Origin of the sequence: Longimicrobium sp. (assembly GCF_036399255.1) — a bacterium.
Classification (GTDB): Bacteria; Gemmatimonadota; Gemmatimonadetes; order Longimicrobiales; family Longimicrobiaceae; genus Longimicrobium.
In genome coordinates, this window is record NZ_DASWNM010000038.1 from 1 (window position 1) to 57671 (window position 57671).

Here is a 57671-nt window from a genome sequence, read left to right on the forward strand (position 1 = left end):
CTGCAGGGCAACGCGCGCAGCTCTCCGATAGTCGACTGGTGAACCCATGTGGGAGAGCCGGATGCGGGAAATCCGCACGTCCGGTTCGAGGAGGGGCGTCCAGGGTGGGTGCAGCTAACCCACCCTGGCGTCTACTCTACCGGCCTCTGGGTGAGACAATCTGTTTCAGGTCCCTCCTGATGCGAAACTGCTACGGATGCAGATTCTGCAATGGATCATGCATCCTGCACCGGGATTTCGCGGAACCGGTCGGTGCGTTCATCGTGGAAACAGTTGCACGGAAACGACTTGCATCTGGAGGGAGGAATGGGAACGGATGCTGCCCTGTGATGGGGCACATCACTCAATCCGGGATCGGCGTGGAGGGCGGGGAAGGGCGTATGCGCTTGCGCATCATGCGTTTGCTTGACACCCCCGTCCACCTGACCTAACTTGGCTGCCTCCCTCGACAGTCAGGGCTGAATTCCGGCGCGCGGGCGATCTGCACCTGCCCGCGCGATTCCGTCACCAGACGTAAAGCAGGTCATGCCCCAATCCCGCTGGACGCTCATGCTCGTTCCGCACGACAACGAGCGCGTTCGCTCGTTCCAGGTGTCGGGAAAGAGCATTCGAGCCGCTGCCTCGGCCCTCCTGATGGGCGCGCTGCTGCTGGGCACCTTCAGCATCGCCTTCTTCGTCAAGCAGTCCAAACACGTACAGAACGCCAGCCTGCGCGCGGAGAACGACGCGCTGGCCAGCGAGGTGGACGAGATGCGAAAGCAGATGGAGGCGCTGGACCGCTCCATCGCCGCGCTGACGCAAAAGGACGAGGAGCTGCGCGTGGTGGCCGGGCTGCCGGAGATCGATCCGGACGTGCGGCGCGTGGGCATCGGCGGACCGGGAAGCACCGGCGGAAGCGTGCTGGCGCGCCTGAACCCCCGCGTGGGGCGCAAGGTCGAGACGACGGGGCAGGACCTGAGCGCGCTGACGCGCCGGGCCGCCCTGCTGCGCTCCAGCATGGACGAGGCGCTCACCACCATCGAGCGCAACCGCGAGCGCATGGCTTCTACGCCCACCATCCTTCCCGCCAACGGGCACCTTTCCTCGCTGTTCAGCGGCACCCGCTACCACCCGGTGCTGCGCGTTTCCCGGCCGCACAAGGGCATCGACATCGCCGCGCGCGTGGGCGAGCCCATCCTGGCCGCCGCCCGGGGCCGCGTGATCTTTGCCGGCAACCGCAGCAACGGCTACGGCAACATGGTCGAGATCGACCACGGCTACGGCTACGTGACGCGCTACGCCCACGCCTCGCGGCTGCACGTGCGCCGCGGCCAGACGGTGGACCGCGGCACCCGGATCGCCGACGTGGGCGCCACGGGCCTCACCAGCGGGCCGCACCTGCACTACGAGGTCGAGCAGAACGGCAACCAGGTGGACCCGCTGAACTTCGTGATCGGCGACGCGCTGCCCTGAACGGCGCGGGCGGGATGGACGGAGGACGAGGAGCGCCCATCGCGGCGCTCCTCTTTTTGCGCCCCGCACTGGCCGCAAACGCAGAATGGTGAAAGATTAAGGGCTCCGCGCCCGCGCACCGGGCCGGCAGGAGTTTCCCCGTTCATCGCGTGATGCTGAATCTCGCCGTCGCCTTTGCGCTCGCCGCCGCGCTCGACACCGTGCCACCGCCGCCCGCCCCGCGCGCGGCGGAGCCGGCGGTCGTGGTCCTGCGGCAGCCCGCGCTTCCCATCGTGGCCCTGCGCCTTTCGCTGCTGGCGGACGACCCGCCGGGGTACGCGGGCGCCGGGCACCTGATGCAGCACCTGATCCTCCCCCGGCTGGAAGAGCGCGTGGCGCGCGTGGGCGGCCGCGTGCAGGCCGTGCGCACCTCCGACGCAGTGGTCTACACGGTCGTTGGCCCCGCGGCGGAGCTGGGCTACCTGGCCGAGTCGCTGAACGCGGTGCTGCGCCCGCCCGCGGCCGGCACGGTGGAGATGCTCTCCGCCGTGGCCGCGCTGGGGCAGGAGCGCGGGGCCGAGCGCGAGATCGCGCCGCAGTACGTGCGCGCCGCGCTGCGCGCCCGGCTCTTTCCGGACGACCTCCCCGCGGCGGGGACGGAGTCGGCGCTCGCCCGGCTGAACACGGCGCGGATGGAGGCGGTCTGGGCGGCCATGTACCGGCCGGAGCGCGTCTCCATCGTGGCCGTGGGGGACGTGGAGATGGAGGGGGTGCGCCGCGCCTTCCGCGACGTGCCCCCGGCGAGCGGCGGAGGCGTGGCGCCGCTGGCCGACACGGTGCGCGCCTTTGCGGCGGACACGCCGCAGGCCACGCGCGGCTGGTTTGGCCGGGCGTGGAACGCGTCGGCGGCGGACCCGGCGGCGCTCACCGTCACCACGCGCCTCCTTCGCACCCACCTGCGCCGGCGGATGACACGCTCCGCGGTGGACGTGGAGCACTGGTGGACGCACCACGGGCAGGCGCTGGCGCTGGTGGTGGCCACCGCCGATTCGCTGATGCCCGTGGCGCGGCGGACGGTGGAGGGATCGCTGACCTCGCTGCGCGGCAGCCTGGACGAGACGCTGGTGCGCGACGCGGCCGCCGGGGTGCGGCGCGAGATGCTGTTCTTTGCGCGGACGCCGGAGCGGATGGCGGACGTGCTGGGCGGCTTCGCGGACCGCGGCGAGGAAGCCGGGTCCGCCCAGCGCTTCTACGGCGCGGTGGCCGCGGTGACGGAGGCGGACGTGCGCGCGGTGCTGGACCTGCTGCTCGCGGCGGAGCCGGCGATCGTGGAAGTGCCCCCCCAGCGCCTCCCCCGCCAGTGACGATGCGCGTGAGATCGATGATCGGCGGGCTGGTGCTGGGCCTTTGGGCCGCGTGGCCCGCCGCGGCGCAGGACCGCGTGGTGGTGCGCCAGGAGCCGGGGACACCCGTCGTGGCCGCGGAGGTGCTGATCGCGGTGGGGCCGGCGGACGAGGCGTCGGGGAAGGAGGGGATCACCTACCTGACCGCCCGCGCGGTGACGGCGCCGATCCTTCCCGTCCTGGACTCGCTGACGGCGCAGCTGACGGTGCAGCAGCACAAGGATGCGGTGTCGTTCACCGTGATCGCCGCGCCGGACAACTGGGAAGAGGCCACGCGCACCCTGCTGGTGGCGCTGTTCCGCGACCCGGTGGACAGCCTGGCCACGGTGCGGCAGCGCACGGCCACCGCGGCGGAGCTCGAGGCGCGCGAGGCCAGCCCGGCGGACGCGCTGGCCCGCCAGGTGGACGCGGCGGTCTTTGGCGAGGAGCACCCGTGGGGCCGCCCCGCCGTGGGGACGGCGGCCACCGTGGGGCGCATCGCCGTGGCGGAGGTGGACGCCTTTCTCCGCGGCGGATTTACGGCGGACCGGGCGATCGTGGCCATCGTGGGCCCGGTGGACCGGGACGCGGGGGACGCGCTGCGGGGGTTCATGGACCCGGGCCCGCTGCGGCGCACCGGGGTGGACGCGCCGGCGCCGTCCGCCGCGCCGGTGCGCCAGCAGTACAACTCCATCACGGCGTGGGTGGCCGCCGTCTACCCGTTTGGCGCGGACGCGGACGAGGAGGCGCTGCGGATGCTGGCGGAGCTGGCGGTGGAGCGTGTCTCGTTTGGCCCGTTGAGGCCGCAGGTGTACGACTCGCGCGCGGAGGTCACGCGCCACGCGGGCGGCGGCGAGCTGCGGCTGGAGCTGGTGGTGCCCCCGCGCGAGGTGGAGGAGTGGGCCGGCCGCCTTTCCGCCGCCGTCGCCGGCTTCGCGGACGAGGCGCTGGGCGACGTGCAGTTCGCGGAGCGGCTGCGGCGCTTTCGCGGCGGGCGCATGCTGGAGCTGGAGTCGCCCGAGGCGCGGGCGCGGGTGCTTGCGCGGCAGGTGCTGATCACCGGCCGTACCACCGGCGGCCTTGCCGACCTGGACGGCCTGACCGCCGAGCGCCTGCACCAGGCCGCCCGCTCGCTCTCGGACCCGGTGATCGTCTTCCTGGGCCCCTTCGTGGAAGAGGAAGGCGAAGGCGGCGGCACGGACTGACGCCGCCGCCGTTTCCGGTTGATGCAAAAGCGAGAGGCTCCGCGCGGTGCGGAGCCTCTCGCTTTTTCGTCATACCGACTCCGAAAAACAACATCGAAAGGTGCAGAGGGGCAGAGAACAGCCAGAGGAGCAGAGGACGGGTTTCCTCTGTTCCTCTGGCTTTTGTCTGTCCCTCTGTACCCCCCGCTTTTCAAAGATGGGAGTAAAAACAGAGACGCATCATCCGAAGCGCGCTCGCATCTCAGCCATTACTTCCTCGGCAGGGATCGTCTCTACCGTTCCGTTCCGGATCTCTTCGATGCGCTGCTTGATTTCCTCTGCCCAAGCGGCCTCTCCCTCGGCGGGATCTTCATCCTCGTCATCTTCCTCGGCAGCGACGCTCTCATACAGGGCTTGGGCGATCTTGACTCGTTCATCAGGAGAAAGCCGTAGCGCTCGCTCTAGCAGCTGCTTCCACGTGGTGGACAACACCGTAGCCATGCGCGCTCCTCTCAAGGGTACGCACTCTAACGAGCCCGAGGGGTGTCCGTACGGTCCAAAATGGCCGTGGCGGGAAGTAGGTCCGTGAGCTGGCGCATGGGGAGCGGAAGTGATTCTGAGATGCCCTGGCGCCGGCTGCGGCCGTCGTGCGGCTTTGCCCGGTGGCGGGTGCGCAGGCTAGTATCACCGCCCCGGGCCGTTCCCACTTTACTTGGCGATGATCGAATGCCCATCGAGAACTACGGCGTGCTCAAGGGCCGCATCACCGAGTGCAGGGCGGAGCGCCACGGCCGCACGCCGCACTACCACATCCGCGTGCGCGCGGCGGGGGTGGACGCGCGCGTGTCCATCAACGTGCAGTCGTACGACCGCTTTCGGCCGGACCTGCTGTACCGCGTGGACGACGATTTTCGGCATCCCGTCACCCAGCGGCTGGCGGGGCTGGACGACGGGTGGCACGACGGCGTGCCCGGTCCGGACGGGCTGGCGGTGGACTACGTGCGCGGCGGCATGCTGCGGCGCGAGCAGATGCGCCCCCTGCCGCACGACGTGCCCGGCGCCGACAACGACCTGAACGACCGGCTGGACGCGCTCATCCGCAAGGCGTGCGACGACCCCGAGGTGCAGGTGTACGCGTTCGGCTCGGCGTGGGGGCCGGAGCGGTCGGAGCGCGACGACGTGTTCCGCTTTCTGCCCGGGCGCGGCGTTCACAACGTGCACATGAACCAAGGCACGCCCCGCCACGACAGGCACGCGTACGACAACGGGATCTGGCAGGACGGCGCCCTGCTTCTGCACCTGAAGCGCGAGCGAAAGTGGGTGGCGGTGTTCCTCGCCTTCCAGACGCAGCGGTGGGAGACGGACGCGGCCGGCTACCCCGGCAGGGGCGCGCCAGGGCGCGCCGATCCGCACGTGGCCTCGACATCCCGGCCCGGGAGCGGGCGCCGCCGCGTCAAGACGGGCGAGGGGGTGCGGATCCTGACCGCCGACGTCAACCCCGTCGGCGACGACCGCGGCATCGAGACGGTGACGCTGGAGAACACCGCCGCCATGGCCGTGCGCCTGGACGGCTGGCAGCTGGACAACGGCGAGAGCGACCGCTTTGCGCTGGATGGCGAGCTGGCGCCGGGCGCCCGCCTCGTGGTCCGGTTGCCGGTGGAGGTGGCGCTCAGCAACCGCGGCGGCCGCATCCTGCTGCTGGACGCCGGCGGCAAGGAGGTCGACGCCGTGATCTACACGCGCGACCAGGTACGCGAAGAAGGCCGCCCGGTGCGGTTCTGATCGCCAGTGCGGGCGCGGCTGCTCGCTGCGTCCAGGCTCCCGCGGAAATCCGCGGAAACACCTGTTATTCCGAGGAAGCGCCCACCCCGGGGCTGCGGAACATCCACGGAGCCAGGGGCGCGACGGAAGAATCTCCCGCCCCTCGCGCGGAACCCCTTCCCGGGCATGGCCCGGGAACACATCATGACGGAAAGATCCTGCCGTTCCCGAGATTCTTCGGTCGGCGCACAGACGAGATTGCAGCCGGAAGGGATGGGGCGCGCGCCTCCCTCAGAACGACACCATCCGCCGATGCTCTTTCCAGACGGAGATCAGCCATGGCGCGGCGGCAGCAGGGCGGCGATGCGCTCCCCCAGGCGCTGGAGGATGAACCAGTCGTCGGGGCTGTGATGGTCTTCGGCCAGCACGAGGGAGCGGATGAAGTCCACGTCGTGCCACGTGAACCCCAGCGGCTCGCCCCTCAGCGACAGCGCGGCGAGGGCCCGGCGCTCGCCAGCGCCGAACGCGCCCTCCGCCCGCAGCACGCCGCCGTCGCCGATCCGGGCTTCTCCACCCGCGGCGCGATACCGCAGATCCGCCCACTCCGGCGGGTTCAGCGCCGCATCGACGGGCTCACCGTTGCGCGACCTCTCGCGGTGGTACCACTCGGCGTACGTCTCCATCGCATCTCCCCTGCTAGAACGGCTCCCCCGTCAGGTCGGCCAGGGCATCCAGAAAGTTGCGGAAGGCGGCGGTTTCCTCGTTCTCGTGCTCACGGCCGCGCTCGTCAGGATACGCGTTGCTCCCTCCCGAGTCGATCACCCGGCCATCCGCGACGATCCGCAGCGACCACCCGACGCCGTCCACCACGCCTTCCGCAAAGTACCGCTCACGCCACCGCTCCACGCCGGCCTCATCGGCCGCGGCCCAGAAGGCGGTCCACTGCTGCTGCGTGGGCACCCTGCGCGCGCTGTCGGCGGGCATCGCGGGATCCCACTGCCCGCGCCGCACCACCACGGCGTCGCCCTCCACCCGTACCGTGGTCGACCCGACCCCATATCCACTGGTGGTGAACACGAATTCGTCCGGTACGCCCTCGCGGGGCAGCACGGCGCCGGCGGGATCGCTGCAGCCCGTGAACGCGAGCGTGATGGCGGCCGCGATCCACGCGCGGCGCAAGGTGGATTGAATCATGACCCGTCGGCAATGCGAGGAGGAATGGCGGGCACCCGTGGATTCCAGGCGCGCAGCGTCGGCATCCACCACAACGTCGCCAGCGGAGAATCCTGACAGCCGCGTTCCTGCTCGGAAGCACCTCGCCCGGTCGAGCACGTATTCGCCGGCTTCTGAACGGTGCGTCGAGGCTTCTGAGGACTCGTGGCTCCGCCTGCGAGCTCGCTCGCGGCGCCTGGCGGCGATGATGGTGGCGTGGCCGCCGTCCATCCACCAGGCCATGGGTGCCGCCACCTGGCGCCAGAGGGAGGCCTGCAGCCCGCCGCCATGGAACATCCGCGACGCATGGAGGTGTATCCCCCCAGCGTGCCGCGGGCGCCCTGCCCGCCGCACGCCGGCGGTGTTCCCGGTCCTCACGGGCGCCGCCGGCAGCCATCCGCGCCTCCGTCCGGGGTGCATCGGTCCCACGCCTCGACGGACCCCGCGCGTACCTCTCCCCATCCCCATCCCTGACGGAGCCATGCGAAACCTGACCCACGCCGCATCCCTCGTCCTCGCCGCCGCCGCGCTGGCCGCCTGCGCCGACCAGCCCACCACCCCCACCGCCCGGGCCGGCGGGCCCAGCCTTGCCGCGGCCGCCCCGTGCGCCGCGTCGCCCACCGCCGTGGCCACCGCCGAAGCCGGCCTGCGGGCCGCCGTGGCCGCCGCCCAGCCCGGCGACGTGATCGCCATCCGCGGCACCATCGAGCTCGCCCAGTCCGTCGTCCTGCCGACGCCGGGGGTCACCCTGACCTGCGCCGAACCGGGCGCCGGGCTGGCGCTGGGGGAGGGGAACACGGGCGTGCTGCTGGAGCTGGAGGCCGGGCAGATCACCGTCTCGGGCCTGCGGCTGGACGCGGAGTACGCCTTCGGGGCGCTCGTCGCGTTCAACGTCTTTCAGCAGGACTTCAGCGGCATTCGCGTCATCGGCAACGACGTGGTGTGCGGCTACACCCTCTGCGTGTTCTTCGTAGGTACGCGGGGCACGCAGGTGACCGACAACCGCTTCGCGGGCGACAGCACCAACACCGGCATCCAGTTCCAGTCCCCGGGCCGGCTTGCCGACGGCACGCCCATCAGTCCCGTGGACGACGTGGTGATCGCGCGCAACGTCATCGAGACCGACGACAGCTACCCGGCCGGCATCTACGGCGCCATCCGCGTGCGCGACGGCAGCAACGCCACCATCACCCACAACCAGGTCGGCGCCGGGTGGACCAACGGCATCGCGCTGACCAACGTGTACGACTCGCGGGTGGACCACAACCGCATCGACGGCGCGCTGTACTACGGGATCGACGTCCCCCAGATCGTCGCCCGTCCCATCGCGCTCAGGGGCGTCTCGTTCACGGGCAACCACATCACCAACTCGGGGCGCTCGGCGATCTGGCCCGCCCGTGCGTGCTACAACGTGTTCACCGGCAACAACGTCCAGGACAACGACCGCGGCGTCATCTTCCTGGCGTCCACCGGCGGCAACGTGTGGCGCGGCAACCCCGGCGAGGTGGAGGACCGCGGCGCGTTCGACTGCGACGGCGACGGGGACATTGATCCCAACCAGATCAGCGGCGCGCGCGCGTCCACGTCCACGGCGTCGGCGCCCGCCTTCTCGGTGAGCGCCGTGCCCGCGCAGAGTGCCAGCAACGGCCGCTACCCCGCGCTCCAGTAGACCGGCGGATGAACGTCCGCCCGCATCCCGGCTGTGGAGGCGGGCGGGCTCGGCTGAAAACACGGCTGCCCCGCGACGATCTCTCGCCGCGGGGCCGCCGTGCATCCACCGTAAACCGCCAGCCGGTCAGGCGCCGGCGCCTACCTGCGTGGCGACACGCTCGCCCGAGAGCGACGCGCGCTTGTCCGGGGTGCCGGCCGAGCCGGCGCCGGCGGAGGGCGGCGCCCCGGTGCCCTCGTCGGGCCAGGCCTGGATGGCGCCGTCCTCGATCCACGCGTACCGGCCCTTGAGCACGTCCTGGGCAAGCTTGTAGGTGGCATCGTCGGCGTTGCTGCCGATTTCCGAGAACAGCTGGCGAACGCGCATGCGCGAGCGCATGGCGAACACGTGCGCCAGGCGTTGCGCGTCACGCCCGTGCGGCAGGTCGCGCATGCTGTGCGCGCGCACCACCGCGCAGCTGATGGCGTACAGCTCGGCGCCAATGTCGACGAAGCGGCCCAGCAGCTTGCCCTTGCGCTCGAGCTTTGCCTGGTGCTTGCCCATGGCGTAGAACATCTCGCGCGCCAGCTTGCGCGAGGTGCGCTCCACGTAGCGCACGTGCCTGGCCAGCGGCCCGAACTCGCCGTACGCGCCGGGAATCTGCCCGCCGCCCACCAGCCGCTTGGGGAACCAGCCGGCGTACCAAAGGCCCGCCTTGGCCATGGCCGCGATCTTCTGCCCCGCGCCGATGTCCGGCTTGATCATGTCGCCGGCCACCTTGAGGTGCGTGTCCACCGCCTCGCGGGCAATGAACAGGTGCATGATCTCGCTGGTGCCCTCGAAGATGCGGTTGATGCGGAAGTCGCGCATCATCCGCTCCACCGCGATCGGCTTTTCCCCGCGCGCCTTCAGCGAGTCGGCGGTTTCGTAGCCGCGGCCGCCGCGAATCTGCATCAGGTCGTCGATCAGCTTCCAGCCCACCTCGGTGGTCCACAGCTTGGCGATGGCGGCTTCCAGGCGAATGTCGTTCTGCGCCTGGTCGGCCAGCGCGCTGCTGAGCTCGGCCATGGCCTCGATGCCGAACGCGTCGGCCGCCATGGCGCCCAGCATCTGCGCCACCTCGTCGTGCTTGCCCACCGCCTGGCCCCACTGCACGCGCTCGGCCGCCCACTTGCGCGCCACCTGCACCGCAGCCTTGGCGCCGTACGCCGCGCTCATGGGAAGCGTAAGGCGGCCCGTGTTCAGGGTGATGAGGGCCAGCTTGAGGCCCTTGCCCTCGCCCCACAGGATGTCTTCGCGCGGCACGCGCACGTTCTCGAACGTGATCACCGCGTTCTGCAGGGCCTTGAGGCCCATGAAGCGGCAGCGCTGGGTGATGGTGACGCCCGGCGCCCTGGTGTCGACGATGAAGGCGGTGATCTGCGGGATGGGCTTGCCGTTCTTGACCTTGTCGGGGGTGCGGGCCATCACCACCAGCAGCTCGGCCATGGTGCCGTTGGTGCACCACAGCTTGGAGCCGTTGATGATGAACTCCTTGCCGTCCTCCGTGGGCGTCGCCGTGGTGGCGAGCGCCGCGGGATCGGAGCCCACGCCCTCCTCCGTCAGCGCGAACGCACTGATGGCCCCCTTGGCGATGCGCGGCAGGTACTTCTTCTTCTGCTCGGGCGTGCCGAACAGCTTCAGCGGCTGCGGAACGCCGATGGACTGGTGCGCCGAAAGCAGGGCGGTGAGGTTGCCGTCCTTGCTGGTCACCATGCCGATGGTCCGCCCGTAGCCCACCTGGCTCAGGCCGATGCCGCCGTACTCCTCGGGGATCTTGAGGCCGAAGGCGCCCACCTCGCGCAGCTCCTGCACCACGTCCGCGGGCAGCTCGCCGGTGCGGTCGATCTCGTCGCTGTCCACCCGCTCGATGATGGGCTTGAGCTTCGCGATGTACGCGTCGGTCTTGGCCTTGTCCTCGGGCGACTGCTGCGGGTAGGGATGGATCAGGTCCAGGCGAAAGTTGCCCAGGAACAGCTCGCGCACAAAGCTGGGCGCGGTCCACTCCGTCTCGCGGGCCGCTTCGGCGACATCGCGTGACTCCTGCTCGCTCGGCGTCTGGCCGTTCTTGGCACTCATGTCGTCGATCCTCGGTGAGTTTCGGGCGTCGGCGGGCCCGGGCGTGGCAATTCGCGCGCCGGTCCAGTCTCCCGCAAATGTGAAGTTACGGCTGAGTGCGGCTCACGCAACAGCGTCCGGATTGCGGTGTTGCGGGCGGGGTGGATGGCGCGCTCCGACCGGCGGTTTGCGCGAGCCGCGGGCGCCCCCCTCTCCCGGCCTCTCCCCCACAAACTGCGTGGGGGAGAGGAGAATTCGATTGCGCTGTGGCGGGGTGAGGAGCGAGTCCGCCCGCGGGAGCGAATGAATTCGCCGCTGGAACCGCGCAAAGTCCGCCTGCGCGGACTCGGCGGCTCGGCCGTGTGCGGCGCCCCACGCGCCTGCGCGTCCGCAGCCGGAACCCCAATGCTCCATCGCGTCGCGTCCGCCCGCCGTGTCTCGGACTGGCGGCTACGAGCGGGCGAAGCCCCGTTCGGCGCCGCGTGAGCGGCGTCGAGACGGGGCTTTTCGCTTTCCCAGCAGCGGGTTTACCCGCTCATCCCACCCGCTCATCCTACCCGCTCATCCTCGCCGCTCATCCCGCTCCCGATTCCGCGACTCTAGTAATCGGCCTTCCCCCGCACCGCAGGCTCCTCCGGTGCCGGCGCGGGTGCGGGCGTGCGCTCGCGCTCGCGGCGCAGGGTCTCGCGGTAGGCGGCGTCGCGCTCGCGCTCGCGGCGGCGGGCCCAGCGGAAGACCCGCCAGGCGAGGTACGCCAGCAGCGCCAGCGGAATCAGCACGCCCGACAGCGCGATCATCCCCGCGATCAGGTCCACCAGGTTGCGCCACGCCTGCCCGAACGCGTCGCGGATGGGACGCTCGCCCGGGCGGCTGAGCGCGGTGCCCGGCTCGTGGAGGGTGATGGTGAGCACGCTGACGGACGCACGCGTGCGCAGGTAGCGCAGCCGCCCCTCGTACCGCTCGATCTCCTCGCGCACGCGCGCCAGTTCGCGCTCCAGGTTCAGCACCTCCTCCAGCCGCCCGGTGCGCCGGTCCAGCAGGTCCAGCAGCCGCACCTCGAGCCGGCGCGCGTTCGCCACGCGCGCCGTGACGTCGGTGTACTCCTCGCCCACGTCCTCCGCCGTCACGTTCACCTGCTCCACCCGTCCGATCGGCGCCAGCCCGCTCACCGCCCGGTCGAAGCTGCTGCTGGGGATGCGCAGCTCCACCGACGCGCGACGGTTCTCATCCGATCCCGAGCTGATGCTGGTGTTGCCCACCAGCCCGCCCAGCCGCAGCGCCAGCGCCCGCAGCTGCGCGATTCCCTCCTCCAGCGAATCCACCTCGATGTTCGCCGTCCCCGTGCGGATCAGCATGGGGTTCAGCGACACCGACGGCGCGCCCGGCACCGGCGGCATCATCGTATCAGCGGCGCTGATCTGCACCTGTGCGGCCGGAGCCTGCGGGGACGCAGCCCGCCCCGACTCCACGCCGGACGCCGTTCCCATGACCGGCGGGGGCGGGGGCTCCATCGCCGGCACCGCAACGTCCATGGTGACGATCGCCTGTTCCTGCTCGACCGCCATGTCGCGACTTTCGCGCTGAAGCCCACCGGAAGACTCGGCGGAGCTTTCGCTGCCGCCTCCGCAGGCGGAGAGGAGGACGAGGGTGAGGATGGGGAGGATCGATGCGCGTTTCATCTGCGGATGTCTGGTTGGAGGACCGTCACCGGCTGGGCTGGCATGGGGCACGGCGCGTTCCGGACTCCGGACGCGTTTCAAAATCAGGATAAGTGGATGTGATTCATTGTCTTGCAATGCTTTTCGGTGCGCAATTCTGACCGGCGCATTCGGCGGAGGGACGTTCACTGAACGCGTACCCCGCCGTTCACAGAACGGATTCTCGCGCGGTTCGGGATCGGCTTTGCGCCGCCGATCCTCTCAGAGGGTGTTGCCAAAACCTCCCAGCGTGATTGACTTCCTGAAGGAGGCGCTGCCCCGCAACTCGCTTGTACACTGCACCCTGGCGCCGACCGAAGGACCTCGCCAGCAGACCGACGGGGTTGGTTCCGTGCCCTGATCTGGCCCCTGCGCCACCGAGACGAGGTCCTTCGGTTGCGCGCAATCTGCTGTGTGACTTCTGGTTACACGCGGTGCGCGCCCTCAGGAAGTCACCGCTTCGTTATGGATTTGAGGTTTAGCAACACCCTCTCAGGACGAAACCGCGTTTGACGCGAGCCCAGCGCGCGGCCTACGATTCCGCCGGAATCCACCTGATCCACCGCTTTACCGGAGCCATCGCATGCGTCACGGCCTGCCGACGCTCATCGCCGCGGCCGCGCTGGCCGGCGCCTGCACGCCGCCTCCGCCGCCGGCGACGGTGCCTGCCCCCGTCGCCGAGCCCCGGATGCAGGCGGTGACGGTCCTCACCCCGGCGCCCGCCCGGGATGCGGGCCTCGCGGCGGACCTGCCGGCGACGCTCGATTCCATCGCGCGGGCGGCGGTGGCGGACCGTGCGGCGCCGGCCATCGCCATCGCCGTCGGGCGGCACGGGCGGCTGGTGCACCTGGCGGGATACGGCGCCGTGGACTGGGCCCCCGGCTCCGCCGCGGTGACGGACAGCACGTTGTTCGACCTGGCGTCGGTCACCAAGGTGGTCGCCACGACCACGGCGGCGATGATCCTGGAAGAGGAGGGGCGGCTGGACCTGGACCGCACCGTCGCCTCGTACCTGCCCGAGCTGACGGACAGCACCAAGCAGGGGATCACCGTGCGGATGCTGCTGACGCACCGCGGCGGGCTGGAGGCGTTCGCGCCGCTCTATCGCCAGTACCGCGGCCGGCAGCAGTACCTGGAGCAGATCAACGCACGCCCCCTGCGCGCCGCGCCTGGAACCACGACCGTCTACAGCGACTGGGACCTCATCCTCCTGCAGCTGGTCATCGAGCGCGTGACCGGGCAGGAGCTGGACGCCTTCGTTCGCGACCGCATCTTCGGGCCGCTGGGGATGCGCGAAACCGGCTACCGCCCCGGCGTGCCGCGCGACCGCATCGCCGCCACGGAGCGGGACACGTCGCGCGGCGGCCTGATCTGGGGCCAGGTGCACGATCCCAACGCGTGGGCCATGGGGGGCGTGGCGGGGCACGCCGGCCTTTTCGGCAGCGCGCGCGACCTTGCCGTGTTCGCGCAGATGCTGCTGAACGGCGGCGAGTACGGCGGCGTGCGCATCCTGCGCCCGGCGACAATCGCGCGATGGACGGCGCCGCAGGTGGCCGGGAGCAGCCGCGCGCTGGGCTGGGACACGCCGTCGGGCGAATCCAGCGCGGGACACTTCTTTTCCACGCGCAGCCTTGGCCACACGGGCTACACCGGCACGTCGCTGTGGATGGATCCCGAGCGCGGCCTGTTCGTCATCCTCCTTACCACCCGCGTGAACCCCACGGCCGAGAACCAGAAGCAGGCCCCCCTGCGCCGCGCCGTCGCCGATGCCGTCCAGAGCGCCATCCTCGACGCGCCGCTGGTGGACTGGGAGGCACGACGGAAAGCGGCGGGGCCGTGAGGGGATGGGGCGGAGGTGGAGGGATGGAGGCGCGGCGACCGGGATCGCGGTAGCCGCGGGCGCCCCCTCCGGGCTCGCATTACTCGCCCACCTCCCCCAAAACTGCTGGGGGAGGTTGGGATGTGGGGCCGGCGCTGGTGTGCTTCCGAAGGGGCTCGGTGCGGGATGGTGAGCCGCCCCCCTCCCCGGCCTCCCCCGCAACTGCTCGGGGGAGGGCGACGCGACCCACGGCGTCTGCAGGGGGATCGAAGTCTCCTCTCTAGCGAGGAACGAGTGGGGAGGGGTTGTGGGCGCAGTGCGATGTCCGTCGCCAAGCCCACATCCATCGGCAACCCCAACCTCCCCCAGCAGTTATGGGGGAGGTGGCGAGCCTAAGCGAGCCGGAGGGGGCGCCTGCGGACGCAGCTGGGCCGTGTCCGGAGCGCAATCGAATTCTCCCCTCTCCTCGAGGAACGAGTGGGAGGGGTTGTGGGCGCAGTGCGACGCCAGTCGCCGAGCCCACATCCGTCGGCAACCCCAACCTCCCCCAGCAGTTTTGGGGGAGGTGGCGAGCCTAAGCGAGCCGGAGGGGGCGCCCGCGGACGCAGCTGGGCCGTGTCCGGAGCGGGATCGAATTCTCCCCTCTCCGTGAGGAACGAGCGGGGAGGGGCCGGGGGAGGGGCACCCCGCGGGCGCTAGCTCGATGCAAGTCACGGCGGGACGGATTGTCTTCTCTCCATCCACCCGCCGCGAACACCGCCGCGGCGCGAGGATATCCGCGGCCCCCGCTGGCCCGGAGCGTGCAGCCCGCAAGGCAACTCGTTACCACAGGTCCGGTTGGTACATCCAGAGAAACCAGGTTCGGTCAAGGCCATGGCGCAGTCCCGCGAGCGCGTACCCGTTCAGATCCTCGAGCACGACCAGATCGCCAGCACCCTGGCGCAGCGAATTGCCAGCGTCATCCGCTCGGCCAACGCCGCCGGCCGGCCCGCCGTCCTGGGGCTGGCCACCGGCAGCACGCCCATCGGCATCTACCGCGAGCTCATCCGCATGCACCGCGACGAGGGGCTCGACTTCAGCAACGTCGTCAGCTTCAACCTCGACGAGTACTACCCGATGGCGCCGGACAGCATCCACAGCTACCACCGGTACATGTGGGAGAACCTGTTCGAGCACATCAACATTCCCCGCGAGAACGTCAACATCCCCCCCGGCGACATTCCCCGCGAGCAGGTGGAGGCGCACTGCGCGGGGTACGAGGAAAAGATCCGCGGGCTGGGCGGCATCGACTTTCAATTGCTGGGGATCGGCAAGACGGGGCACATCGGCTTCAACGAGCCCGGCTCGGGCGTGGAAAGCCGCACCCGGCTGATCGCGCTGGACACGGTGACCCGGCGCGACGCCGCGGCCGACTTCTTCGGCGAGGACAACGTCCCCACCGAGGCCATCACCATGGGCGTGGCCAGCATCCTGGACGCCAAGGAGGTGGCCCTCATCGCCACCGGCGAGCACAAGGCGTCCGTCATCCGCCGCGCAGTGGAGGACGAGCCGGACCCGGACGTGGCCGCCACGTACCTGCAGACGCACCCCAACGCCACCTTCTACCTGGACCCCGCGGCCGCCGCGGAGCTCACCCGCGTCAAGACGCCGTGGGTGGTGGGCGAGGTGCGCTGGACGCGCGAGCTGGAGATCCGCGCCGTCATCTGGCTGAGCGAGTCCGTCGGCAAGAGCATCCTGCGGCTCGACAACTACGACTACCGCGAGCACCACCTGTCCAGCCTGCTGGCGCGCTACGGCAGCGCGGGGCCGCTGAACGGCGAGGTGTTCAACGCGCTGATCTCCAAGATCCGCGGCAAGAGCAAGCTTCCGCAGGGCAAGCGCATCGTCGTCTTCAGCCCGCACCCGGACGACGACGTGATCTCCATGGGCGGCATTCTCAACAAGCTGCACCACAACGACAACGACATCGTGGTGGCGTACCAGACGTCGGGGAACATCGCCGTGTTCGACCACGAGGTGCGGCGCTACCTGGACTTCCTGAACCGCTTTGGCCACGACTTCGACCTGGGCGACGGCCGCATCGAGGACCTTACGGGGCGGATGTCGAAGTTCCTGGATGAGAAGCATCCGGGCCAGGTCGACATCCCCGAGGTGCAGCAGATCAAGCAGCGCATCCGCGAGGCCGAGGCGGTGTCGGGGATCGAGACGTTCGGGATGCGGAAGGACCAGGCCTGCTTCCTGAAGCTGCCGTTCTACCAGACGGGCAAGGTGCGCAAGGACGCCATCGGCCCCGAGGACGTGCGCATCACCCTGGAGCTGCTGGAAGACCACAAGCCGGAGATCGTCTTCGTCGCCGGCGACCTGAGCGACCCGCACGGCACCCACCGCATGTGCCTGGACGCCGTGATGCGGGCGCTGGCCGAGTACAGCGGCGACGCCCCCGAGGTGTGGTACTACCGCGGCGCCTGGCAGGAGTGGCCGGTGAGCGAGGCCGACGTGCTGGTGCCGCTGTCTGAGGACGAGCTGTCGAAGAAGATCCTGGCCATCTACAAGCACCAGAGCCAGAAGGACAAGGCGCCGTTTCCCGGGCAGGACGACCGCGAGTTCTGGCAGCGGGTGGAGGAGCGCAACATGGGCACGGCGCGCATCGTGGACCGGCTGGGGCTGCCGGAGTACTTCGCCATGGAGGCGTACGTGGTGCGCCGCAACGGCAAGCCGCTGGAGGTGGAGACGGTGTCCACCAGCGCCCTGGGCGCCCCCTCGCACCGCCGCCGCGCCAGCGACTTTCCCGGCGCCGGCGCCGGCGCGCAGCCCGGGCTGCAGGGCGACGCCGGCGAGGTGACGGAGCTGGGCGGACAGACCACCACGTGAGCATGCAGACGTTCGCCGGGGTGGACGGGGGCGGCACGCGCTCCACGCTGGTGCTGGCGAACTCCGCCGGCGCCGAGCTGGCGCGCGTGGCGGGGCCGGCGGGGATCGTGGACCCCCGCCAGCCCGAGCGCAGCGCCGAGGTGATCGCCGAGCTGGTGCGCGAGGCGCTGTCCCGGGCGGGGCTGGCGGAGCGGCCGGCGGCGCTGTGCGCGGGGCTGGCGGGGGTGGGCAACGAGCCGGAGCGCCTCGCGGTGGAGAGTGCGCTCTCCGCGGCGGAGGTGGCGGGCGCGGTGCGCATCGTCTCGGACGGCGAGATCGCGCTGCACGGGGCGTTCGGCGGCGGGGCGGGGGTGCTGCTGATCGCGGGGACGGGCTCGGTGGCCTACGGGCTGGGCCCGGACGGGCAGCGCGGGCGGTGCGGGGGATGGGGGATGATGGTGGGCGACGAGGGAAGCGGCTACGCCATCGGCCGCTCCGGGCTGGCGGCGGCGCTCCGCGCGGTGGACGGGCGCGAGGGGGAAACGCGCCTGCTGCCGCTATTGCTGGAAGTGCTGGAGCTGGATGGGCCCTCGGGGATGCCGCCCTGGGCCGGCCGCGCGTCCAAGAGCGACATCGCCGCGCTCGCCCGCCACGTGCTGGACGCCGCCGCCGGCGGGGATGCGCTGGCGATGAGCGTGGTGGAGCACCACGCGCGGGAGCTGGCGCGGCACGTAATCGCGCTGGCGCACCGGCTGGGCCCCTGGCCGGGGGACGTGCCGGTGGTCTTTCACGGCGGGGTGCTGCGCTCGGGCCTGTACGCCAGCCTGGTGGACCTGAGCCTGTCCCAGAACGCCCACCGCTACCGCATCCAGCCCGCCCAGGCCGACGCCGTCCACGGCGCCCTCGCCTACGCCCGAGCCATGGTCGACGGCAAGGTGCCGGCGGGGGCGTGAGGCCGGCTAGCGGCGGCCGTAGTGCCCACGAGCGACGTTGAACGTCACGCCCGTCGGGTTGATCTCGTACACGATGCGATGCTCGTCCGTGATGCGGCGGGACCAGCTACCCCCTGAATTTCGAAGGGGCTCCGGCTTGCCGATCCCGCTGAACGGGCTGCGCATGACTTCTTCTACCAGCCGCATGACGCGAATGGCAATCCGGGGATCCGTCTCGATCCAGTAAGCCAGATCCATTCTGAATGCCGCTCGCACGATCGCCTGCCGCTCTTCAGCGACGGCGGGCGATGCGGTTCTCGTGCGGCCTTGGCGGTTAGCGGCGGTCAAAGTCGAACGGGATCCGGACGTGAGGAGGAAGGGGGAGCGGCGGACCATTGACCGCGCGTGACTCTTCAATGAGCCGAAAAAGCCGCTCGGCGAATTCGGGACGCTCCGCAAGGTACTGCGTCATCGTGTCCCGGACTCGGCCGCGGCGGAGGCCGCCGCGCCACATCGGGCGGATGCGGGGGCGCAGGATTCGTGTCGCCATGACTCTCCACACACTTCAGGTTTGCGTTGCGCTTCTCTTTACCCGCGGGAGCGCACCGGTTTCCGAGGGGCATAGTCGAACGGCTGCCGCACGCCTTCCATCGACATCGGCTCGACGCCCCACGCTGCTAGCTGCTGGTCGATCCGCCGCAAATCCTCCAGGTATCCGGGATGCCGGGCCAGGTACTCCGTCATCGTGTCTCGGATCTTCCCGCGCCGCAGGCCGGCTCTCCACATCGGCTGGATGCGCGGACGGTGGCTTCGTGCCGCCATGAGTCGCCGGGGTTTCGGGGTGCGCAGATGCACTCTACTATGCATCGCACGCGCCGTGGCTGTCAAGTCCGTCCAGAATACGCCACGTGCGGCACGATGGGCTTTTGCCGATTCGTCCTGCTCACACCTGCACGCGACACCTCATGCGCCGTCTTCGACCGCTCCTTTTGATCGCCCTCTCCCTGGCCGCGGCCGGCTGCACGGGCGGGCGTCCGTCCACCGCGCCGGCGCCGGCGGAGAGGCCGTACGACCTGCTGATCCGCAACGGGATGATCGTGGACGGCACGGGGAGCCCGTGGTACCGCGGCGACGTGGCGGTGCGCGGCGACCGCATCGCGGCGGTGGGGCTGCTGCGGGCGGCGCAGGCGCGCGACACCATCGACGCGACGGGCCTGGTAGTGTCGCCGGGGTGGATCGACATGCTGGGGCACTCGGAGTACCCGCTGCTGCGCGACGGCCGCGCCGTCAGCAAGATCACGCAGGGCATCACCAGCGAGATCACGGGCGAGGTGACCAGCGTGGTCCCGGTCAACCAGAACACGCTTCGCGAGCTGGGGCGCGACTCGGTGCCGTGGAGCGACCTGGACGGCTACTTCCGCGCGCTTGAGGCGGCCGGGCCCGCCATCAACCTGGGCACCTTCGTCACCGTGGGCTCGGTGCGGCGCTACGTGATGGGCGACGCGGACCGCCCGCCCACCCCCGCCGAGCTGGACACCATGCGCGCCCTGGTGGCCGAGGCCATGGAGGACGGCGCCATGGGCCTCTCGTCGGGCCTGATCTACGCGCCCGCCTCGTACGCGACCACGGAAGAGGTGATCGAGCTGGCGCGGGTGGCGGCGCGGTACGGCGGCGGATACGCGTCGCACATCCGCTCCGAGGGCGACCGGCTGGTGGAGGCGGTGAACGAGGCCATCCGCATCGGCGAGGAGGCGGGGACCTGGGTGCAGATCCACCACCTGAAGGCGTCCGGCCGCCCCAACTGGGGAAAGATGCCGCAGGCGGTGGCGGCGATCGAGTCCGCGCGCGCGCGCGGCGTGGACGTGACGGCGGACCAGTACCCGTACCCCGCCAGCGGCACCGGGCTGGACGCCATCATCCCCAACTGGGCGCACGCGGGCGGCAACGACTCGCTGCTGGCGCGCCTGGCGGACCCGGCCACCCGCGCCCGCCTGCGCGCGGAGCTCACGGCGGGCGGCACGGACTGGAACATCGGCGCGTCCGCGGGCGGGCCGCAGGGGGTGATGATCGCGGGGGTGACGGCCGACAGCCTGCGCCGCTACCAGGGGATGCGGCTGAACGAGGTGGCCGAGGCGCGCGGGCAGGAGGTGGTGGACGCGCTGTTCGACATCCTGCTGGCGGACGGGGCGTCCACCTCCGCCATCTACTTCTCGATGTCGGAGGAGGACATTGAGCTTGCGATGCGCCAGCCGTGGATCATGGTGGGGATCGACGCGGGGGCGCGGGCGGCGGACAGCACGGTGCAGGGCAAGCCGCATCCGCGGGCGTACGGATCGTTCCCGCGCATCCTTTGCCGCTACGTGCGCGAGCGCAACGTGATCACGCTGCCGGACGCCATCCGCAAGTTCACCTCGCTCCCGGCGGCGCGCGTGGGGCTGGACGACCGCGGCGTGGTGAAGGAGGGGATGTTCGCGGATTTCACGATCTTCGATCCGGACACCGTCTGCGACCGCGCGACGTTCGACGAGCCGGTACAGACCAGCATCGGGATCATGCACGTGATCGTGAACGGCGTCCCCGTGCTGCGCAACGGCACGCCGACGGGGGCAAGGCCGGGGCGGGGGCTGCGGCGGAACTGAGGCCTTCCGGCGGAGGGGACGGTACGCCAACGAAGTTCTGGCCGCGCGACGAAAGGCATCGAACTGCGTCCGCGGGGTGCCCCTCCCCCCGGCCCCCTCCCGTTCGTTCCTCACGGAGAGGGGGAGAACTGCGGCTACGCCGCATCAAGGGCAGCTTCGATGCGCTGAAGGACGGATGGGAGGTCCGACAGCACCTCTTCGTTGCGGAAGCGGATCACGCGGATGTTGAGCGTGGCGAGCGCGTCCGTCCGCGCCTAGTCCATGATCTCGCGCCCGTCGTGGCTGGAGCCGTCCAATTCCACGCACAGCTTCTTTCGCGGACAGTAGAAATCCAGGATGAAGCGGTCCACCGGGTGCTGCCGGCGGAATGGCAAGCCACACAACTGCTGCTTCCGTAGCGCCGACCATAACACGCGCTCGGCCGCCGTTGGCTCCTGCCGGTGCACTTTCGCGGCATCCAGGATCGGCGCCCGGATGCGATGTATGTTTCGCCCCACACACCCCTCCATCAAAAGGTGTTCATCTTTTCTCCCCTCTCCGTTTTTCTCCCCTCTCCGTGAGGAACGAACGGGGAGGGGCCGGGGGAGGGGCACCCCTGCGGACGCAGTTCGATGCTGTTCGTCGAGTCACCCATGCTCCGGGAGGGCTCCCCAGAGTCACGCAGGTGTACGAAGTAAACAACGAATAATCGCCGGCGCGCTCCTCCGCCAACACGCGATCCGCCATCCCAAATTCCCGCGAAGAGATCAGGACGACACGCCCGGTGGCGCGCGCGTAGATTGGGGCCATGATCATGATGACTCGCGAAACGATGCTCGAGCGGTTCTACGCTCGCGACCGCGGCAGCAACGGCCGGTTCATCACCGGCGTGCTGACCACGGGCATCTACTGCCTCCCCTCGTGCACGGCGCGCAAGCCGCTGCCTGAGAACGTGCGCTTCTTCGGCTCGGAGGACGAGGCGCGCTCGGCGGGGCTGCGGCCGTGCCGCCGCTGCCGGCCGGACCACTTCTACCAGCAGTACGACCCCGACGTCCACCTGCTGGAAACGCTGGCCGGCGACGTCCACCGCGCGCCCGCGTCGTTCGCCGACGCGGCGGCGCTGGTCACGGCGTCCGGTATCGGCACCACCAAGCTGAACGCGCTGTTCCGCCGCCACTTTCACGCGACGCCCGCCGCGTTCCTGGCGCGCGAGCGTGTGACCGCCGCCTGCCGCTCGCTGGCCGGCGGCGCCACGGTAACGGAGGCGGCGTACGCAGCGGGCTTCGAAAGCCTGTCCGCCTTTCACCTCAACTTTCGCCGGCTCAAAGGCCTGACGCCCGGCGAGTACCGCGCGCTGGGCACGTCGCCGTCGTTCACCATCGCGCTGCCGGACGGCTTCCGGGTAGACACGGTGCTCGGCTACCTGGGGCGCGATCCGGCGAGCGTCATCGAGCGCGTCCGCGGCAGTGAGCTGGCGAAGGCGATGCGGCTGGGCGGCCGGCCCGCGGTGCTGCGGATGCGGTTCGACGCGGAGGCGGGGGCCTGCACGGTGGATGCGGCGGATCCGCTCGACGCGGAGGGGATGCGCGAGGCGCATGCGGCCGCCGTGCGGATGCTGAACCTGGCGAGCGATCCGTCCGCGTTCGAGCGGCAGGTGGGGCGGCAGCCGGAGCTGGCGCGGCTGATCGCGCCGCGGCGAGGGATGCGGATTCCGCTGACGGCGACGCCGTGGGAGTGCCTGCTGTGGGCCATTGTGGGCCAGCAGGTGAACCTGCCCTTCGCCTACGCGCTACGCACAGAGGTGGCCGAATTGGCCGGTGAGCCGGCGGGGGACGGGCTGCGTGCGCATCCCACGCCGGAAGCGGTCGCGGGGCTGGAGTACGAGGACCTGACCGCCCGCCGCTTCTCGCGCCGCAAGGCGGAGTACCTGATCGACACGGCGCGGCTGATCGCGGGCGGCGCGCTGCGCATCGACGGCGAGCGCGAGATGGCGACGGCGGTGGAGCGGCGGATGCTGGAGGTGCGCGGGCTGGGCCCCTGGTCCGTGCAGTACTTCCTGATGCGCGGCTGCGGATTCGCCGACTGCGTCCCCGTGGGCGACGCGGGGCTCACGGCCGCGCTGCAGCGCTTCCACAACCTCGATCATCGCCCCGGGCCTGCGGAGACGCTCAGCCTGATGGAGCCGTTCGCCCCCTTCCGCACCCTGGGGACCTATCACCTCTGGAGCAGCCTGGGAGATCCCGCATGAACACGTACGCCCACACGCTCGACTCGCCCATCGGCCCGCTGACCCTGGTGGTGAACGCGGACGGCGCGCTGACGCACATCCTCTTTGCCCACCAGCCGCCGCCCGCGCACGTCACGTGGGACGCGGAGCGGTGCGGCGCCGCGGCCACGCAGCTGCGCGAGTACTTCGCCGGCCAGCGGACGGACTTCGACCTTCCCCTGGCCCCCGCCGGCAGCGACTTCCAGCGCCGCGTGTGGGATGCGCTGCGGAATCTGGGGCACGGCGAGGTGGTGGATTACGGTGGATTGGGAACGCGCATCGGCCGCCCCGGCGCCGCCCGCGCCGTGGGCCGCGCCAACGCAACGAACCCCATCCCCATCGTCATCCCCTGCCACCGGGTGATCGGCGCGAACGGGACGCTGACGGGCTACGCGGGAGGGCTCGACGCCAAGCGGGTGCTGCTGCGTCTGGAAGGCCGGGACGTGCGGGACGGGCGCATTGCGCGCGCGGTGGCGGCGTGAGCGGTCCGGAAGACCTGGGCGGTCCGGAAGAAACGCTGGACCCGGCGGACTGGGAGGCGTTCCGCGCGCTGGCGCACCGCATGGTGGACGACACGCTGGACCACCTGCGCACCCTTCGCGACCAGCCGGCGTGGCAGCCCATGCCGCCCGCCGTCCGCGAGGGCTTCCGCGAGCCCCTGCCGCGCGCCGGGGAGGGCGAGGACGCGGCGTACGCGCAGTTCCGGCACCGCATCCTCCCCTATCCCAACGGCAACCTGCACCCGCGCTTCTGGGGGTGGGTGCAGGGCACCGGCACGCCGCTGGGGATGATGTCGGACATGCTGGCCGCGGCGATGAACCCGCACCTGGGCGGCCTGAACCACGCGCCGGCGCTGGTGGAGCACCAGGTGATCCGCTGGCTGGCGGAGCTGATGGGCTTTCCGGTGGACGCGAGCGGCGTGCTGGTGACCGGCGGGTCGATGGCCAACGTGCTGGGGCTCGCCGTCGGCCGCCACGCGCGCGCCGGGTGGGACGTGCGCGAGGAGGGGATGCACGGCGGGCCCCCGCTCATCGTCTACGCCTCTACCGAGACGCACGGCTGGGCGCGCAAGGCGGTGGAGCTGATGGGGATGGGCCGCCGTTCCCTGCGCACGGTGCCGGTGGACGCGCTCGACCGCATGGACCTGGACGCGCTCGCCGCCGCCGTCCGCGAAGACCGCGCGGCGGGGCACCGGCCCGTCTGCGTGATCGGCACGGCGGGGTCGGTGAACACCGGCGCGTCCGACGACTTGGCGGCGCTGGCGGACTTCTGCGCGGCGGAAGGGCTGTGGTTCCACGTGGACGGCGCGTTCGGCGCGTGGGCGTACACGTCCGACGCGCTGCGGCCGCGGGTGGCGGGGATGGAGCGGGCGGATTCGCTCGCCTTCGACCTGCACAAGTGGGGCTACCTGCCCTTCGAGTGCGCGTGCGTGCTGGTGCGGGACGCGGAGCTGCACCGCGGCGCCTTTGCCGCGTCCGCGCCGTACCTGGCGCAGATGGAGCGCGGGGTGATCGCCGGCGGGCTGCCGTTCGCGGATCGCGGCATCGACCTGACGCGCGGCTTCAAGGCGCTCAAGGTGTGGATGAGCTTCAAGGCGCACGGCGTGGATGCCATCATCCGCCTGGTGGAGCAGAACGTGGCCCAGGCCCGGCACCTGGCCGCGCGGGTGGAGGCGAGTCCCACGCTGGAGCTGCTGATGCCGGTGCAGCTGAACGTGGTCTGCTTTCGCTATGCGCCCGCGGACCTGCCGGAGGCGGAGCGGGACGCGACCAACCAGGAGATCCTGCTGCGGCTGCAGGAGGACGGGATCGCGGTGCCGTCCGGGACCGTGGTGCGCGGCCGCTACGCCATTCGCGCCGCCATCGTGAACCACCGCAGCCGCCGCGAGGATTACGACGTGCTGGCGGATGCCGTGGAGCGGATCGGGCGCGAGGTGGCGGGGACCATCGGGTGAGTGCGTGATGAACCGGGTGAGCTGGCGGGGTAGAGGCTGGCACGCACCAGTACGACGCGCGCAAACCTCCCCGAACAGGCTGCCGAACAGCACCAGCGCGAACTGCGTGACGAACGGGTGCACCTCGGCGTACATCTGTCATTCCGAAGGAGGCGCCTCATCGCGCTTGGCCGCTCGCGCAGAAGCTTGGCGCCGACTGACAGGGTGTTGCCAAACCTCCCAGCGTGATTGACTTCCTGAGGGAGGCGCCGCCCGATAACTCGCTTGTACACTGCACCTTGGCGCCGACCGAAGGACCTCGCCAGCAGAACGGCGGGACTGGTCCCGCGGCATGGAGCCGGCCCCGCCTTGCCGGAGAGCAGGTCCTTCGGTCGCGCGCAGGCGGTTGTGTGGAATTGAGTTACACGTGGTGCGCTCCCTCAGGAAGTCATCGCTTCTTTGTGAGGTTTGGGGGTTTAGCAACACCCTCTGAGGAATCCATTTTCGGGCTGCTCGTGGCGTGCCGGTCGCGCCTTCCGACTTGCGGCCACGCCCCACGATGCACTCTCCGGCGCCGTCGTAGCCGCGGGTCTGGCCCGGGCTGCCGCGTCTGCCCTCCAGCACGCCGAAAGCAGATTCCTCGGCCCTGCAACTGGCGGCGCGAGAGGAGGGGCACACGCGGCCGGGCCTCGGAATGACAGACTCCCGCTATTCCCTATTCCCTATTCCCTATTCCCTATTCCCTATTCCCTATTCCCTATTCCCTATTCCCTATTCCCTATTCCCTGCTTTCCTACTCCACCCGCGTCAGAAAATCCAGCCGGATCATCCGCGTGCCGTGGCCCTCGAAGTCCACCTCGGCCTTGTCGCCGGCGATCGCGAGCACCAGGCCTTCGCCAAAGGTGCCGTGCGTCACCTCGTCGCCCACGGCCAGCGCCTCGGCGTCCTCCGCGGCGGAGGCACGGGCCGCGGCGCCGCCGTCCATCATGGCGATGGCGGGGGCCTCGGCGGCGGCGGTCATCCCCTCCACCCGCGGCGCCACGCAGTTGTCGCAGTGGCCGCAGGTCCAGTCGTCCGCGCGCACCTCGCCAAAGTAGTCCAGGATCAGCTTCGTCCGGCACTTTGCCGTGCGGCAGTAGCGGATCATCTCCTCCAGCTTTACCCGGTCCTGCGCGCGGCGCGTCTCGTAGTCCTGCAGCTCGCGGCTCAGGTCCGCCGCCGCCACGTCCGGCGCCAGCCGCTCCCACAGGCCGCCGCGATGCTCGCGCATCATCCCGTGCCGCTTGAGCAGCGTCATCACGATGCGGGCCTTGCGGCGCGGCACCTCGGCCATGTCGGCGATCTCGTCCAGCGGGCGCTTTTCCGCCAGCGGCATGCGGTTGACGATGCGCGCCGTGGCGATGGCCTCGTCCAGGTCGGGGTACTTGCCGCCCAGGAAGTAGCCCTGTACGCCGCGGTCCTCCTCGCGATAGAGGATGACGCACCGCGAAGGCTCCGCGTCGCGCCCCGCGCGGCCGGCCTCCTGGTAGTACGACTCCATGCTGCCGGGAAAGTGGTAGTGCACGATGAAGCGGATGTCGGGCTTGTCGATCCCCAGCCCGAACGCGTTCGTGGCCACCACCGCCTTTACCTGGCCCGCCATGAAGCGGTCCTGCGCCTCGTGCCGCTCCCTGGATCCCAGCTTTCCGTGGTACAGCGCAAGCGAGTGCCGCTTGCCGAACTCGTCGTGGATGCGCTCCGCCTCCTTGACCGTCGCCACGTAGACGATCCCCGTCCCTTCCGCCCGGCGCAGCACCTGCTCCAGCGCCGCGTCCTTGGCCGATTCGTTGACGGTGGGCTGCACTTCCAGGAACAGGTTGGCGCGGATGAGCTCGCCCACCCAGGTGAACGGGTCGCGCATCCGCAGCTGGTGCGTGATGTCGTCGCGCACCTCGGGGCTGGCCGTGGCGGTGAGCGCCATCACCGGCGGCCGCCCCAGCCGCTCGGCGATGCCGCCCAGCATCATGTAGTCGGGGCGAAAGTCGTGGCCCCACTGGCTTACGCAGTGCGCCTCGTCGACGACGAACAGCGACACCTCGCGGTCCAGCAGCACCTCGAAGAACTCGCGGTCGCGAAAGCGCTCCGGCGTCACGTACAGGATCTTGCCGCCGCCGCCCTCCACCGCCTCCTCCGCCTCGCGCTGCTCCCGCGCCGACTGGGCGGAGTTGATGGTCCACGCGTCCACGCCCAGCTCGTCCAGCTTGTCGGTCTGGTCCTTCATCAGCGCGATGAGCGGGCTCACGACGATGGTGAGCCCCGGCAGCAGCAGCGCCGGCAGCTGGTAGATGAGCGACTTGCCCGCCCCCGTCGGCAGCACCACCAGCGCGTCCTGGCCGCCCAGCACCGCGCGGATGGTTTCCTCCTGCCCCGCCCGGAACTCGTCCAGCGAGAAGTGCTCTTTCAGGAACGGAAGCAGGTTCGCGTTCGCGTCGGCTTGGGGCGTCGCGGTTGGCAAATCGAAATCGTGGCGCGGGTAGACCAGGCACTCCGGTGAACGGACGCCGGAGGGGCAAGCACCGGGCCACCTCGTGCGAAGCCGGCGCCGCCGGAGCCCGTCCCCGTCGGCCGTCGAGCGAAAGGCCGGTGCGGCGGTTCGTGCGGCGCGGCGAAGGGAATGAACTCCGACATTGTACATTCTTTATACGACCTTTAAAGATGGACAGGCACTCCCTTTGCCAGGCCCCTCCGGCCCCAGAGAAGCATCTGTTTTTCACCTGGTGTACCGGAGGACCGCATGCCCAAGCCTGCGCCCGTGCTTCACCGTGTCGCGCGCCTGCTGGCGCTCGCCGCCATCCTTTCCGCCTGTGACGCCGACGACATCACGGGAGGAGGGGGAGGGGGAGGAGACAACCTCGATCCGCCAACCTCGGGGAGCCTGGCCCGCTTCAACGTGGACCTGAGCGCCGCCGGTTCATTCCGTCCGGGCCAGCCCGTGCAGCTTACCATGAGCGTACGCGCCCTGCTCCCCACCAGCGACGCCACCGTCGACCTGGTGCTTCCCGAGCTGGCCCAGGCCGAGCTGCGCGGCGGGTGGGACCGGTACCAGCCCGCGCGCGGCGGGGCCCTGCGCCCCCTGGCCTCGAAGCGCCAGGCGCTGGGCCGCGGCGCCACCACGCAGCACCAGGCATCCGTCACCTTTCCCCGGCCGGGCTACTATTCCGTCTGGGCGTCGGTAAGCTCCGCCGACAGCACGTTCGTGGGCGGCCAGCCGGTGCAGAACACCGAGGTCAAGGCGCTGTACGTGTGGATCAGCGAAACCGGCGGGCGGGTGATGGAGGAGTTCGACCCCACCCTGCTCCCGGACGACGCCGTCCCGGGGCTGGGGCCGCTGCGCAGCCGCTCCGCCCGCGCCGCGCAGTCGCGGCAGCCGCGCGACGGGCAGATGCAGCAGACCACCGGCACCATCGAAGTGGTCATCGACTACTACCACCCCATCGACAGCATGTACGTCAACGTCCCCGACGCGGACTACAAGGTGGACGCGTACAACTCCGCGGGCGCGCTGCAGGGAAGCTACACCGGCCGCACCAACGCCAACGGCAGCATCTTCATCAACTGCGGCACCGGGTACCGCTTCAACGTGTCGGTGTGGGCGCGCAACCCGCGGGTCACCGTGACCAACTCCTCCAGCACCCTGCGGACGGGCGCGCTCATCTCGTCGGCCACGTACTACGCCTCCAGCAGCTGCGGATATCCGGAGTGGCCCGACGCCACGCCCAACGTGTCGCACGTCTTCAACCAGATGAACATCGTCGCCACCAACGCGGCCAGCTTCTTCGGGTACGCGCGCCCGCAGGCCAACGTGCTGCTGGTGAACGAGTCGGCGCAGCCGTACAGCTCGTACTGCCCCACCACCGCCTACCTGGGCTGCACCCCGGGCAACGACTTCATCCGCATCAACACCTACACCGGCAGCACCTACGGGCAGCAGGTGTACGGCAGCAACGGCGTGTGGACGCAGGCGCACGAGTACGGGCACGCATACCACGAAAAGGCGCTGGGCGGATACATCGAGCAGTTCTGGCGGGCGGCCAGCTGCCCCGCCAACCATCCCATCAGCACCGCCACCAAGCTGCAGTGCGCCTATCCCGAGGGCTTCGCCGACTACTTCGCCGTCGCCACGCGCGGCGACGCCACGGGGTACGAGTACGGCTTCGAGATCAGCTGGTACTACCTGCACGTGGCCGGGCGCCCCGCCGACGGGTCGGTGGTGGAGGGCGCCGTGGGCTCGTTCCTGTACGACATCACCGACAGCAACCGCTTCGGGGCGGGCACCGCCGGCGGGCAGCTGGACGAGCTGCACGATGCGGTGGCGTACCCCGGCCGCCTGGTGGCCGACATGATGCGGACCTGCGAGGTCACCGAGAGCGGCGTGTGGAAGCGGGCCAGCGGCATCGACCACATCATTCACTGCCTGGAGAAGGCCGTGCACCCGGCGATCACCGGCTCCACGACGTACTTCCCGTCGCGCACGCCGGATCCCACCGCGCAGCGCGCCACCAGCACGGTGACGTGGGACGCGGCGCAGGTCCGCAAGCTGTGGCTGAAGAACCTGTACAACCGCACCACGCTGTAAGCCGGCACGCTCCATCCGGCGCCCCAGTGGGCGCCGGAGGACCGCGGGCGGCGGGCATGGTCCGCGCATGATCACGGGTCCCGCGCATCATTCCGGATGCGCGGGCCCTTTTACAGAGGATGGAGATGGCTCCAGTGAAGTACGCTTTTCGGTACGCGGCGGCCGTGCTGGCCCTCCTGACGGCCGGCTGCGCGGCGGCCGGCGTGCGCGCGGGCACGGCCGATACACCCGCGCTGCGGTTCGTCTCGTACCTGGCGCCGGGATACGGGGCGGAGTTCGCGTACGATGAGGCGGGCCGGGGGGGAACGGCGCGCACGGACGCGTTCGGGCAGGACAGCGGGGAAGTTGCCCCGCACTCGCCGTGGGTGCCGCTGGCGGAGGGGGAGCCGGTGGAGGTGGAGGTGCGGCTGCTGGATGACGCGCGTTCTCCGCTGGCCACGGGGAGCGTGCAGATCCCGCGGGCGGAGCGCGACTGGTTCTACGAGGTGCAGGTCGCGGTCATCCGCTACGATCCACGCATTCCCCGGCCGCCGTGCATGGGCTGCTCTGGCGAGGTGCGCTTCCCCGTTCGCCCCGGCGGCGCGCTGACCGTCGGCGACTCGCTCGTCGTCACATGGAGCGCCCGCCACGCACATCTTCCCATGCCGCCGTCGTGACGCGAGCTGCCTCTCCCTGCATGTCACCGGGTCAAGTTGATGTCCTGTATGGATTTGAGGACAGGGTGCCGGTCCTGGCACGCCGGCCGCGGGGTCGCCCGGAGTGCGGATGAACCGTGGAGATTGCTTGCGTTCTGGCGCCGGGACGGCAGTATTGGGCCGCGGAACCAGCGGAAGGGCCTTCGGGGCACCGGCCTTGCAGAGGACCGGCGCCGAAGTAGCCAACTCGGCTGATGTGGCAGGCTAGGTCCCCAAGACGGAGCTAAACGTTATGAACGCTGTATCTCGCAAGTTCACGGTGGCGCTGGCCGCGCTCACCGTAAGCACCGGCATGACCGGGTGCGCGTCGATGAACAACACGGAGCGCGGTGCCGCGGGCGGCGCCGGGGCGGGCGGCGCCATCGGCGCCATCATCGGGCGGCAGACGGGCAACACGGCCCGCGGCGCCATCATCGGCGCGGTGCTGGGCGGCGCGGCCGGCGCGGTGATCGGGCGGCGGATGGACCGCCAGGCGGAGCAGCTGGAGTCCACGCTTCCCGCCGCCGAGGTGGAGCGGGTGGGCGAAGGCATCGCGGTGACCTTCGAGAGCGGCGTGCTGTTCCCCTTCGACAGCGACCAGGTGCTCCCCGCCGGCCGTGAGAACCTGCGCCAGCTGGCCAACAGCCTGCGCGACTATCCGGAGACCGAGGTGCTGATCGTGGGCCACACGGACAGCCAGGGCACGGATGAGTACAACATGGGGCTTTCGCAGCGCCGCGCGGCGTCGGCGCGCCAGTTCCTGGTGGGCCAGGGCATCAACGGCGCCCGCATTCGCGTGGAAGGCCGCGGCGAGTCGGAGCCGGTCGCCGACAACAGCAGCGACGCGGGCCGCGCGCAGAACCGCCGCGTAGAGGTCGCCATCTTCGCGAGCGAAGAGTACCGCGAGCAGATCCTGCGCGAGAACCGCCAGTAAACCGGCGCTCTTTCGCGGACGGCCGCCCCGGCACCTTCATGGTGCCGGGGCGGTCTTCGTATTTGGGGGAAGGAAAGGCCTCACGCAGAGACGCGGAGGCGCAGAAAGAGGATGGGGCCGGATCGTGGCGCGCGATGGGTTACGAGGAGGCCGAGAGTAGATTCCTCAGTCGCGCGCAGGGTTTTTCGCAACGGACGGGGTGGGGTGGGCGCTCCTTCGGAATGACAGATTGGAGGCTAGCCCAGCACTTCGCCCAGGATCGTGAACGCGGCGGTGCGGATGCGGCCCTCTTCGTCGCACGACGGATCGTAGGCGGTGAGGGCGACGGCGGCGATGGGCAGTGTCTGGCGGATGGTTTGGATCACGTTCAGCACGTCGCTCAGCAGCAGTCCACCATCGGCCGCGAACGCGTTTGCGCGGCCTTCCGGGGGATCCAGAACGTCGAGGTCAATGTGCAGATACACGGCGTCCGTGCGGGTCTGCAAGCCTTCCAGCGCGGCGGGAAGCCACTCGGGATAGTCGACGACCGAGAGGACGGGCGTGCGGGAGTGATACAGATACTCCGATTCTGCGGGATCCAGGTCGCGAGCGCCGATCAGGCAGACGTTGTGGTCGGGGACGGGGCGAAAGCCGGGGAGGGTGGCCGCCATCTGCCCCCAGCAGCGGCCGGTGGCGATGGCGAGCGCCATCCCGTCCAGAAAGCCGCTGCGCGTGGTGTCCGGCGTGTTGAAGTCGGCGTGCGCGTCCAGCCAGACGACGGCGGGCTCGGCATCCGCCAGTCCGGCCAGCGTCCCCATGGCGGTGGCGCAGTTGCCGGCCAGGACCACGGGAAAGGCACTGGCGGAACGTGCCTCCCGCACCGCGTCCGCCACGCTGGCGGCGAGCTGAAAGGTGGTGCGGATCTCCGCGGGCGGCGGATCGGCGGGGGCCTCGATCCAGCGCGTGCCGACGGTGTGGCCGCGGGCGCGCAGGGCCGCTTCCAGGCCGCCCTCCAGCAGGTGCGCCGGACCGGCACCCATCCGCCAGCCGCGGATGCCGCTGTCGTAGGGGACGGCGATCAGGCGGACGTCGCGGCTCACGGGCGGGCGGCCAGGATCTCCAGCAGCAGCCGCGCGGCCAGGCGGGCCGTGCGGCCGTCGGGATCGTACGGGGGCGAGGTTTCCATGATGTCGGCGGCCACCAGGCGCGGATCGGCGGCGGCGGTGCGGACCACGTCGATCATCTCCCGCGCGGAAAGTCCGCCGGTGCCGGGCGCGCTGACGCCGGGGGCGAACGCCGCGTCGGCCGCATCCATGTCGATGCTCAGGTACAGCGCATCCGCGCCCGCCGTAGCACGGTAGAGGGCGGCCTTGGTAACTGTCACCGCGCCGTGCTTCTCTACGTCCTCCACCGGGGACAGCCGCACGCCTGCGCTGGTGGCGAAGTCCAGGTAGTACTGCGAGTTGGCGAAGCGGCGGATGCCGATCATCGCCACGTGCGCGCCGTCGACGATGGGCGTCTCCATGGCGCGGCGGAACGGGGTGCCGCTGGAAAGGTGCGCCTCGTCGTCGTACTCGCGGACGTCCAGGTGCGCGTCGACGTTGACGACGGCCAGGCCGATCTCCGGCCGCGCGGCGGCCAGGCCGCGGATGATGGAGCCGGTGATCCCGTGGTCGCCGCCCAGGAAGACGGGGCGCGCGCCGGCGGCGAACACCTGGCGCGCGGCCGCCTCGATGCGGGCGTGCGCGTCGGCGCCGTTCATCCCCGGCAGCGCCACGTCGCCCAGGTCCAGCGCGGGGGGCACGTGCCGCTCGCCGTCGTAGGTGCCGAACGAGGCCAGCGCCTCGCGGATGGCGCGCGGCCCAAAGCGGGCGCCCGGGCGCGACGGAATGCCGCCGTCGTACGGAAAGCCCAGCACCACCGTGCGGCCGTCCAGCGGCTCGCCCTCCGTCCACGGCTGCAGCAGCGTGGGCGCGCGGGGGTCGCGCGCGTCCGGCTGCGCGCGCAGGCCGGCCAGGGGATCAGCGGTTGAGTCGCTCACGAAGCGGCGGATGTGAATGTGGGTGGAATGAGGCTCATCTCCGGAGCAACCTGGCCATCTCCGGAGCAACGCTGGGTTGTCTCCGGAACAACCTGGGTCGTCTCCGGAGGCAGCTGGGTTGTCTCCGGAGCAACCTGGGTCGTCTCCGGAGGCAGCCCTGGATCATCCCCGGAGCAACGTGGACCATCTCCGGAGCAACCCTGGGTTGTCTCAGGAGCAAGTCCGGGCGAGCGGGCGAGGGCCCCCGCCGGCGCGCGCGGATGTGTGTACTTTCGCGTTTTATCCTGTCCAGGCCGTCCGTTTATCCGCTACTGCACCACGCGCCGGACTTCGCCCACGCCGACGGCGGCCCCGCCGCGGCGGGGGTCGGCCACGGCGGACTGCACGCCGTTGGGCAGCACCATGATGGACTGCACGTCGCCCTGAAAGCCCTCGCGCTGCGCCAGCGCGTGGCCCATGGCGCGCAGGCGGGCCGCGGTGGCGGGGGACAGGCCGGCGCGCTCGTAGCGCAGGGTGTCGGGGAGGTGCTGGTGGTGCAGGCGCGGGGCCGAGGTGGCGGTGGCCACGTCCATCCGGAAGTCCACCACGTTGCTGATGGCCTGCGCGATGGAGGTGATGATGGTGGCGCCGCCCGGTGTGCCCGTCACGAACAGCACCTTGCCGCTGGGGTCCAGCACGATGGTGGGCGTCATCGCCGAGAGCATCCGCTTGCCGGGCGCCACGGCGTTCGCCGCGCCCTGCACCAGGCCGAACTGGTTGGGCACCCCCGGCTTGGCGGTAAAGTCGTCCATCTCGTTGTTCAGCAGGAATCCGGCGCCCTCCACCGTCACCAGGCTGCCGTACAGCGAGTTGATGGTCGTCGTCACCGCCACGGCGTTGCCGCGCTCGTCCACGATGGAGTAGTGCGTGGTGTGTGTTCCCTCGCGCGGCGGGGCGCCCAGGCCCGGCGCCACCTGCGCGCTGGGCGTGGCGCGGTCGCGGGCGATGGTGGCGCGGCGCTCGGCGGCGTACGCGTCCGACATCATCCGCGCGGTGGGCTGCGGGACGAAGTCGGGGTCGGCCAGGTAGGCGTTGCGGTCGGCGTAGGCGCGGCGCGCGGCCTCGGCGAACACGTGCACGTGCTCGGGCGACAGGTAGCCCATCGCGCGCAGGTCGTACCCTTCCAGGATGTTCAGCATCTCGGCCATCGTCACCCCGCCGCTGCTGGGCGGGGGCATGGAGATGACCTCGTGGCCGCGGTAGTCGAAGCGCAGCGGGTCGCGCCACACGGCGCGGTAGCGGGCCATGTCGTCGCGGGTGATGAGCCCGTTGCCGCGCCGCATCTCGGCCTCCACCAGCTCCGCCGTGCGGCCGCGGTAGAAGCCGTCCGCGCCCTCCGCGGCGATGCGCCGGAAGGTCTGGGCCAGGTCCGCCTGCACCAGCCGGTCGCCCACGCGCAGGACGCGGTTGTTGGGCATGAAGACGCGGGCGGTGGCGTGAAAGCGGCCGATCTTGTCCGCGTTGCTTCGCAGCGAGTTGGCCAGCCGCTCGTGCACCATGATCCCCTCCGCCAGCGACACGGCCGGCTGCACCAGCTCGGCCCACGGAAGCGAGCCGAAGCGGCGGTGCGCCTCCCACATCCCCGCCACCGAGCCGGGAACGCCGGAGGCCAGGTGGCCGATGAGCGACTTTTCGGTCACGTTCCCCGCGGCGTCCAGGAACATGTCCGCCGTGGCCGCCATGGGCGCCGCTTCGCGAAAGTCCAGCGACGCGGTGGTGCCGTCCGCCATCCGCACCACCATGAACCCGCCGCCGCCGATGTTGCCGGCCTCGGGGTTCACCACCGCCAGCGCAAAGTGGGTGGCCACCGCGGCGTCCACGGCGTTGCCGCCGCGGTGCAGGATCTCGGCGCCCACCTCCGACGCCACGCGGTCGGTCGTCACGACCATCCCGCGCTGGGCGTTTACGGGGGATGTGGAGCCCCGCGGAAAGTCCCAGCCGGGGGCAAAGGTCACGGTGTCGGCCTGGGCGGCGTCGGCGCGCGACGGGCCGCCGGGGCCGCACGCGGAAAGCGCCAGGAGGACGGGGGCCAGCAGCAGCGGAAGCGCGCGCGAGCGGATCATCGGTATCAGCCGTGTAGCAGGACTCTGGTCGTGGCGGAGTGGACGCCGTAAGATGAAAGTACAGGGAATAGGGAACAGGGAATAGGGAAATTAGGGGACAGGTTACAGGGGACAGCGGGATTGATGCCAATGAGGGAGCCGGCCGTGATTCCTCCGGTTGCGGACGCGCAGGTGCTTCGGACGCCGTAGATCGCGGGCCGCCGAGTCCGCGAAGGCGGACTTTGCGTGGTTCCAGCGGCGAATTCATTCGCTCCCGCAGGCGGAACTGGCGGTTTCCAGCGTCGGATTCACTCGCTCCTGGAGCGGGCGGCGGGGGGGCTGATCGGATCGCACGGGCGGTGCCGGCGGGGCGTCCACTCCGGCGACTGGCGGCGAACGGGCCCGAAGCGTGCGGACTCTTGCGTTCCCTTGCGGGACCGCGCACGTTGCGGGGCTCGCCCGTGCGGTTCTTTATCCCCCGATCTGACCGGATGACCAAGCCGCCGCTGGACCCCCGGCTCACCGAGCAGCGCAACCCGGACACCGCCGGGATCGACCAGCTCTCGGCGCTGGAGATCGCCCGGATCATCAACCGCGAAGACCAGCGCATCGCCCCCGCGGTGGCCACGCAGCTGGACTGCATCGCCCGGGCGATCGAGATGGCGGAGGACACCTTCCGCGCCGGCGGGCGGCTGATCTACGTGGGCGCGGGAACGTCCGGCCGGCTGGGGGTGCTGGACGCCTCGGAGATGCCGCCCACCTACGGCACCGACCCCGAGATGTTCCAGGGGGTCATCGCCGGGGGATACGACGCGCTGCTGAAGGCGGCGGAGGGGGCCGAGGACAGCCGCGAGGCGGGCGGCGCGGTGATGGACGAGAAGGGGGTGGGGCCCAACGACTTCGTCTTCGGCATCGCCGCTTCGGGAAGCACGCCGTACGTGCACGGGGCGCTCACCCGGGCCAAGCAGCGCGGCGCCAAAGCCGGCTTCCTGCTGTGCACCGAGCCGGAGCAGTGGATGCTGGACGTGTACGACGTCGTCATCGCCCCCCTCGTCGGGCCGGAAGTGGTCACGGGGTCCACGCGGATGAAGGCGGGGACGGCCACCAAGCTGGTGCTCAACATGATCAGCACGGGCGCCATGATCCGCACCGGCAAGGTGTTCGGCAACCTGATGGTGGACCTGCGCGCCACCAACCAGAAGCTGCGCGACCGCAGCGAGCGCATCCTGATGGAAACGCTGGACCTGGAGCGCGACGACGCCCGCGCCCTCCTCGCCCGCAGCGGCGGCAGCGTAAAGACGGCGATGGTGATGCACTGGACGGGCGCGGACCGCGAGCACGCCGCCGAAGAATTGGCCCGCGCCGGCGGCCGCCTGGGCGACCTGGTAAAGATCGCGGCGGGATGACCTTCTCCGCCGATCCGCGCACCCTTCCCGCGCGCCCGCCCAGCGAAGTGGAGTGGGAGGACCTGCTGGTGCGCGTGGAGATCGCCGCCCGCGCCCTGCGCGTCGCGGTCGAGGACGCCCCCGCGGACCATCCCGGCGTGGTCCAGGCGCTGGGGACGGGCGTACGCGGCGAGATGGCGCTGCAGCGGATGCTGGAGGCCATGGTGGACGGGCGCGAGCTGCCGGCGGACCTCGGCGTCGGGGCGGAGGTCGTCGCGGGGGATGCGCCGTCGCTGGTGGCCGAGTACGGGCGGCTGCGCTACCGCAGCTTTCTGATGGTGCAGCGCCGCGGGTTGAACGTGTGGGACTGGCAGGTGCGCGGCGGCCCGTACGACGGCGCCACGGCCTACCAGCTGTTCCAGGCCGCCGCGCGGACCGACGGCGCGCTGCTGGCCGCCGTCCGCGGCGCCGCGCGACAGGGGGCGGGCGCGTGAGGATCGTGGGACTGATGTCCGGCACCTCGCTGGACGGCGTGGACGCGGCGCTGGTGGACGTGGAGGGAAGCGGGACGGAGGACGTGCGGATCACCGTCGTCCACGCCCTCACGCTTCCCTACGCCGAGGAGCGGCGGACGGCGATCCACGACGCCATCGTGGCGGGGACGGCGGAGGCGCTCTGCGGGCTGCACGGCGACCTGGGCGAGTGGCTGGCGGAGGCGGCGCTGGCCGTCTGCGCCGAGGCGGAGGTCGACGTGGCGACGGTGGACGCGGTGGGCTCGCACGGGCAGACGGTGTGGCACCGGCCGCCGGCGGAGGGAAAGCGCGGGGCGACGCTGCAGCTGGGGGACGCGGCGACCATCGCGGAGCGGACGGGGCGGCCGGTCGTATCGGACTTCCGCACGCGCGACGTGGCGGCGGGGGGGCAGGGGGCGCCGCTGGTGCCCTGGACGGACCAGCTGCTGTTCAGCGTGCCGGACCGCGCCCGCGCGCTGCAGAACCTGGGCGGCATCGGCAACGTGACACGCGTGCCGCCGCGGGGAAGCGCCGAGCCGGTGTGGGCGTTCGACACCGGGCCCGCCAACTCGCTGATCGACGCGGCGGTGGAGATCGCCACGGAGGGGCGGCACCGGTACGACAAGGATGGGCGGCTGGCGGCGCGGGGGACGGTGGACGAGGCGCTGCTCGCCGATCTGCTTCGCCACCCGTACTTTGCCGCGGAGCCGCCCAAGTCCACCGGGCGCGAGGAGTTTGGCCGGCCGTTCGTGGAGCGGCTGGTGGCGGCGGTCCATCCCGAGGGCGACGGGGACTGGATGGACCTGATCGCCACGCTGACGGAGCTGACGGCGCGCACGGTGGCCGACGCCTACGCGCGCTGGGTGGTGCCGCGCGGCGTGGACGAGGTGGTGCTGACGGGCGGGGGCGCGCGCAACCCGGTGCTGGCGGGGCGCATCCGGGCGCTGCTGCACCCGCTGCCGGTGGTGGACGGGGCCGCGCTGGGCGTGGACCCCGACGCCAAGGAGGCCGTGGCGTTCGCGGTGCTGGCCTGGGCGCACCTGCGGGGAATTCCCGCCAACCTGCCCAGCGCCACCGGCGCCGCGGGGCCGCGCGTGCTGGGCTCGCTTACGCCCGGCGCCTGATTCATCCTTCGCAGACGAGCGATGAGGCCGATCCGCATCCCCCCCCTTCTTCGCACGGCCCGCGGCGCACTGGCGCTGGCGGGCCTGGCGGCGCTGGGCGGATGCGCGCTGCTGCAGCCCTCGGCGCCGCCGCGCTACGGCAACCGCCTGTTCGTGAACCAGGTGGTACGCATTCTGGACGCGGAGGAGCAGTCGCCGGCGTACTACCGCGAGCGGGGGCGGCTGGAGGCAATGGGGCCGGAGCTGGACGCGGTGCTCATCGGGCTGGTGGAGGACCAGTCGCTGGACGAGAACGTGCGCGCCAACAGCGCCGTCCTGCTGGCGGACCGCCGCGCGCCGGGGTCCATGCACCTGCTGCGGCGCACGCTGGCGGCCAGCGGCAGCGACGTGGTGCGCGCGGCGGCGGTGCGGGGGCTGCAGCGCTTTGCGCCGGACTCGGCGGCGGCGCGCAACGCCCTGCGCGCGGCGGTGGGCGATCCGTCGTCGCTGGTGCGGCTGACGGTGCTGGGGCGGCTGGAGGTGGAGGACGCGCCGCTGATCCGCGCGCTGCTGGCCCGCGAAGACGACGCCCAGGTGCGCACCATCGCCCGGCAGCTGCTGGAATTGATGGAGGCCCGCGGGGCGCGGCTGGTGCGCGACGCGCGCGGCGACCTGCGCACCTCGGGGCGCGAGGGCGCGCCGCAGATCGTGTTTCACCCCGCGTGGCGCGACTCGCTGGGCGGGGTCGAGGTGGGGGCGCTGTGGGTGGAGCTGCCGGGAAACACGTCGCTGGTGCCGCTGGCGCAGGACGTGGAGGTGGTGGACGACGTGGTGCCGGCGTTCTTCGACGTGGAGCGCTCGGTGGTGGCGTTCGAGGCGGGGCGCGAGATCCGCATTCGCGAGCTGCGCAGCGGAGAAACGCGCACGGTGGGCCCCGGCGTGGCGCCGCGGGTCATCCCGTTCACCAACAACATCGTCTACGTGCGCCCCATCCCGGACGCGGTAAAGCCGGTGGGCGACGACGCCACGGTGAGCTACCACGTGATGCGCGTGTCGCTGCTGGGGGGCGCGCCCGAGGTGATCGGCCAGCTGGAGGCGCGGGTGCGGCCCACGGTGCACTCGGGGGCGTCGCCGGTGCGGTGGATGGTGGTGGGCGATACGCCCGACCGCGGCTTCGTGCTGCGCGCGCCCGGCGTGGAGACGTTCGTGCTGCCGGGCCCGTACGAGATGCCGCCAGGGAATAGGGAATAGGGAATAGGGAATAGGGGACAGCCTGCAGTTGCGGACCGCCGGTCCAGCGCCCTGGCGCGGGCCGGCGGGTTGCGTAGAGGGGGCGGATGGGTGGGGGAGGATGTTGTGAGCGGCCGACTGCGGGGCGAATGAATTCGCTGCAACAACCACACGAAGGCCGCCTTCGCGGACTGGCGGGCGTTCAGGGAAGGCGAGTGCCTGCCACGTGGCGGCCTGCCGGAGCGCGATCGAATTCTCCCCTCTCCGTGAGGAACGAACGGGGAGGGGCCGGGGGAGGGGCACCCCGCCGACGCAGTGCGATGCTTGTCGTTGCGTCCCGGTCTGTCGGCAACCCAACCTCCCCCAGCAGTTTTGGGGGAGGTGGGCGAGTAATGCGAGCCCGGAGGGGGCGCCCGCGGTACGGCACGACGCCCTTCGTATCGCCCCCGGCTCGTAGTCATCAGGCACAGACACACATCTCCAACCGGAGCGACGGTTTGAACGTAGCGCGGCTGCTGCTGCCCGTGATCCGCTGGGACGCGGAGAACGGCTTCGAGGGATTCCGGGAAAGCATCGAGCGGGGGCTGGAGCTGGGGGTGGGCGGGTTCATCCTGTTTGGCGGGGAGGCGCGGGCGGTGCGCGCGCTCACCGACGAGCTGCACCGCCGCGCGCCGCATCCGCTGCTCATCGCCAGCGACCTGGAGCGCGGGGCGGGACAGCAGTTCCGCGGCGCCACGCCCCTTCCCCCCGCCGCCGCCCTGGGCTCGCTGGACGACGAGGCGCTGGCGGAGCGCGCGGGCGAGCTGACGGCCCGCGAGGCGCGCGCGCTGGGCGTGAACTGGATCTACGCGCCCGTCGCGGACGTGGACCTGGAGCCGGAAAACCCCATCATCGGCGTGCGGGCGTTCGGGTCGGCGCCGGACGGGGTGGCGCGGCAGGTGGCGGCGTGGGTGCGCGGATGCACCCGCGGCGGCGCGCTGAGCTGCGCCAAGCACTTTCCCGGGCACGGCCGCACCGTGGGCGACTCGCACATCGAGCGGCCCACGGTCCGCGTGTCGCGCGAGCAGCTGGAGCAGGACCTGGCGCCGTTCCGCGCGGCGATCGGGGCCGGCGTGGACTCGCTGATGACGGCACACGTGGCCTACCCCGCGCTGGACCCGGAGGGGCGGCCGGCCACGCTGTCGCCGCCCATCATCGGCGGGCTGCTGCGCGGCGAGCTGGGGTACGGCGGGCTGGTGGTGACGGACGCCATCATCATGGAGGGGATGACGGAAGGCGGCAGCGAGGCCACGGCGTCGGTGGAGGCGCTGGCGGCGGGCTGCGACGCGCTCCTGTATCCGCAGGACAACGAGGCGGTGATCGCCGAGGTGCGGGCGGCGGTGGGGGACGGCCGCCTGCCGCGCGAGCGGGTGGAGGACGCGCTGCGGCGGATCGCGGAGGCGGCGGAGCGGGTGGCGGGGCCGGCGGGGGGCGGATGGGGCGCGGACGACGACCGCCGCTGGGCGCTGGAAACCGCCGTGCGCACCCTGCGCGTCTGCCGGGGCGAGCCGCGTCTGCCGGCGGGGCGGGTGCGCATCGAGGAGATCGAGGACGACGGCGGCGGGCCCTGGCCCCCGTATCCCCGCCACGCCTTTCCCGCCGCGCTCCAGGCCGCCGGCGTGGAGGTCGCGGACGACGGCGCGCCGCTGGTGGTGCTGTACTCCGACATCCGCGCGTGGAAGGGCCGCCCCGGCATCAGCGCCGCCGCGCGCGCGCGGGTGCGCGAGCTCACGGCCGCGCATCCGGAGGCGACCGTGGTGCTCTTCAGCCATCCGCGCCTGGCGAGCGACATCCCCACCGCCGGCAACCTGCTGGCCGCGTGGGGCGGCGAGGGGATCATGCAGGAGGCCGCGGTGGCGTGGCTTACGGGGCAGACGGGCGGGATGGTGGGGCTGGGCGGCGGTCTGGACAGATAGGGGCAGGGAATAGGGGACAGGGGACAGGGGACAGGTTACAGTGGGATGGTGGCTCGGCTGGGTGTGTGGCGTGCTGCCGGCTGACTTCCTGAAGGAGGCGCCGCGATGAACCGGGCCCTAGCGCCGGAGCCGGGGCGCCGACTGAAGGATCTCGCCGGCAGAACCGGGGGGTGTCTTCTGCACCCGGATCTCAGCCCGTCGTGGGGCGAACGAGATCCTTCGGTCGCGCGCAAACGGTTGTGCGGCTTCTGGTTCCGCGTGGGCGCTCCCTCAGGAAGTCACGGCGTGCGCGTGGAGAGGATCGAGGAGGCGTCCAGATGGGCGCCTCTTCGTGTGTCGGGCGGGGCCGTTGCTGGCTGTCCCCTGTAACCTGTCCCCTATTCCCTATTCCCTATTCCCTATTCCCTATTCCCTGCAGTTGGCGTCCAACTTGCGCACCGGCGGGCGCAGTTCCGGGTTCCACGACCCACGACGCGACCCCGCGAGGAATCCCTTGAACGAGCACCAGTCCCGATCCATCCTGCGCGTCTTCGGCCAGCCGAAGATGGCGGCACTGCTGTTCCTGGGCTTCTCGTCCGGGCTTCCCCTGTTCCTCACCAGCAGCACGCTGCAGGCGTGGATGACGGTGGAAAAGGTGGACCTGGCCACCGTGGGCATGGTGAGCCTGCTCAGCATCCCCTACTCCTTCAAGTTCGTCATCGCGCCGCTGATGGACCGCTACATCCCGCCGTTCCTGGGACGCAGGCGCGGCTGGCTGGTCATCACCCAGGTGGCGCTGTTCATCTGCATCGCGGCCATGTCGATGCACGACCCGCGGCGCGGGCTGCAGCTGCTGGCCATCAACGCCCTGCTGATCGCCTTCTTCAGCGCGGCGCAGGACGTGGTGGTGGACGCGTACAGTATCGACGTGCTGGAAGAGCGCGAGATGGGCGCGGGCGCGTCGCTCAAGGTGATGGGGTACCGCCTGGCGCTGATCGTGACCGGCGGCGTGGCGCTGATGCTGGCGGACCGCATGTCGTGGCCCACCGTGTACCTGGTGATGGCGGCGCTGATGCTGGTGGGGATCGCGGCCTCGGTCTTTGCCCCCGAGCCGGTGCTGCGCGAGGGGCCGCCCACCACGCTGGCCAACGCGGTGGTGGAGCCGTTCATGGACTTCATCCGGCGCGCCGGGCCGGGAATCGCGGGGCTTCTGCTGCTGTTCGTGGTGCTGTACAGCCTGTCGGACCGCATGGTGCAGAACATGACCGTGCCGTTTCTGCTGGCCCAGGGCTACACCCAGACGGCCATCGGCGAAATTCGCGGCGTCATCGGCCTGGCGGCGACCATCGTGGGCGTGCTGGCCGGCGGCGGCCTGGTGGCGCGGCTGGGCATCAACCGGTCGCTGTGGGTGCTGGCGGCCATCCAGATGGGAAGCAACCTGGCCTACTACTGGCTGGCGGTCTCGCCGCCCAGCCGCGGCGCGCTCACGGTCGCCATCGTCATCGAGAACTTTGCGGGCGGGCTGGTGACGGCGGGCTTCGTGGCCTTTCTGATGTCGCTGTGCAGCAAGCAGTTCTCCGCCACGCAGTACGCGCTGCTCAGCAGCTTCATGGCCTTTGCCCGCGACGTTCTGGTGGCGCCCTCCGGCGGCATCGCCGAGCGGACGGGATGGCCGCAGTTCTTTCTGATCACCATCGCCGCGGGAATCCCGGTGCTGCTGATGCTGCCCATCATTGCCCCGTGGACGCGCGAGAACCCGCGCGGCGCGGCGCCGCACAGCGGTGAGGTGACGCACGAGGGGCCGTCGGCGGTGAAGGGGTGAAGGGGTGACGGGGTGAAGAAGAGAGGATGAGGGGGATGATGATCCGCACACGTCCGGCGGGGCTGCTGGTGCTGGCGCTGCTTTCCGCCTGCACCGGCGGACGCCGCGCCGGGCCCGACCCGGCCCCGCAGCCCGTAGATGCCTCGGTGTCCGTTCCCATGACCAGTCCCGGTGTCGATCCGCCCATCCGCAACGACCTGCCGCCGGTGCCGGCGCGCTCGGGGCCGCTGCGCATCTCGGTGGCGTACCCCGGTGAGAACGCGGCACTGGCGACGGCGGACAGCAACTTCATCTTCGGCAGCGTGGGGACGGGCGGGGCCACGCTCACCATCAACGGCGCACCGGTGGAGGTGGCCGCGAACGGCGCCTTTCTGGGCTTTGTGCCGGTGCCGGCGGACGGGGTCTACCGGCTGCGCGCGGCGGCGGGGGGGCAGACGGCGGAGCGGACCGTGACCGTCCGCGTCCCCGCCCGGTCCGGGGCCGCCGTCTCCGGGATCAGCGCGGGGACGCTGGCGCCGCGGGGGGCGATCACCGGGTACCCGGGGGAGCGGGTGACGGTGCGCTTTCGCGGGGCGCCCGGCGGCCGCGCGCAGATCCGCATGCCCGACGGCGCCACGTATCCCCTGGCGGAGACGCGGGTGATGGACCGCGCCGAAGGCTTCATGCAGGACCAGGCGGTGGCGGCGCGCGAGGTGTCGGAGTACGCGGGCACCTTTCCCATCACCACGCCCCTGGGGGTACCCGGCGACACGGCGCGCGCTTCCACGATCGTCGCCGGGCAGGACGCGGCGGCGCAGGCGGTGGTGGAGCTGTTCCACGGCGCGGAGGTCGCGCGCGTGCCGCTGCCGCTGAGCGTGGCGGTGCTGCGCGAGGGGGACGTGCGGCTCGCCGTCGCCTCCGCCAGCCGGCCGGGGGGAATGGCGATCGGGACGGCGGTGCCGGGGTCGGGAACGCCGTACCACTGGTTCTTTCCCAACGGCACGCGGTTCACGGTCACGGGGGAGCGTGAGGGGGCATACCGCGTCCGCCTCACCAGCGACCTGAGCGTGTGGGTGGCCGCGGGGGACGTGCGGCTGATGCCCGAGGGCGCGCCGCCCGCCGCGGGAACGGTGGGGACGGTGCGGGTGGATCCCGATCCGGCGCACGTGGACCTGCGGCTGGTGACCAGCGACCGCCTGCCCTTCGAGGTGCGGGTGGTGGACGACCGCTGGATGGAGGTGCGCGTGTACGGCGCGGAGTCGCGCGCCAACTGGCTGCACTACGGCACCGAGGACCCGCTGGTCCGGCGCGTGGAGTGGCAGCAGGAGCGCGACGACCTGTTCGTGGTGCGGATGGAGCTGGCGGAGGCGGTGTGGGGATGGCGCGCGTTCTGGGACGAGCGGGGAAGCCTGGTGGTGCGCGTCCGCCGGCCGCCGCGCGTGGACGGCGCGCGGCCCCTGCAGGGGCTGCGGATCGCGATCGACGCGGGGCATCCGCCGGGCGGCGCCATCGGGCCCACGGGGCTCACGGAGGCCGAGGCCAACCTGGCCATCAGCAAGCAGCTGGTGCGCATGCTGCGCGAGGCGGGCGCCGAGGTGCTGGAGACGCGCCCCGACACGGCGGCGGTGGACCTGGGGGTTCGCCCGGTGCGCGCGGCGGAGTGGGACGCGCACCTGCTGGTGTCGGTGCACAACAACGCTTTCCCCGACGGCGTGAACCCGTGGGAGAACAACGGCACCAGCGTGTTCTACAACCAGCCGCAGTCGCTGGGCCTGGCCCGCCATGCGCAGCGCGAGCTGCTGCGGGAGCTGGGGCTGCGCGACCTGGGGATCGCCCGGGCGGACCTGGCGCTGGTGCGGCCCACGTGGATGCCCTCGGTGCTGACGGAGACGATGTTCCTGATGGTGCCGCAGCAGGAAGCCGCCCTGCGCGACCCCGCCGTGCACGGGCGCATCGCCCGCGCCCACTTCCGCGCTATTGAGGCGTTCCTGCGCGAGCGGGCGGAGGCGGGGCGGACCGCGGCGGGACGGTAGAGGCTGAGCGGTAGGGCTGAGCGGTAGGGGAGAGGGCGGCGCGACCCGCGGGGCGCCCCCTCCGCTCGCTTAGGCTCGCACCTCCCCCAAAACTGCTGGGGGAGGTTGGGTGGGGCAGGGCTCGGGAGGCTCGGCGAACGGGATCGGGCTGCGCCGGCGGGGGCCCTCACCCGCTCGCTCAGGCTCGCACCCTCTCCCGCTTGCGGGAGAGGTATATAACGTGAGACAACCGGTCGAGCGTTCCGGGAGGTGTGTCGCGTCGGCGGGCGCCCCCCTCCCCGCCCTCCCCGCAAATTGCGCGGGGGAGGGTGACGCGCCCGACAGGCTGTCCGAAGCGGGATCGAATTTTCCTCTCCCCCATGTAGTTTATGGGGGAGAGGCCGGGAGAGGGGGCAGCGCTGGCGCAGTTCGATGCAAGTTGTCGAGCCGCAATCGCATCGGCACCACAAGCTCCCCCAGCAGTTTTGGGGGAGGTGGGCGAGTAATGCGAGCCCGGTGGGGGCGTCAGCGGACGCAGATCGATTCCAGCCGCAGCACGATCGAATTCTCCCCTCTCCGTGAGGAACGAACGGGGAGGGGCCGGGGGAGGGGCCCCCCGCCGGCGCCAGTTCGCTATCCTTCGACGCGCCTCCTGCGCGAGCGGAGCAGGCCGAGGGATCGCGCGAAATCCGCTTGGGTGCACCAGATCCATTTTCATCCAAAATCCACCGATCCCCATGACCCGACTGCGGGCCGTTCATCTCGCGCTGTCGCTCGTTCTCATCTCCGCCCTCGTCTCCGCTCCGGCGGGGGCGCAGGTGGCGCCGGACGCGCGGTGGTGGACGTTCGATACGCCCAACTTCGTGGTGCACTACCAGGACGGGCTGGAGCCGCTGGCCCGGCGGGCGGCCGCGCGCGCGGAAGAGGCGCGCGTGGCCCTGTCCACGGCGCTGGTGGAGCCGCCGCGCGGGCGCGTGCACCTGGTGATCGCCGACAACCTGGACTACGCCAACGGGCTGGCGAACGTCTTTCCCCGCAACCGCATCGTGGTGTACGCGCACGGGCCGGTGGAGGAGCCGTCGCTGGCGTACTCGTACGACTGGCTGGACCTGGTGGTGAGCCACGAGCTGGCCCACGTACACCACCTGGACCACGCCAGCCCCCTCATCCGCGCCGCGAGGCGGGTGCTGGGCCGCAACCCGGTGCTGTTTCCCACGGCCAGCGTGCCGCAGTGGACCACCGAGGGGCTGGCCACGTACCTGGAGTCGCGCCTGACGGGCGTGGGGCGCGTGCACGGCAGCTTTCACGACATGGTGCTGCGCACGGCCATCCTGGAAGACCGCTTCTTTTCCATCGACCGGGTAACGGGGCGGCCCACCACCTGGCCGGCGGGGAATTCGGCGTACGTCTACGGGTCGATGTTCGCCGAGTACCTGTCCAACCGGTATGGGCCGGAGCGCGCGGGCGAGTTCCTGCGCGTGGTGGGGCGGCGCTGGGTGCCGTACCTGGTGGACGACGCGGCCCGCGTGGCGTACGGCGTCTCGTTTTCGCGCGCGTGGGGGGAGTGGCGCGACTCGCTGCGCACGGAGTACGGCACGCTGGCGGATTCGCTGCGGGCGGCGGGGATCACGCAGCCGGAGCAGCTGACGCGCGAGGGGCGCCTTACGCAGTACCCGCGCTGGTCGCCGGACGGGTCGCGGCTGGCGTTCGCGCAGTCCACCGGGCGCGACGACCCGGTGACGCGGGTGATGGAGGCGGATGGGACGGTCCGCAATGTGGCGGCCAGAAAGAGCATGGGGCCGCTGGCGTGGCTGCCGGACGGAAGCGGGCTGGTCACGTCGCAGCTGGACGCGGTGGACCCGTACCGAACCTTCTCGGACCTGTACCGCATGCCGCTGGACGGCGGGGTGCGGCGGCTGACGCGCGCGGCGCGGCTGTCCGAGCCGGACGTGCGGCGCGACGGGCGGATGGTGGCGGTGCGCGGCGGGGGCGAGTCGAACGTGCTGGTGGTGGCCGACAGGGACGGGGGCGCGGTGCGGACGCTGGTGGCCGCCGCGCCCGGCGTGTGGTGGGCGGCGCCGCGCTGGTCGCCCGCGGGGGACCGCATCGCGGTGGCGCGCCAGCGGACGGGCGGGCCGTACGACGTGGTGGTGATGGACACCACGGGCCGCGTGCTTCGCGCGCTGACGGAGGACCGCGCGCTGGACATGACGCCCGCGTGGTCGCCGGACGGGCGCTACGTCGTCTTTTCGTCCGACCGCACGGGGATCCCCGACCTGTACGCGTACGACCTGGCGGAGAATCGGCTGATGCAGGTGACCCGCCTGCTGACGGGCGCCTTTCAGCCGGACGTGTCGCCGGACGGGCGGTGGATCGCGTTCTCGTGGTACCGTTCGGACGGGTACCACGTCGCGCGCATCCCCTTCGATCCCTCCACCTGGCGCCCCGCGCCGCCGGTGCGCGTGGAAGCCGCGGCCCCGGCGCCGGACCCCGCGCGCTGGACGGCGACGGTCGGCGGGCCGTCGCGCCGCTATTCCCCGCTCCGGACGCTGCCGCCGACCACGTGGAGCCCGGTCTACGCGCGGGACGAGGTCGTGGGGAACGCGTACGGCATCGGCGTGGCGGGAAGCGACGTGCTGAACCGGCACGCGTACGCCGCCCGCGCCACGGTGCGGGACGAGGCGAGCCGGACGGAGGCGTTCCTGGCGTGGAGCTACGCCGGGCTGGGGCGGCCGGTGCTGGGCGCGTCCGTCTACCAGGACTGGGGCGTGGCCGCGCGCGCCGGCCAGCTGTCCCGACCCGATGACACGCCGATCCCCACGGCGCTGCTGAACCGGGAGCGCTCGGCCAGCGTGGTGGCCACCTTTCCGCGCCCGCGCTTTCGCTCGTACAGCTGGGTGAGCGTGGGGCTGAACCTGCGCGACATCCGCTACGTGTGGGACGAGCCGGAGGCGGCGGAGGGCATCGGCGAGCCGGAGATCGCGCCGGACCTGGGGGCGGTGCTCACGCTGGGGCGCTCCACCGCGCGGGGATTCGACTTCTCCATCAGCCAGGAGGAGGGGTGGATCCACTCGCTGACGGTGGAGGGCCGCCGCGCCACCCGCGCGGTGGGGGAGGCGGCTGACCCGCGCGGCTACGTTCGCGTGGCCGGCCAGTCGCGGCGGTACGACGCGCTGGGGCGGGTGGGCTTTGCGCGTCCGGTGCTGGCGGCGCGCGTGCTGGCCGCCGCGGACGTGGGGTCGCGCAGCCCCGGCTTCAGCCTGGGCGGGCTGACGGGCGGAAGCGTGGGGCTGCCGCTGGGCACGGGGCTGGGGATCGGGGGGGAGCTGGACTTTCCCGTGCGCGGCTACCCGGAGGCGGCGCAGCGCGGGGACCGGGCGGTGGCCGCCAGCGTGGAGTACCGGCACCCGATCGCGCTGGTGGAGCGGGGATACCGGCTGGTGCCGCTGTTCCTGGACAAGGTGTGGGCGTCGGCGTTCGCGGACGGCGGCGCGGCGTGGTGCCTGGACGACTGCCCCCGCGTGCTGACCCCCAGCCGCGACGCCAGCCCCATCTTTTCCGTGGGCGCCGAGCTGGCCGGCGAGCTGACCGTCTTCTTCTTTGGAGACGTGATGCTGGTGGGCGGCATCGCCGTGCCGCTGAACGAGATCGAGATCTCCGGCAACCCCAGCCGCCCCAACCCGGCGGGGTACATCCGGCTGGGGCGGTCGTTCTAGGGGATTGATTCGGGGGAGCGTAGATCCGTCTGCGTCCGCCGTCGCCCCCCACCCGGCCCTCCCCCGCAAACTGCGCGGGGGAGGGTGACGCGCTCGACAAGCCGCCCGAAGCACAATCGAATTTCTCCCCTCTCCCCGAGGAACGAGGGGTGAGTGGCCGGGGGAGGGGCCCGTCGCGGACGCAGCCCGCTGCAAGTCGTCGAGCCGCAATCGCATCGGCACCCCAACCTCCCCCAGCAGTTTTGGGGGAGGTGGGCGAGTAATGCGAGCCCGGTGGGGGCGCCCGCGGACGCAGCCGGGATCATCCGCAGCACGATCGAATTCTCCCCTCTCCGCGAGGAACGAGGGTGAGGGGCGAAGGCCGGCCGGGGGAGGGGCCCGTCGCGGACACAGCCCGCTGCAAGTGGTCGAGCCGGAATCGCATCGACACCCCAACCTCCCCCAGCAGTTTTGGGGGAGGTGGGCGAGTAATGCGAGCCCGGTGGGGGCGCCGGCGGACGCAGTTCGATCCCGGCCGAAGCACGATCGAATTCTCCCCTCTCCGCGAGGAACGAGCGGGAGGGGCCGGGGGAGGGGCCCCCGGCCGGCGCAGTTCGATGCACGTCGTCGAGCCGGCCCCCCGCCGGCACCCCGGCACGGAACCTGAATGGTCAGTCCGCCCAAGCACTTGCGACCCGCAGACTAGGAGATCGCCATCATGGCCGGCAAGCGACCTGATCAGCACAACATCGACCCGCGCGAGGCGGGCTCCATGGACTACAAGACCCTGCCGCAGAACGGGCACGGGAACTCCAGCATCGACGAGACCGTGCTGGAGGACAAGCAGCAGGTGGCGCAGTCGGCGGCCAACGCCGGCATTCCGCACAACCCGGGCAAGCCGGCGCCCAGCGTGCACGCGCGGGCGGGGCACCGCATCGACGCGGACGACGGCGGCAGCGACGAGGGCAAGGAGCGCGAGGCCCGCGGCAACACCGACCCGCGCGACGAAGGGGTCGGCGCATGACGGTGGAGCGCGACGCCGGACCCGGGCCGCGCAAGGAGATCGGCACCGCGGCGTCGTCGCAGGTGCATCCGCCGCACGTGACGGAGAACGACCGGGGCGCGCAGGTGCAGGGAAGTACCGACGCCCCCAACGAGGTGCCGGCCCTGCCCGCCAACGCGCACGGCCAGGACCTGGTGGAGGCCGACAAGCAGGTGCGGGAGATCGACGACGAGTCGATGTACGGCAACCGCCCCGGCGAGGACAAGGACCGCGGCAAGACGGACCATCCCTGACGGGCCGCCGTCTGCTCGGCCGCGCCTGAAGAAGGGTTCACGCGGAGGACGTGGAGGAAAAGAGAGAGGACGCGGATGAGAATTTCTCCGCGTCCTCTCTCCGTATCTCCGCGTCCTCCGCGTGGTGCGTTTCCGGGCAGGCCGCTGCGAAATCCAGTCCTTTGCCGCATCCGGATGGCCCTGTCGGACACCCTGGCCGCTTCGGCGCGGGGGCGTGTCAACCCCGTGACCGGGCATCGGCACGCCGTTATCTTTGGCGCCCGGTCAGGATAGGGGACAGGTTACAGGGGACAGGTTACAGCGGGCTGATGGCCGCGGGTCCTCTGCGCTTCGAAGGCCAGCCGGAGCGGGATCGAATTCTCTCCTCTCCCCGAGGAACGAGGGGGGAGGGGCCGGGGGAGGGGCGCCCGCCCGCTCACGCCCAACCCTTTCGACGAACCCCGCGGCCAGCCCCACCAACCTCCCCCAGCAGTTTTGGGGGAGGTGCGAGCCTAAGCGAGCGGAGGGGGCGGCGGTAGAAGCGTGCCGGAGCGGCACCGCACCCGCCCTTCGCCCCAACCTCCCCCAGCAGTTTTGGGGGAGGTGCGAGCCTGAGCGAGCGGAGGGGGCGGCGGTAGAAGCGTGCCGGAGCGGCACCGCACCCGCGCTTCGCCAACCTCCCCCAGCAGTTTTGGGGGAGGTGCGAGCCTGAGCGAGCGGAGGGGGCGCCCCGCCGACGCAGTTCAATGCCTGTCGAAGCCCCTCATCCACCCCCCCTTGTGCCATCCTGGCGGTCCCGCCGCCGGGGCGGACAGAACGCCCGTCCACGTTTGCCGCGCCCGCCGCAACTCCCTGCGGGACAACACCCCCGCCCCGCCTGAACAATCGCTCGAAACAGATGATGTGGGGTATCAACGGTACGCATGTTGCCAGCGTGCGAAGAACCTTGACCCACAAGATGTAGTGGTACTACCTTGAGCTTCCGCTAGATGTGGTGCACGGGTCTGCGGCTCCCCCGGCCGGGGGCCTGATCCGGAAAGATGTTGCAGTACATCCGCTTTCGTCGTCCAGAACCGCCGTCAACCGCACGCGCACAGGAGTCCCCAGGATGAACCCTTCCTCCGCCGCCACCACGGCCATCACCCCCGGCGTGAACCTGCCCCGCGCCGAGCTCAGCGACAACGCCCGCATCGTCCTGGCCAAGCGCTACCTGCGCAAGGACGAGAACGGCAAGCCCGTGGAGGAGCCGGAGGAGATGTTCTGGCGCGTGGCGCTCACCATCGCCCGCGCCGACGCCAAGTACGGCGCCGGCGAGGCCGAGGTGCACGCGCTGGCCCGGGAGTTCTACCTGCTGATGACGCGCCGGCTGTTCGAGCCCAACTCGCCCACGCTGATGAACGCCGGGCGGCCGCTGGGCCAGCTGAGCGCCTGCTTCGTGCTGCCGGTGGACGATGCGCTGAGCAACGGGCAGAGCGGCGTGTACGACACGCTGCGGTCGATGGCGGTGGTGCACCAGTCGGGCGGCGGCACGGGCTTCTCGTTCAGCCGCATTCGCCCCGAGGGCGACATCGTCCGCAGCACCACGGGCGTGGCCAGCGGGCCGGTGAGCTTCATGAAGCTGTACGATGCGTCCACCGAGGTGGTGAAGCAGGGCGGCACGCGCCGCGGCGCCAACATGGGCATCCTGCGCGTGGACCATCCCAACATCGAAGAGTTCATCGACTGCAAGCAGGACATCACCCAGATCACCAACTTCAACATCTCGGTCGCCATCACCGACGCGTTCATGAACGCGGTGCACCGGGGCGAGGCGTACGACCTGATCAACCCGCGCACCAGGGAGTTCGCGGGGAAGAAGGACGCGCGGCAGATCTTCGACAAGATCGTCCAGAACGCGTGGCGCACGGGCGAGCCGGGGGTGTTCTTCATCGACCGCGCCAACTTCTACAACCCGGTGCCGCACCTGGGCAGCTACGAGGCCACCAACCCCTGCGGCGAGCAGCCGCTGCTGCCGTACGACGTGTGCAACCTGGGCAGCGTGAACGTGGGCGCCTTCTTCCGTGAGGACGTGCCGGCCACGGAGCACTGGAGCGAGCGCATCGACTGGAAGGAGTACCGGCGCGTCGTGCACCTGTCGACGCACTTCCTGGACAACGTGATCGACGCGAACAAGTACCCGCTGGACGAGATCACCAGCCTGGCCAACAACATCCGCCGCATTGGCCTGGGCGTGATGGGCCACGCCGACCTGCTTGTGCGCCTGGGCATCGCCTACAACAGCGAGGAAGGCGTCGAGGTGGGCCGGCGCGTCATGGAGTTCATGGACAGCGAGAGCAAGGCGGCGTCGGAAAAGCTGGCCGAAACCCGCGGCGTGTTTCCCGAGTGGGAGCGCAGCATCTGGGGCCCGGACGCCACGGCCGCCCGCGCGCCCAACGGCGAGCGCATTCGCCCCATGCGCCGGCTGCGCAACTGCAACGTGACCACGGTGGCGCCCACGGGAACCATTTCGATCTTCGCCGGCTGCTCGTCGGGGATCGAGCCGCTGTTCGCGGTGGCCTTCATGCGCAACCAGGCCGGCTCGCTGATGCCGGACGTGAACGAGGACTTCGTGAAGGTGGCGAAGGCGGGCGGCTGGTACAGCGACGAGCTGATGGAGCGCATTGCCCGCGAGGGGCACATCCACTTCGCCGAGGTGCCCGAGTCGGTGCAGCGCGCGTTCAGCACGGCGCACGACATCACCCCCGAGTGGCACGTGCGGGCGCAGGCGGCGTTCCAGGAGCACTGCGACAGCGCCATCAGCAAGACGACCAACTTCCCCAACGAGGCGACCGTCGAGGACGTTCGGAAGATCTACGAGATGGCGTTCAACCTGGGGTGCAAGGGCGTCACGGTGTACCGCGACGGCTCTCGCGACGGCCAGGTGCTCAGCACCGGCGCCACCAAGACCCCGGCGCAGCAGGCGGACGACGCGGCCAGGGCCACCGAGGCGGTGGCGGAGCTGGGTGAGGCCCGCGAGCGCATCGCCAAGCTGGAGCGCGAGATGGCGCGCCTGCGCGGCGAGCTGAGCCAGAGCGAGGCGGCCGTGGCCCACGCGCGCCGGCAGAAGCGCAAGCGCCCCAACGTGCTCAGCGGCACCACCCGCAAGATGAGCAGCCCGCTGGGCGACGTGTTCGTGACCATCAACGAGGACCTGGAGCACAAGCCCTTCGAGGTGTTCGCCACGCTGGGCAAGGCGGGCTCCGTGGCCATGGCCGACGTGGAGGCCATCGGCCGGCTGATCTCGCTGGCGCTGCGCTTTGGCATCCCGGTGAACGACGTGTACTCGCAGCTGCGCGGCATTTCGTCGGACCGGGCGATCGGGTTCGGCGACAACAAGGTGCTCTCGGTGCCCGATGCCATTGCCCAGGCGCTGGGGCTGCGCGAGCGCGAAAAGGCGGGGATCCAGCAGGAGCTGATTCCCGAGGCGGTGGGCGGGGCCACGGAGGTGGTGGCGCTCCCCGAGAGCCTGGACGTGCAGCCGCAGCTGCCCTTCAACAACTACGCGGCCGAGGCCGAGACCTTCATGGGCACCTGCCCCGACTGCAGCAGCCAGCTGGAGTTTGCCGAAGGCTGCAAGAAGTGCCACGCCTGCGGGTATTCCGAGTGCGGCTGATCGGCTGATGGAGTGAGGAGGCCCGCGGCTCTGCTTGAGCCGCGGGCCTTTTCGCGGGACTTTGCGTGTTGGAGGTGCAGATGGACTACGTGGCGGTGAGCTCTTCGAACATCGCGGCGATCGCGTACGACGACGCGGGCCGGGTGCTGGGGGTGCAGTTCCTGAACGGGCGCGAGTACCGGTACCATGGCGTGGGGCGCCCCGTCTATATGGGCTTCCTGGGCGCCGGCTCCAAGGGCGGCTACTTCAATGACTTCGTGAAGGAAGCCTACGTCTGCACGAGGGTGCGGTAGGGTAGCTGTCCCAGAGTGCGGCCCAGCGGCGTTGTAGCGTGGTGGCGCTCCCCGCCGGAGCGCCCGCGAACCCCTTTTCTCCGTGAGGTTCCATGCGTCGCGCTCCCCTGATGGGTCTTCTTCTGCTGGCTGCAGGCTGCAGTGTTTCGGGCACGACGGCGTCCGGCGCCCCCAGTGGCGTGGGCGTCCAGGTCCAGGCCTCGGGCTTGCGCTGCGGGCTGGTGCTGGTGGACGGCAAGCCGCAGCGGGTGTGCGGCCCGCGCGGCCGGGCTCCCGGCGAGACGCCGGCCGACACGACCGCCACCCCGGACACAGCCCGCGGCATGCGCTGACACCCTGCGCCTTACCAACTGCGCGGCCGGGGCCGAGAGCTTCACGGGCACCTTCCTAACCTGAGGAGCCACCTGGAGTCGCCGAAGGCTGTAAGAAGTGCTACGCCTGCGGTATTCTGAGTGCGGGTGATGGGCGGATGGTGAACGAGGCCCGCAGTTCTCCGGAGCCGCGGCGTTTTCGGTGCCGCAGCGGGTGCAGCTACCCGGTCTTGGTGATGTGGAGCCGCAACTGATGGGACTACGCGATGGAGGCCGAAGCCTTCGTGGGCACCGGCCTGATTAGAGCAGCCCGTTGAAGTTAGCCGAGGTCCGCAAGAAGTGCCACGCCCGTGGCTACTCCGAGGGTGATGATCATCGGGCGGTGAATGAGGTCCGCGGCTCTGGTGAGCTGAGGACCTTTCTGCAGAAGACAACGCACTCTGCGGGACTCACTAGGGGGAGAGAGCGGAACGGGCAAGTAGGCACCTGAGTAGAGCCTCCAATTTGTACCGCGGGGCTCTCGCAATTGGTGACTCAACCCTAAAGCCTCATCGCACGAGAGGGCCGATGACGCGATCAGGAAAAGCGATGAGCGTGTGGTCAATGTCCGCGAGGAATTCACCCAACAACTCACGATCTTCACTTGTCGCTATTATTACCTGCTGGCCTGCGTTAGCAGCAATGCTAGAACGGCGGAAGAAGGTCCTCAGGCTCGCTCCCTTGGTGCTTTGCTGGCGTGGTTCGTCAAACAATACTAAACCGAGATGGTTAGTAGCTTCGGTGCGAGCAACCTCAAGGAGCCCCAATGTGTAAGCCCAGATTAGGCGAATGCTATCACTTGCAGACACATCGAATTGCAGATCGAACCCTTCATAAACAGGAGCATAACTATCCGGGGAGATCGTGATCTCCTGCGGCTGGACGCTTTCAACGCCAAACTGTCCAATCTGATCAACGAACAGGCTTTGGAACTTCTGTAGCTTACGGATGTCCGCTTCGGATAAATCTCCTTTGGGAAGCTTTGCTCGCTCCGTTTCAAGCTCCCGCCATTCCGAAGCGAGCGACATGAACTCCCCAATCGCCTCATCCAATGCACGCTCACTCTCGGCCAACTGCTTGATGCTGTTTTCGAGGCGCACTCGTTCGGCAACTGCCGCGTACGACGGTGCTCGGTTGTCTGTGACCAGAGTGGATTTCAACGCCCTGATCTCATCGCGAAGCTGATCTGCTATGCGAGACTTGGCAACAAGTTGCTGTTCTCGGACGGACTGTGTTTCGACTTCATTGCGGAGAACAGCCCTAAATACCTGTCGCTGACTCTGTAGAAAAGAGATATTCGCATCGAGAGACATCGGCCTAGCCTCTGCAACCTGCGCAAGCAGCGCATCGACCACTCGCTGGTGACAAGTTGGACATGAACCGGTGTTTACTTCTAACTCCTGATACGCCGTCATTCGTGAAATCTTTCGTACATCTTGGTTGCGACCAAGATCTTCTTCGAGTGCAGCAAGGCGAATTTCTGCGTTTCTGATCTGGGAGCGACCGTCATTTACAGCGTCTAATGCTTGGCGGGTACCAAGCTCCGCCGCGGCTAGCCTATCCTCGAGACTCCGTAGTTGCTCACGAGCTTGCGCAGCAACATCGCCGACGGTCGGAATATCGGCAGATTGAAGCTCGACCAGCTTCGCCCGTTCAAGTTCGATCGCTTCGGGAAGCGTAACCCAGCGATCTTCTGAAAGTGGGATTAGCGCACGTACTGGAGCAGCGGGTGGCCAGGACGAGAGTGGCTCATCCGGTAGCCCGTCCACGTACGCGTTTGCAGTCTTAGCAAGTCTTCTGACTTCAGTTACTGCTACTCGCCAACTACCCCGTAACTCGGTTGTTTTTATTGCAAGCTCAGCTTTGCGCGTTGCAATCTCAAACGCATCCATGCCGAGCAAAAATTCGATTGCTCGCTTACCAACATCACGAATGCGAAATTGCGTTGGGAAGCGCCCCCTGATGCTTTGCCATCCATGCTTCTGCTCAATGAACATTAGTGGAAACACAGTTTCCACGTATAATGGCACGGACGTATCACCATATGTTGCAACGTCCGGAAGATTCCAATCCATAAACCTCGCTAATTGGTAATGGAACCCCTTATCTCTCGTGGCTCCTCCTGGCAGTCTGACATAGTAATGCTGTGCTCGAGTAGTGTTCAACTGTGTGAATCTACTATTCCAAACGCTTATCAAACGTCTGTCGTCACTCCCCTTGATTTGGCGCCTTATCGTCCAAACGTCCGATTTTCCATTCTCAATCTCCAAGAAAACCTCGGACTCCAGTACCGGAATCGCACTGCCTGCGTATTCCAAGTAATCCTTCACCGCGTGTGGCAGGGGAATCTCCTGGCTAGGGCCCAACATGCCCTCAATTCCAAGCGCGTACAAAATAGCCTGCATACAGGTTGACTTCCCGCGCGAGTTGTCGGCCCATAGGATGAATAGCCCGTCCGTGAATGGGATGTCCACACCGAAGGCTCCGCTGGGAGTCGCGATGCGGAGGGCTAAGTGACGTAGGCGAAGACTCATATTTCAGATGAAACGTGTAAGGTTCGTGACCATCTGCTCCGTGACTTGCAGGCGCAATTCCTTAAAGAACGCGATTTCAGCTATCAGCACTTCTTTCTGTGCCAGTAACTCGGCCGCAAAAGAACTCCCCTGCTCCGTGAGTTGAATTGATCCTGAGTCCAGAATCGCGACCAAATGCTCACCGGCTGCGAAATCTATGGCACGGTTGAGGCTTGGTTCATAGCGGATCAAGATAGCTCCAGGATCGGTTGAACCCGCCAGAAACTTGCGAAATGTCTTCCGGTTCTCCTCGTTGCGCACAGCCCAGTTTAGTACATGCAGTTTTTGTAGTGATGCTCTACGCCCACGTGAACACAACACTAGGATTAGGATCACAAGCGATAAACCCCACGCGATCCGATGCCGCGGAAGGACCGGTGCTGGACGCTCAGAGAACCGGAACGGAACGTCAAAAGCGGCGAGCAGTTCGTCATCAGTAATAGAACCGTCGAACGCAGCAACCGGTTTCTCCTCATTCATGTACTCTCCTGCGTCACAAATTCAAGCGGGCAGTTGGAGAGCCATTCGACAACCGCTTCCCAGCTTAGCGATTGCGCAGTTGTCCTGGGCAATCCGTGTAGGTGGCTTTGCAGATCTATGGTGTGCTTTTGGAATACGTCCAAGAGCACCGAATTTGAAGGCCGGTCATCTAGAATGGTTTCCAATACCAAAGAATTTGCCCGCTCTTGCTTTAACCTGACG

The 57671-nt window shown here is 70.2% G+C and carries 41 protein-coding genes and 1 pseudogene (1 of these 42 running past the window's edge); 27 read left to right on the top strand and 15 right to left on the bottom strand.

What is annotated here, in order from left to right; translation table 11 throughout:
- Positions 1-525 precede the first annotated feature (525 nt).
- From VGC13_RS06205 to VGC13_RS06215, 3 genes are all read left to right on the top strand, one after another.
- Positions 526-1452 carry a M23 family metallopeptidase gene (locus VGC13_RS06205; RefSeq protein WP_331124355.1) on the top strand — a complete coding sequence of 309 codons (927 nt, stop codon included), beginning with the start codon at positions 526-528 and terminating at the stop codon, positions 1450-1452.
- A 152-nt stretch (positions 1453-1604) separates the two neighbouring features.
- Positions 1605-2795 (top strand): hypothetical protein, encoded by a 1191-nt coding sequence (locus VGC13_RS06210; protein WP_331124356.1) that lies wholly within the window; start codon positions 1605-1607, stop codon positions 2793-2795.
- A gap of 2 nt (positions 2796-2797) precedes the next feature.
- Positions 2798-4018, top strand: coding sequence for a hypothetical protein (locus VGC13_RS06215; protein ID WP_331124357.1), 1221 nt, complete (start codon positions 2798-2800; stop codon positions 4016-4018).
- A 219-nt stretch (positions 4019-4237) separates the two neighbouring features.
- Here the strand turns inward: VGC13_RS06215 and VGC13_RS06220 are convergent, their stop codons facing one another.
- Positions 4238-4498 carry an addiction module protein gene (locus VGC13_RS06220; RefSeq protein WP_331124358.1) on the bottom strand — a complete coding sequence of 87 codons (261 nt, stop codon included), beginning with the start codon at positions 4496-4498 and terminating at the stop codon, positions 4238-4240.
- Positions 4499-4723: 225 nt separating this feature from the next.
- On the opposite strand from VGC13_RS06220, the gene VGC13_RS06225 reads away from it, so the two are divergent.
- The gene (locus VGC13_RS06225; protein WP_331124359.1) at positions 4724-5779 is read left to right on the top strand and encodes a DUF2278 family protein; all 1056 of its coding nucleotides are present in this window, start codon (positions 4724-4726) and stop codon (positions 5777-5779) included.
- Between the two features lie 311 nt (positions 5780-6090).
- On the opposite strand, the gene VGC13_RS06230 is transcribed toward VGC13_RS06225, so the two are convergent.
- Together VGC13_RS06230 and VGC13_RS06235 are read right to left on the bottom strand one after the other, a co-directional pair.
- Positions 6091-6441: a hypothetical protein gene (locus VGC13_RS06230; RefSeq protein WP_331124360.1), complete on the bottom strand. Its 351-nt coding sequence runs from the start codon at positions 6439-6441 to the stop codon at positions 6091-6093.
- A gap of 13 nt (positions 6442-6454) precedes the next feature.
- Positions 6455-6952, bottom strand: coding sequence for a hypothetical protein (locus VGC13_RS06235; RefSeq protein ID WP_331124361.1), 498 nt, complete (start codon positions 6950-6952; stop codon positions 6455-6457).
- Between the two features lie 499 nt (positions 6953-7451).
- Between VGC13_RS06235 and VGC13_RS06240 the strand changes: the two genes are divergently transcribed.
- Positions 7452-8639 carry a NosD domain-containing protein gene (locus VGC13_RS06240; protein ID WP_331124362.1) on the top strand — a complete coding sequence of 396 codons (1188 nt, stop codon included), beginning with the start codon at positions 7452-7454 and terminating at the stop codon, positions 8637-8639.
- A gap of 126 nt (positions 8640-8765) precedes the next feature.
- Here the strand turns inward: VGC13_RS06240 and VGC13_RS06245 are convergent, their stop codons facing one another.
- Positions 8766-10736: an acyl-CoA dehydrogenase family protein gene (locus VGC13_RS06245; protein WP_331124363.1), complete on the bottom strand. Its 1971-nt coding sequence runs from the start codon at positions 10734-10736 to the stop codon at positions 8766-8768.
- Positions 10737-11314: 578 nt separating this feature from the next.
- Positions 11315-12394: a DUF4349 domain-containing protein gene (locus tag VGC13_RS06250; protein ID WP_331124364.1), complete on the bottom strand. Its 1080-nt coding sequence runs from the start codon at positions 12392-12394 to the stop codon at positions 11315-11317.
- A 601-nt stretch (positions 12395-12995) separates the two neighbouring features.
- On the opposite strand from VGC13_RS06250, the gene VGC13_RS06255 reads away from it, so the two are divergent.
- The 3 genes from VGC13_RS06255 (at position 12996) to VGC13_RS06265 (ending at position 18034) form a co-directional block, all read left to right on the top strand.
- Positions 12996-14252, top strand: coding sequence for a serine hydrolase domain-containing protein (locus VGC13_RS06255; protein ID WP_331124365.1), 1257 nt, complete (start codon positions 12996-12998; stop codon positions 14250-14252).
- A gap of 852 nt (positions 14253-15104) precedes the next feature.
- On the top strand, positions 15105-17102 hold the full coding sequence (nagB, locus tag VGC13_RS06260; RefSeq protein WP_331124366.1) for a glucosamine-6-phosphate deaminase: 1998 nt from the start codon (positions 15105-15107) through the stop codon (positions 17100-17102).
- Between the two features lie 2 nt (positions 17103-17104).
- The gene (locus tag VGC13_RS06265) at positions 17105-18034 is read left to right on the top strand and encodes a BadF/BadG/BcrA/BcrD ATPase family protein (protein ID WP_331124367.1); all 930 of its coding nucleotides are present in this window, start codon (positions 17105-17107) and stop codon (positions 18032-18034) included.
- A 6-nt stretch (positions 18035-18040) separates the two neighbouring features.
- Here the strand turns inward: VGC13_RS06265 and VGC13_RS06270 are convergent, their stop codons facing one another.
- Together VGC13_RS06270 and VGC13_RS06275 are read right to left on the bottom strand one after the other, a co-directional pair.
- Complete coding sequence (locus VGC13_RS06270) at positions 18041-18271, bottom strand: Txe/YoeB family addiction module toxin (protein WP_331124368.1); 231 nt, start codon at positions 18269-18271, stop codon at positions 18041-18043.
- Between the two features lie 330 nt (positions 18272-18601).
- The gene (locus tag VGC13_RS06275; protein WP_331124369.1) at positions 18602-18757 is read right to left on the bottom strand and encodes a hypothetical protein; all 156 of its coding nucleotides are present in this window, start codon (positions 18755-18757) and stop codon (positions 18602-18604) included.
- A 221-nt stretch (positions 18758-18978) separates the two neighbouring features.
- Between VGC13_RS06275 and VGC13_RS06280 the strand changes: the two genes are divergently transcribed.
- Positions 18979-20652 carry a D-aminoacylase gene (locus tag VGC13_RS06280; RefSeq protein ID WP_331124370.1) on the top strand — a complete coding sequence of 558 codons (1674 nt, stop codon included), beginning with the start codon at positions 18979-18981 and terminating at the stop codon, positions 20650-20652.
- Positions 20653-20786: 134 nt separating this feature from the next.
- Here VGC13_RS06280 and VGC13_RS06285 read toward each other — a convergent pair.
- Positions 20787-21161, bottom strand: a pseudogene (locus VGC13_RS06285) (endonuclease domain-containing protein).
- Between the two features lie 278 nt (positions 21162-21439).
- On the opposite strand from VGC13_RS06285, the gene VGC13_RS06290 reads away from it, so the two are divergent.
- The 3 genes from VGC13_RS06290 to VGC13_RS06300 are packed head-to-tail and all read left to right on the top strand — an operon-like array spanning position 21440 to position 24851.
- On the top strand, positions 21440-22879 hold the full coding sequence (locus tag VGC13_RS06290) for a DNA-3-methyladenine glycosylase 2 (protein WP_331124371.1): 1440 nt from the start codon (positions 21440-21442) through the stop codon (positions 22877-22879).
- Positions 22876-23379 (top strand): methylated-DNA--[protein]-cysteine S-methyltransferase, encoded by a 504-nt coding sequence (locus tag VGC13_RS06295; protein ID WP_331124372.1) that lies wholly within the window; start codon positions 22876-22878, stop codon positions 23377-23379. Before VGC13_RS06290 ends, VGC13_RS06295 begins: the two co-directional genes overlap by 4 nt.
- Positions 23376-24851: a pyridoxal phosphate-dependent decarboxylase family protein gene (locus VGC13_RS06300; protein WP_331124373.1), complete on the top strand. Its 1476-nt coding sequence runs from the start codon at positions 23376-23378 to the stop codon at positions 24849-24851. Before VGC13_RS06295 ends, VGC13_RS06300 begins: the two co-directional genes overlap by 4 nt.
- Before the next feature lie 772 nt (positions 24852-25623).
- Here VGC13_RS06300 and VGC13_RS06305 read toward each other — a convergent pair.
- The gene (locus VGC13_RS06305; protein WP_331124374.1) at positions 25624-27324 is read right to left on the bottom strand and encodes an ATP-dependent DNA helicase RecQ; all 1701 of its coding nucleotides are present in this window, start codon (positions 27322-27324) and stop codon (positions 25624-25626) included.
- Positions 27325-27603: 279 nt separating this feature from the next.
- Between VGC13_RS06305 and VGC13_RS06310 the strand changes: the two genes are divergently transcribed.
- The 3 genes from VGC13_RS06310 to VGC13_RS06320 all read left to right on the top strand — a co-directional run bounded on the left by VGC13_RS06310 (position 27604) and on the right by VGC13_RS06320 (position 31053).
- Complete coding sequence (locus VGC13_RS06310) at positions 27604-29445, top strand: hypothetical protein (protein WP_331124375.1); 1842 nt, start codon at positions 27604-27606, stop codon at positions 29443-29445.
- A gap of 134 nt (positions 29446-29579) precedes the next feature.
- On the top strand, positions 29580-30101 hold the full coding sequence (locus tag VGC13_RS06315; RefSeq protein ID WP_331124376.1) for a hypothetical protein: 522 nt from the start codon (positions 29580-29582) through the stop codon (positions 30099-30101).
- A gap of 271 nt (positions 30102-30372) precedes the next feature.
- Positions 30373-31053, top strand: coding sequence for an OmpA family protein (locus tag VGC13_RS06320; protein WP_331124377.1), 681 nt, complete (start codon positions 30373-30375; stop codon positions 31051-31053).
- A gap of 236 nt (positions 31054-31289) precedes the next feature.
- On the opposite strand, the gene VGC13_RS06325 is transcribed toward VGC13_RS06320, so the two are convergent.
- The 3 genes from VGC13_RS06325 to ggt all read right to left on the bottom strand — a co-directional run bounded on the left by VGC13_RS06325 (position 31290) and on the right by ggt (position 35175).
- Positions 31290-32132, bottom strand: a complete 843-nt coding sequence (locus VGC13_RS06325; protein ID WP_331124378.1) for an arginase family protein — start codon at positions 32130-32132, stop codon at positions 31290-31292.
- Entirely contained in the window at positions 32129-33073 is a 945-nt protein-coding gene (hutG, locus tag VGC13_RS06330; protein ID WP_331124379.1) for a formimidoylglutamase, read from the bottom strand. Before hutG ends, VGC13_RS06325 begins: the two co-directional genes overlap by 4 nt.
- A 308-nt stretch (positions 33074-33381) precedes the next feature.
- Positions 33382-35175: a gamma-glutamyltransferase gene (gene ggt, locus VGC13_RS06335; RefSeq protein WP_331124380.1), complete on the bottom strand. Its 1794-nt coding sequence runs from the start codon at positions 35173-35175 to the stop codon at positions 33382-33384.
- A 470-nt stretch (positions 35176-35645) separates the two neighbouring features.
- Here ggt and murQ point away from each other — a divergent pair, with 470 nt between their 5' ends.
- From murQ to VGC13_RS06395, 12 genes are all read left to right on the top strand, one after another.
- Positions 35646-36560 carry an N-acetylmuramic acid 6-phosphate etherase gene (gene murQ / locus VGC13_RS06340; protein WP_331124381.1) on the top strand — a complete coding sequence of 305 codons (915 nt, stop codon included), beginning with the start codon at positions 35646-35648 and terminating at the stop codon, positions 36558-36560.
- The gene (locus tag VGC13_RS06345) at positions 36557-37033 is read left to right on the top strand and encodes a hypothetical protein (RefSeq protein ID WP_331124382.1); all 477 of its coding nucleotides are present in this window, start codon (positions 36557-36559) and stop codon (positions 37031-37033) included. Before murQ ends, VGC13_RS06345 begins: the two co-directional genes overlap by 4 nt.
- Entirely contained in the window at positions 37030-38175 is a 1146-nt protein-coding gene (locus tag VGC13_RS06350) for an anhydro-N-acetylmuramic acid kinase (RefSeq protein ID WP_331124383.1), read from the top strand. Before VGC13_RS06345 ends, VGC13_RS06350 begins: the two co-directional genes overlap by 4 nt.
- A 21-nt stretch (positions 38176-38196) precedes the next feature.
- Positions 38197-39405 carry a hypothetical protein gene (locus VGC13_RS06355; RefSeq protein ID WP_331124384.1) on the top strand — a complete coding sequence of 403 codons (1209 nt, stop codon included), beginning with the start codon at positions 38197-38199 and terminating at the stop codon, positions 39403-39405.
- 476 nt (positions 39406-39881) lie between these two features.
- A complete protein-coding gene (locus VGC13_RS06360; RefSeq protein WP_331124385.1) occupies positions 39882-41339 on the top strand; it encodes a glycoside hydrolase family 3 protein in 1458 nt (485 codons plus the stop codon).
- 493 nt (positions 41340-41832) lie between these two features.
- On the top strand, positions 41833-43140 hold the full coding sequence (locus VGC13_RS06365) for an AmpG family muropeptide MFS transporter (protein WP_331124386.1): 1308 nt from the start codon (positions 41833-41835) through the stop codon (positions 43138-43140).
- Between the two features lie 35 nt (positions 43141-43175).
- Complete coding sequence (locus VGC13_RS06370; RefSeq protein WP_331124387.1) at positions 43176-45152, top strand: N-acetylmuramoyl-L-alanine amidase; 1977 nt, start codon at positions 43176-43178, stop codon at positions 45150-45152.
- Between the two features lie 716 nt (positions 45153-45868).
- Positions 45869-48847, top strand: coding sequence for a hypothetical protein (locus tag VGC13_RS06375; protein WP_331124388.1), 2979 nt, complete (start codon positions 45869-45871; stop codon positions 48845-48847).
- Between the two features lie 697 nt (positions 48848-49544).
- Positions 49545-49850, top strand: coding sequence for a hypothetical protein (locus VGC13_RS06380; RefSeq protein ID WP_331124389.1), 306 nt, complete (start codon positions 49545-49547; stop codon positions 49848-49850).
- Positions 49847-50122 carry a hypothetical protein gene (locus VGC13_RS06385; protein ID WP_331124390.1) on the top strand — a complete coding sequence of 92 codons (276 nt, stop codon included), beginning with the start codon at positions 49847-49849 and terminating at the stop codon, positions 50120-50122. The genes VGC13_RS06380 and VGC13_RS06385 overlap by 4 nt, the downstream gene beginning before the upstream one ends.
- A 1087-nt stretch (positions 50123-51209) precedes the next feature.
- Positions 51210-53753, top strand: coding sequence for a vitamin B12-dependent ribonucleotide reductase (locus tag VGC13_RS06390; protein WP_331124391.1), 2544 nt, complete (start codon positions 51210-51212; stop codon positions 53751-53753).
- Positions 53754-53827: 74 nt separating this feature from the next.
- Positions 53828-54046 carry a KTSC domain-containing protein gene (locus VGC13_RS06395; RefSeq protein ID WP_331124423.1) on the top strand — a complete coding sequence of 73 codons (219 nt, stop codon included), beginning with the start codon at positions 53828-53830 and terminating at the stop codon, positions 54044-54046.
- A gap of 859 nt (positions 54047-54905) precedes the next feature.
- Here VGC13_RS06395 and VGC13_RS06400 read toward each other — a convergent pair.
- From VGC13_RS06400 to VGC13_RS06410, 3 genes are all read right to left on the bottom strand, one after another.
- Entirely contained in the window at positions 54906-56393 is a 1488-nt protein-coding gene (locus VGC13_RS06400; RefSeq protein ID WP_331124392.1) for a hypothetical protein, read from the bottom strand.
- Positions 56394-56933: 540 nt separating this feature from the next.
- Positions 56934-57449: a hypothetical protein gene (locus tag VGC13_RS06405; RefSeq protein WP_331124393.1), complete on the bottom strand. Its 516-nt coding sequence runs from the start codon at positions 57447-57449 to the stop codon at positions 56934-56936.
- A protein-coding gene (locus VGC13_RS06410; protein ID WP_331124394.1) for a hypothetical protein crosses the window boundary here: on the bottom strand, positions 57446-57671 show its 3' portion. It continues 476 nt past the right edge of the window; only the last 226 of its 702 coding nucleotides appear in the window; its start codon lies beyond the right edge, outside the window — the gene reads right to left on this strand; the stop codon is at positions 57446-57448. Before VGC13_RS06410 ends, VGC13_RS06405 begins: the two co-directional genes overlap by 4 nt.

Coding starts and splice junctions, on each gene's coding strand:
- VGC13_RS06405 (WP_331124393.1), bottom strand. CDS start 57,449: ATGAATGAGGAGAAACCGGTTGCTGCGTTCGACGGTTCTATTACTGAT.
- VGC13_RS06210 (WP_331124356.1), top strand. CDS start 1,605: ATGCTGAATCTCGCCGTCGCCTTTGCGCTCGCCGCCGCGCTCGACACC.
- VGC13_RS06225 (WP_331124359.1), top strand. CDS start 4,724: ATGCCCATCGAGAACTACGGCGTGCTCAAGGGCCGCATCACCGAGTGC.
- VGC13_RS06280 (WP_331124370.1), top strand. CDS start 18,979: ATGCGCCGTCTTCGACCGCTCCTTTTGATCGCCCTCTCCCTGGCCGCG.
- VGC13_RS06290 (WP_331124371.1), top strand. CDS start 21,440: ATGATCATGATGACTCGCGAAACGATGCTCGAGCGGTTCTACGCTCGC.
- VGC13_RS06320 (WP_331124377.1), top strand. CDS start 30,373: ATGAACGCTGTATCTCGCAAGTTCACGGTGGCGCTGGCCGCGCTCACC.
- VGC13_RS06380 (WP_331124389.1), top strand. CDS start 49,545: ATGGCCGGCAAGCGACCTGATCAGCACAACATCGACCCGCGCGAGGCG.
- VGC13_RS06295 (WP_331124372.1), top strand. CDS start 22,876: ATGAACACGTACGCCCACACGCTCGACTCGCCCATCGGCCCGCTGACC.
- VGC13_RS06230 (WP_331124360.1), bottom strand. CDS start 6,441: ATGGAGACGTACGCCGAGTGGTACCACCGCGAGAGGTCGCGCAACGGT.
- VGC13_RS06345 (WP_331124382.1), top strand. CDS start 36,557: ATGACCTTCTCCGCCGATCCGCGCACCCTTCCCGCGCGCCCGCCCAGC.
- VGC13_RS06205 (WP_331124355.1), top strand. CDS start 526: ATGCCCCAATCCCGCTGGACGCTCATGCTCGTTCCGCACGACAACGAG.
- VGC13_RS06270 (WP_331124368.1), bottom strand. CDS start 18,271: ATGGATCTGGCTTACTGGATCGAGACGGATCCCCGGATTGCCATTCGC.
- VGC13_RS06240 (WP_331124362.1), top strand. CDS start 7,452: ATGCGAAACCTGACCCACGCCGCATCCCTCGTCCTCGCCGCCGCCGCG.
- VGC13_RS06250 (WP_331124364.1), bottom strand. CDS start 12,394: ATGAAACGCGCATCGATCCTCCCCATCCTCACCCTCGTCCTCCTCTCC.
- VGC13_RS06215 (WP_331124357.1), top strand. CDS start 2,798: ATGCGCGTGAGATCGATGATCGGCGGGCTGGTGCTGGGCCTTTGGGCC.
- VGC13_RS06235 (WP_331124361.1), bottom strand. CDS start 6,952: ATGATTCAATCCACCTTGCGCCGCGCGTGGATCGCGGCCGCCATCACG.
- VGC13_RS06385 (WP_331124390.1), top strand. CDS start 49,847: ATGACGGTGGAGCGCGACGCCGGACCCGGGCCGCGCAAGGAGATCGGC.
- VGC13_RS06390 (WP_331124391.1), top strand. CDS start 51,210: ATGAACCCTTCCTCCGCCGCCACCACGGCCATCACCCCCGGCGTGAAC.
- VGC13_RS06355 (WP_331124384.1), top strand. CDS start 38,197: ATGAGGCCGATCCGCATCCCCCCCCTTCTTCGCACGGCCCGCGGCGCA.
- nagB (WP_331124366.1), top strand. CDS start 15,105: ATGGCGCAGTCCCGCGAGCGCGTACCCGTTCAGATCCTCGAGCACGAC.
- VGC13_RS06255 (WP_331124365.1), top strand. CDS start 12,996: ATGCGTCACGGCCTGCCGACGCTCATCGCCGCGGCCGCGCTGGCCGGC.
- VGC13_RS06370 (WP_331124387.1), top strand. CDS start 43,176: ATGATGATCCGCACACGTCCGGCGGGGCTGCTGGTGCTGGCGCTGCTT.
- VGC13_RS06310 (WP_331124375.1), top strand. CDS start 27,604: ATGCCCAAGCCTGCGCCCGTGCTTCACCGTGTCGCGCGCCTGCTGGCG.
- VGC13_RS06375 (WP_331124388.1), top strand. CDS start 45,869: ATGACCCGACTGCGGGCCGTTCATCTCGCGCTGTCGCTCGTTCTCATC.
- ggt (WP_331124380.1), bottom strand. CDS start 35,175: ATGATCCGCTCGCGCGCGCTTCCGCTGCTGCTGGCCCCCGTCCTCCTG.
- VGC13_RS06245 (WP_331124363.1), bottom strand. CDS start 10,736: ATGAGTGCCAAGAACGGCCAGACGCCGAGCGAGCAGGAGTCACGCGAT.
- VGC13_RS06265 (WP_331124367.1), top strand. CDS start 17,105: ATGCAGACGTTCGCCGGGGTGGACGGGGGCGGCACGCGCTCCACGCTG.
- VGC13_RS06220 (WP_331124358.1), bottom strand. CDS start 4,498: ATGGCTACGGTGTTGTCCACCACGTGGAAGCAGCTGCTAGAGCGAGCG.
- VGC13_RS06275 (WP_331124369.1), bottom strand. CDS start 18,757: ATGACGGAGTACCTGGCCCGGCATCCCGGATACCTGGAGGATTTGCGG.
- VGC13_RS06400 (WP_331124392.1), bottom strand. CDS start 56,393: ATGTTCATTGAGCAGAAGCATGGATGGCAAAGCATCAGGGGGCGCTTC.
- murQ (WP_331124381.1), top strand. CDS start 35,646: ATGACCAAGCCGCCGCTGGACCCCCGGCTCACCGAGCAGCGCAACCCG.